General features: G+C 54.2%; 37 protein-coding genes. 24 read left to right on the top strand and 13 right to left on the bottom strand.

The genetic code is table 11. The annotated features are described in order from the left end of the window. Positions 1-96 precede the first annotated feature (96 nt). The 5 genes from TH2_RS06560 to TH2_RS06585 form a co-directional block, all read right to left on the bottom strand. Positions 97-1229 (bottom strand): IS3 family transposase gene (locus tag TH2_RS06560; protein ID WP_086013190.1). Its coding sequence is split into 2 segments (ribosomal slippage): positions 97-980 and positions 980-1229, totalling 1134 coding nucleotides; the frame shifts between segments, so codons are not numbered across the junction. Beyond that, the gene (locus TH2_RS06570; protein ID WP_157193880.1) at positions 1204-2133 is read right to left on the bottom strand and encodes a ParB/Srx family N-terminal domain-containing protein; all 930 of its coding nucleotides are present in this window, start codon (positions 2131-2133) and stop codon (positions 1204-1206) included. Before TH2_RS06570 ends, TH2_RS06560 begins: the two co-directional genes overlap by 26 nt. Positions 2134-2245: 112 nt before the next feature. Further along, on the bottom strand, positions 2246-2503 hold the full coding sequence (locus tag TH2_RS06575) for a YjhX family toxin (protein ID WP_008889624.1): 258 nt from the start codon (positions 2501-2503) through the stop codon (positions 2246-2248). Between the two features lie 233 nt (positions 2504-2736). Beyond that, positions 2737-3213 carry a GNAT family N-acetyltransferase gene (locus TH2_RS06580; RefSeq protein ID WP_008889625.1) on the bottom strand — a complete coding sequence of 159 codons (477 nt, stop codon included), beginning with the start codon at positions 3211-3213 and terminating at the stop codon, positions 2737-2739. 157 nt (positions 3214-3370) lie between these two features. Further along, the gene (locus TH2_RS06585; RefSeq protein WP_238538668.1) at positions 3371-4405 is read right to left on the bottom strand and encodes a sensor domain-containing diguanylate cyclase; all 1035 of its coding nucleotides are present in this window, start codon (positions 4403-4405) and stop codon (positions 3371-3373) included. Positions 4406-4654: 249 nt separating this feature from the next. Here TH2_RS06585 and TH2_RS06590 point away from each other — a divergent pair, with 249 nt between their 5' ends. Then, on the top strand, positions 4655-5362 hold the full coding sequence (locus tag TH2_RS06590; RefSeq protein WP_008889627.1) for a TIGR00266 family protein: 708 nt from the start codon (positions 4655-4657) through the stop codon (positions 5360-5362). A 276-nt stretch (positions 5363-5638) separates the two neighbouring features. Continuing rightward, positions 5639-7042, top strand: coding sequence for an FAD-linked oxidase C-terminal domain-containing protein (locus TH2_RS06595; protein WP_008889628.1), 1404 nt, complete (start codon positions 5639-5641; stop codon positions 7040-7042). 66 nt (positions 7043-7108) lie between these two features. Here TH2_RS06595 and TH2_RS06600 read toward each other — a convergent pair whose 3' ends face one another. Further along, a complete protein-coding gene (locus tag TH2_RS06600; RefSeq protein WP_008889629.1) occupies positions 7109-8197 on the bottom strand; it encodes a lipid A deacylase LpxR family protein in 1089 nt (362 codons plus the stop codon). A 272-nt stretch (positions 8198-8469) separates the two neighbouring features. Then, positions 8470-9306, bottom strand: coding sequence for a DUF2189 domain-containing protein (locus TH2_RS06605; protein ID WP_008889630.1), 837 nt, complete (start codon positions 9304-9306; stop codon positions 8470-8472). A 466-nt stretch (positions 9307-9772) separates the two neighbouring features. Between TH2_RS06605 and TH2_RS06610 the strand changes: the two genes are divergently transcribed. The 10 genes from TH2_RS06610 to queG all read left to right on the top strand — a co-directional run bounded on the left by TH2_RS06610 (position 9773) and on the right by queG (position 24448). After that, positions 9773-13351 carry an AsmA family protein gene (locus TH2_RS06610; RefSeq protein ID WP_008889632.1) on the top strand — a complete coding sequence of 1193 codons (3579 nt, stop codon included), beginning with the start codon at positions 9773-9775 and terminating at the stop codon, positions 13349-13351. Positions 13352-13521: 170 nt separating this feature from the next. After that, positions 13522-15048: an inorganic phosphate transporter gene (locus TH2_RS06615; protein WP_040822812.1), complete on the top strand. Its 1527-nt coding sequence runs from the start codon at positions 13522-13524 to the stop codon at positions 15046-15048. A gap of 231 nt (positions 15049-15279) precedes the next feature. Continuing rightward, positions 15280-15825: a VUT family protein gene (locus TH2_RS06620; protein ID WP_008889634.1), complete on the top strand. Its 546-nt coding sequence runs from the start codon at positions 15280-15282 to the stop codon at positions 15823-15825. A gap of 124 nt (positions 15826-15949) precedes the next feature. Further along, the gene (gene queA / locus TH2_RS06625; protein WP_008889635.1) at positions 15950-17002 is read left to right on the top strand and encodes a tRNA preQ1(34) S-adenosylmethionine ribosyltransferase-isomerase QueA; all 1053 of its coding nucleotides are present in this window, start codon (positions 15950-15952) and stop codon (positions 17000-17002) included. Positions 17003-17008: 6 nt separating this feature from the next. Further along, positions 17009-18151 carry a tRNA guanosine(34) transglycosylase Tgt gene (tgt, locus tag TH2_RS06630; protein WP_008889636.1) on the top strand — a complete coding sequence of 381 codons (1143 nt, stop codon included), beginning with the start codon at positions 17009-17011 and terminating at the stop codon, positions 18149-18151. Between the two features lie 3 nt (positions 18152-18154). After that, positions 18155-18622 (top strand): preQ(1) synthase, encoded by a 468-nt coding sequence (queF, locus tag TH2_RS06635; RefSeq protein WP_008889637.1) that lies wholly within the window; start codon positions 18155-18157, stop codon positions 18620-18622. A gap of 206 nt (positions 18623-18828) precedes the next feature. Beyond that, the gene (locus TH2_RS06640) at positions 18829-19353 is read left to right on the top strand and encodes an RNA polymerase sigma factor (RefSeq protein ID WP_008889638.1); all 525 of its coding nucleotides are present in this window, start codon (positions 18829-18831) and stop codon (positions 19351-19353) included. A gap of 154 nt (positions 19354-19507) precedes the next feature. Continuing rightward, positions 19508-20503: a FecR family protein gene (locus TH2_RS06645; RefSeq protein WP_008889639.1), complete on the top strand. Its 996-nt coding sequence runs from the start codon at positions 19508-19510 to the stop codon at positions 20501-20503. A gap of 239 nt (positions 20504-20742) precedes the next feature. Then, entirely contained in the window at positions 20743-23172 is a 2430-nt protein-coding gene (locus TH2_RS06650) for a TonB-dependent siderophore receptor (protein WP_040823003.1), read from the top strand. A 121-nt stretch (positions 23173-23293) separates the two neighbouring features. Further along, positions 23294-24448 (top strand): tRNA epoxyqueuosine(34) reductase QueG, encoded by a 1155-nt coding sequence (gene queG / locus TH2_RS06655; RefSeq protein ID WP_008889641.1) that lies wholly within the window; start codon positions 23294-23296, stop codon positions 24446-24448. Here queG and TH2_RS06660 read toward each other — a convergent pair whose 3' ends face one another. Further along, positions 24449-25234: a phosphodiesterase gene (locus tag TH2_RS06660; protein ID WP_008889642.1), complete on the bottom strand. Its 786-nt coding sequence runs from the start codon at positions 25232-25234 to the stop codon at positions 24449-24451. 75 nt (positions 25235-25309) lie between these two features. On the opposite strand from TH2_RS06660, the gene TH2_RS06665 reads away from it, so the two are divergent. Together TH2_RS06665 and asnB are read left to right on the top strand one after the other, a co-directional pair. Continuing rightward, positions 25310-25582 carry a ribbon-helix-helix domain-containing protein gene (locus tag TH2_RS06665; RefSeq protein ID WP_008889643.1) on the top strand — a complete coding sequence of 91 codons (273 nt, stop codon included), beginning with the start codon at positions 25310-25312 and terminating at the stop codon, positions 25580-25582. Between the two features lie 11 nt (positions 25583-25593). After that, positions 25594-27453 (top strand): asparagine synthase (glutamine-hydrolyzing), encoded by a 1860-nt coding sequence (gene asnB / locus TH2_RS06670; RefSeq protein WP_008889644.1) that lies wholly within the window; start codon positions 25594-25596, stop codon positions 27451-27453. On the opposite strand, the gene TH2_RS06675 is transcribed toward asnB, so the two are convergent. Continuing rightward, a complete protein-coding gene (locus tag TH2_RS06675) occupies positions 27421-28500 on the bottom strand; it encodes a response regulator (protein ID WP_008889645.1) in 1080 nt (359 codons plus the stop codon). The two genes, asnB and TH2_RS06675, sit on opposite strands and share 33 nt — an antisense overlap. Positions 28501-28779: 279 nt before the next feature. Between TH2_RS06675 and TH2_RS06680 the strand changes: the two genes are divergently transcribed. The 9 genes from TH2_RS06680 to TH2_RS06720 all read left to right on the top strand — a co-directional run bounded on the left by TH2_RS06680 (position 28780) and on the right by TH2_RS06720 (position 38798). Continuing rightward, the gene (locus TH2_RS06680) at positions 28780-29655 is read left to right on the top strand and encodes a MurR/RpiR family transcriptional regulator (protein WP_008889646.1); all 876 of its coding nucleotides are present in this window, start codon (positions 28780-28782) and stop codon (positions 29653-29655) included. Positions 29656-29677: 22 nt separating this feature from the next. Next, positions 29678-31066 (top strand): aspartate aminotransferase family protein, encoded by a 1389-nt coding sequence (locus TH2_RS06685; protein WP_008889647.1) that lies wholly within the window; start codon positions 29678-29680, stop codon positions 31064-31066. Continuing rightward, a complete protein-coding gene (locus TH2_RS06690; RefSeq protein WP_008889648.1) occupies positions 31066-31896 on the top strand; it encodes a beta-keto acid cleavage family enzyme in 831 nt (276 codons plus the stop codon). Before TH2_RS06685 ends, TH2_RS06690 begins: the two co-directional genes overlap by 1 nt. A 206-nt stretch (positions 31897-32102) precedes the next feature. Continuing rightward, positions 32103-33080, top strand: a complete 978-nt coding sequence (locus TH2_RS06695; RefSeq protein ID WP_008889649.1) for a TAXI family TRAP transporter solute-binding subunit — start codon at positions 32103-32105, stop codon at positions 33078-33080. Positions 33081-33278: 198 nt separating this feature from the next. After that, on the top strand, positions 33279-35882 hold the full coding sequence (locus tag TH2_RS06700) for a TRAP transporter permease (protein WP_008889650.1): 2604 nt from the start codon (positions 33279-33281) through the stop codon (positions 35880-35882). A 14-nt stretch (positions 35883-35896) separates the two neighbouring features. Continuing rightward, the gene (locus TH2_RS06705; RefSeq protein WP_008889651.1) at positions 35897-36325 is read left to right on the top strand and encodes a universal stress protein; all 429 of its coding nucleotides are present in this window, start codon (positions 35897-35899) and stop codon (positions 36323-36325) included. Between the two features lie 246 nt (positions 36326-36571). Then, complete coding sequence (locus tag TH2_RS21230; RefSeq protein ID WP_157193886.1) at positions 36572-36847, top strand: hypothetical protein; 276 nt, start codon at positions 36572-36574, stop codon at positions 36845-36847. A 208-nt stretch (positions 36848-37055) separates the two neighbouring features. Further along, positions 37056-37922, top strand: coding sequence for a formylglycine-generating enzyme family protein (locus TH2_RS06715; RefSeq protein ID WP_008889653.1), 867 nt, complete (start codon positions 37056-37058; stop codon positions 37920-37922). 108 nt (positions 37923-38030) lie between these two features. Then, positions 38031-38798, top strand: coding sequence for a DUF6969 family protein (locus TH2_RS06720; protein WP_008889654.1), 768 nt, complete (start codon positions 38031-38033; stop codon positions 38796-38798). Positions 38799-38925: 127 nt separating this feature from the next. Here the strand turns inward: TH2_RS06720 and TH2_RS06725 are convergent, their stop codons facing one another. Further along, positions 38926-39324, bottom strand: a complete 399-nt coding sequence (locus tag TH2_RS06725) for a c-type cytochrome (protein ID WP_008889655.1) — start codon at positions 39322-39324, stop codon at positions 38926-38928. Positions 39325-39797: 473 nt separating this feature from the next. Here TH2_RS06725 and spbR point away from each other — a divergent pair, with 473 nt between their 5' ends. Continuing rightward, positions 39798-40934: a SpbR family protein gene (spbR, locus tag TH2_RS06730; RefSeq protein WP_008889656.1), complete on the top strand. Its 1137-nt coding sequence runs from the start codon at positions 39798-39800 to the stop codon at positions 40932-40934. A gap of 144 nt (positions 40935-41078) precedes the next feature. Here spbR and TH2_RS06735 read toward each other — a convergent pair whose 3' ends face one another. The 3 genes from TH2_RS06735 to TH2_RS06745 all read right to left on the bottom strand — a co-directional run bounded on the left by TH2_RS06735 (position 41079) and on the right by TH2_RS06745 (position 44248). Beyond that, positions 41079-42470: a TRAP transporter large permease gene (locus TH2_RS06735; protein ID WP_008889657.1), complete on the bottom strand. Its 1392-nt coding sequence runs from the start codon at positions 42468-42470 to the stop codon at positions 41079-41081. A 21-nt stretch (positions 42471-42491) separates the two neighbouring features. Next, positions 42492-43076, bottom strand: coding sequence for a TRAP transporter small permease subunit (locus tag TH2_RS06740; protein WP_008889658.1), 585 nt, complete (start codon positions 43074-43076; stop codon positions 42492-42494). 110 nt (positions 43077-43186) lie between these two features. After that, positions 43187-44248, bottom strand: a complete 1062-nt coding sequence (locus tag TH2_RS06745; protein ID WP_174713873.1) for a TRAP transporter substrate-binding protein — start codon at positions 44246-44248, stop codon at positions 43187-43189. Positions 44249-44808 lie beyond the last annotated feature (560 nt).

Raw genomic sequence — 44808 nt, forward strand, 5'->3', positions numbered from 1 at the left:
TTGAAAGCGAAGTTTGAGTTTACCGCAGGCGCTCTACGAGGAAATCGCTCGTTAAGGTAGTTGAATAGCCCCTGGAATTGTAGACACCCGGTTTGATCAGATTTTTCGTCTTTCGAATTCGACGGGTGACAACATCCCGTTGGTACTATGTTTGCGCTTCGGGTTGTAGAACATTTCTATGTAATCGAAGACATCCTGACGTGCCTCATCCCGTGATTTATAGACCCTGCAGCGGATGCGTTCGCGTTTAAGCAAGTTGAAGAAACTTTCGGCAACAGCATTGTCATAACAGTTCCCACGGCGGCTCATACTATGTTCAAGATTGTGCTGACGAAGGAAAGCGGCCCAGTCGATGCTGGTATATTGGGAACCCTGATCAGAATGGATCAGCACCCTGTTCTTTGGCTTACGCCGCCAGACGGCCATCAGCAAGGCTTGCAGAACAACCTCTGTATCTTGTCGCTGCTTCAATGCCCAGCCAACCACCATGCGGGAATAAAGGTCAATTACGACGGCAAGATACGCAAATCCTTCCTGTGTCTTGATATAGGTGATATCGGTCACCCAAACGGTATTTGGTCTGGCGGTATCAAACTGCCGATCCAGTTTGTTGTCAGCGACGACAGCCGGTTTGCCGCCATATTTGCCGGGACGCTTCTTGTAACCGATCCGGGCGCGTATGCCTGCATTGCGGGCCAGTCGGGCAACACGGTTCGGACTGCAACTCTCTCCCATATCCAGCAGATCATCATGGATTTTGCGGTAGCCATATACCTGACCGCTGTCTTCCCATATCTGGCGAACAAGCGCGGTCTGCCTTTGATCTTCCAGAAACCGGGCGCTGTGTGGTTTCTTCTGCCAGGCATAAAAGCCACTGGGATGAACCTGCAAACACCGGCACATGGTGCGCACCGAGTAGACCCGGCGATGCTGGTCAATAAACGCGTACCTCATTTTGCATCCCTGGCGAAGTACGCGGTTGCCTTTTTTAGAATATCGCGCTCCTCGGTGATCCGCGCGAGTTCTTGCTTCAGGCGGCGTATCTCGGATGATTGTTGATCAGCTTCAGCAATCGTATCAGGGGACTTGCTGAACTTCTTCTTCCACACATACAGGGAATGTGTGCTGACACCGAGACGAGCAGAAACTTCCGCTACTGAGTAACCTCGTTCTGTAATCTGGCGAACGGCATTGATTTTGAACTCATCGGTAAAATGACTCTTGGGCATCGTAAACTCCTTGCCTCACTTTATAAGTGATGGGGTGTCTACAATTCCAGGGGCTATTCAAGTCTCTCACGGCGGTATTTCGTGTGTATCGATAATCGATATTGAGCCGTTGAGATATCAGCGTGTGCTGCACGATTCTTTTGCAGACTTCGTCTTTGTCAGGAAAGTCGTGATTGATTTCGCCAGCGTCGCTGAACAAGACATGTCCAAAGTGAGACGAAATCACATTGTTGGTTAAAACGTAAAACATAATGTCTAGGTCAACTGCGTCGTCCCAAATGACATCTTGCTCTTTAGGAGACCACTTCAGCATCGAATAGACATAGGTAAAAATTCTACCGAATGCCTTCAGTTTATAGAGATTTCTCGTACTAACTCCGAGGTTTTCTGCTAGCGCCTCAACGTCGTTGCCGAACCTCAACCTACTCTCAACGTATCTGATCTTCTTGCGAGTGTTCCAAGAGAGTTTTCCAAATTCATCAATGTGAAGTTTTGCAATTATCTCGTCTGCAGTCGGTCTGGAATCTGCAATACAAGCATGCAAACTTGAGATCGACTCCCGCGTTTGCTCGTCAATCTTTGGGATTTCACTCTCGTTACCTGCGCCACCAATAAGATAGGGTTTGCAGAGTAGCTTGCATGCAGCGACCCTTCTATTACCCTCAACTACAATGTATTTTTCATCTTCAATTGGTATACAGATAATGCTTTCATGAGGGTATAGGTTCTTATAAGCGGCAATGTTTCGCGCTAAACCGATAACATTCTCATGCTGGACCAAATAAGCGAGTGCGGCGACATCCGAACTTTGATTATGTGGTCCTAGCCTCGGATTTTCCGAATCAAGCATGATATCTTTAAGCGGGATTGATTTCTTTTCCCACTGCATTTCAGAAAATGCCACTTGACCCTCTCTGGCTTATCAATTGTGCTTCAATTATTACACTCTTTAAATATGCAACATGTCAACTATAGGTAGTTCAAAGCCCGGCTGCCAAAGCAGCCGGGCTTTGCTGTTAGCGTTGACATAGTTCTGCGCGAACTGCGAGCAATCCTTCACGGGTAATGCGGTAAGGTCCGCCGCCTTGTGATCGGATCAGTCGGCGTTTGCGCAGCTTCTTGAAGACTTCAAGCGTACAGGCGGTCAGAAACCAGCCGTCGCGGGTGATGCAATCTGCTTCAAGAACATGGTTTTTGTCGTCCTTGATCACTTTGATCAGGCCGCCTTGTGCGAGTGCATGCAGCACGCGCTGTTCATTCTTTGAAATATTCATCGGTCAGAGTCCGAAAACCAGTTGGGAAAACGGTTTTCGATCGGGACGGGCACAACAGTACCGGTCACGCGCACCCGATTTAAGGTCGGGCAGGCGGTCCGATCTGCTGATCAGCGGTCTGGAAGCAGGAAAGACGCTAGGCTGTCAAACCGCGATCAGCGGCTGTGCCGGGACTCTGACATAAAATCTCCGATTAAGGTTCGGACGAAAAATTGTCCGATTGCGCGCATTTGTCAAGCCGCACGCTGCATTTCAATCATCGGCACTTTCTGGTCATTGATCGGGCCTGTGACCATAAAGCCGAACTTGCGGTAAAACGCCTTGGCGCGTTCATTGGCCGCCGGAACGGTCAGGCGCACATTGCTGCGCACACCGCGTTCGGCCAGGGCATCAAGGGCGGCAATCATCAATGCCTTGCCCGCACCAGTGCCTTGGGCTGCGGGATCGACAACGATCCAGCGGATTTCAGGGGCATCATGGATGGCAATGACATAGCCCAGAAGATTATCGTCGCGGGCTGCGACATAGACCGAGTGATTGTCAGACAGCACACTGGCGGAAAAGGCATCAACCGCCATTTCAATCCCACTGCGGGCATGGATGCTGGTTGTCTCATCAAGGTCTTCGACCAGACAGCCGAGCTCTATCGTGCGTTCGGAAATCGCACGTATTTCAGGCAGATCGTCTGCGGTGCCTTTGCGTATTTGCATGTCGTGCGCTCTAAGTCATTGTTCTTTCGGGTCAGACCCTTTGAGATCAGTTTCACTCAAAAACAATACCGGGAGGTTAATGACACACTGCCCTCAAGGGTGGGGATGACAGTTCGGATGTGCACAGACAGTGGTTGGGCCAAGCGCTGCTGCGTGATTATTTGCGGCGGCTTTTTTTGTCGCGATACATCTCGAGATCGGCAATCGCCATCATGTCCTCAAGGCTTTTATCAAGCGGCTCGAAGAAGACCGACGCACCAGAACTGATTTGCGGTGTTTCGCGGATCGGGGATTTCGCGGTCGGCACAGTAAGTTTGACGTGATCAAGGGCGTTGCGCACCCGGGTCACAATCGTCGTCAAATCGCCGCGATTGCGCACATAGCCCAGAACGGCGAATTCATCCCCACCGATGCGCCCGCAAATATCAACCTCGCGGATGCTGTCCGTGATGGCCTTGCCAACGGCACGAAGGGCGGCATCCCCGGCGGCATGGCCGTAATCATCGTTCCAGTGTTTCATGTCATCAAGATCGATAAAGATGATCCCGATATTGTGGTGATAGCGCTTGGCGATGCGGATTTTCTGATGGGCGAGCATCTCAAACCCGGCGCGGTTGTTCATGCCGGTCAGCGGATCGGTCATCGAAAGATTGCGCATGATTTCGTATTGCTCATAAAGGCGCAAATCGGCTTCGATCAGGTCGCGAAAGACCTCCATCAATTCCTGCAACGGGTTTTCATACTGCGTGGCCTTGGTGTCAAACACGCAAAGTGTCCCGAAAACCAGGCCGTTTGGCCACAAAAGCGGCACCCCGAAATAGGAAATATAGCCTTCTTCGACGACTTCGGGGTTGTCGGCCCATTCGGGCTTGTTGCTGGCGTCGGGTTCGTAAAAGGCTGACTTTGTGGCAACCACCCGCCGACAATACAAATTGGCGTCAAGCGATTGCGGTTTTCCCGAAACTTCGGGAAACGGATTTTCCGGGTTCTTGCTTGTCAGGGCGGCGCGAAAACCGATCTTGTCATTGTATTCGACAACATATCCGGCCGTGGCACCAAGAAGCTGCGTCATCAGATCGACGACACGCTGCCACTTATCAAGCGACGCCTTCATCACCTCGTCCTGAGTGATCCAGTCGAATTTCCTAAGCAAGACCATCGCAAGTGCCTTTGTCCGAGACCGATCAGTCACCCTGATCGCCGAGATATACATAATAGCATAGTACTATTAGGAATATCGGAAACGTCTTAACAAAATGCTTTCGCTTCAACATCTTGACGATGGTGTTTCAGTCTCACGTATAGTTCTGCAAAATTGATGGTCTTCGCTGGGTTTGGGTGTGTCTGTCGTGTTTTCGCCCCTTTTTCTTGCGATTGAAACCGCGAGGTTCCAAACTTGCCCGTAAAGCACGTTTAATTCAGAAAAACAGGAGACGCCCAGATGGCAGACGTGATCGATTATACGGTCCATGGCGAAGAGATGCAGCTGGTTGAAATCGAACTCGATCCGGGCGAAGGCGTCCGGGCGGAAGCCGGCGCCATGATGTATATGAGCGATGGCATCGCCATGCAGACCGGTACCGGTGGCGGGCTGTTTTCTGGCTTCAAGCGCATGCTGACGGGCGAGGGGTTCTTTATCACAAGCTTTGTCCATGAAGGATCGGGCAAGGGGCATGTTGCCTTTGCCGCCCCCTATCCGGGCAAGGTGGTGCCGCTTGATCTGGGTGAACATGGTGGCGAGATCATCTGTCAGAAGGACGCTTTTCTTTGTGCTGCCTCGGGCATTGATATTGATATCGCCTTTTCCAAAAAGCTCGGCGCAGGTCTTTTTGGCGGCGAGGGCTTTATCCTTCAACGTCTGAGCGGCGATGGCCTGGCCTTCATGCATGCAGGCGGCACGATTATTCGCAAGGACCTTAAGCCGGGTCAGACGCTTCGGGTGGATACCGGTGCATTGGTCGCGATGACGCCATCGGTTGATTATTCGATCAAGTTTGTTGGCGGGTTTACCAACGCGCTGTTCGGCGGCGAAGGCCTGTTCGTCACGACCCTGGAAGGGCCGGGGACGGTCTGGCTGCAAAGTCTGCCATTCGCGCGTCTGGCAGACCGGATTGCCGCCGCCCTGCCGCAGGATCGCAACAAGGGCTAGGGCATCGGGCCCTGCGTAGTCCGATGCCGTTTCATGCTGTCAAAAACGGGTGGAGATATCGCCAGAACTTGGGCTTGCGCGATATCTCCACATCCTTTTCAGATCCCGACTACGAGAATTTTTTGCAAGGTTTGGGCAAAAGGTAATACCAATTTCGGGCATCTCGGCGTAGGGTGTTTGCCAAATTTCTGTCCGGTGCTGTCTTCCCCACAGATTTGAGGCGCACCGGGAAGCGACAGCCGCCATCAGGACCACACAGGCCGAAAGAGTAAAATCATGTCAGTTCGTCAGTATGAACGTATCGAAACCCCGGAAAGTCTGATCAATGCATTGCGCGAGATGCTTGGTGATCGGCTTTCAACGGCTGCATCCGTGCTTGAACAGCATGGCAAGGACGAAAGCTGGCATGAAGCATCGCCACCCGATGCGGTGGTCTTTGCCCACTCGACCGAGGAAGTGGCCGAGGTGGTCAAGCTCTGTGCTGCCCACGAAGTACCGATTGTGCCGTTTGGTACCGGATCGTCGCTTGAAGGGCATGTTGCGGCGCTTCGCGGTGGTATCTGCATTGATGTTTCACAGATGAACAACATCCTTGAGGTCAATAACGAGGATCTTGATTGCCGCGTTCAGGCCGGTGTGACCCGTGAACAGCTGAATGATCATCTGCGCGATACCGGTTTGTTCTTCCCGATTGATCCGGGTGCCAATGCCTCTATTGGGGGCATGACCGCGACCCGTGCCTCGGGCACCAATGCGGTGCGATATGGCACCATGCGTGAAAACGTCCTTAGCCTGACCGTCGTGACGCCGGATGGTAAAATCATCAAAACGGCCAACCGCGCGCGCAAATCATCGGCGGGTTATGACCTGACTCGTCTGTTTGTCGGTTCCGAAGGGACGCTGGGTGTCATTACCGAAATCGGCCTGAAGCTTTATGGCATCCCCGAAGCAATGTCGGCTGCCGTCTGTGCCTTCCCGACGGTGGAAGATGCGGTCAACACCGTCATCCTGACCATTCAGGCGGGTATTCCGGTTGCGCGTATCGAGTTTCTTGATCCGTTGCAGGTGCGTGCGGTGAATAACTATTCCAAGCTCGACCACAAGGAAGCCCCGACCCTGTTCTTTGAATTCCATGGCACTGAGGCCGGGGTGAAGGAACAGGCCGAATTTGTGCAATCGGTCGCCGAGGAATTCGGGGCCGAGGAATTCCAGTGGGCCACCCGTCAGGAAGACCGCAACAAGCTTTGGGCCGCGCGCCACAAGGCCTATTACGCGTCGCTTCAGCTTGAACCGGGCAAGGCCGGCATGCCGACTGATGTTTGCGTGCCGATTTCCAAATTGGCCGAGGCGATTTCTGAAACCCGTGCTGATTGTGATGCCAGCCCGCTGACCTGCACGATCATCGGTCATGTCGGCGATGGCAACTTCCACACCCTGATCCTGCTGGATCCCGAAGATCCGGCTCAGATGGAAGAAGCCAACCGTCTGCACAAACGCATGGTCGAACGGGCGCTTAAACTTGGCGGCACCTGCACCGGCGAACATGGCATTGGTTATGGCAAGCTTGATTTCATGGTGACCGAGCATGGCGAAGACACCATTGCCGTCATGCGGGCGATCAAAAACGCCCTTGATCCCAAAGGTCTGATGAATCCGGGCAAGCTGATCCCCGGTCTTTGATATCATCAGACCAATAGGGATATCTCATTGAAAACGGGGCCATTTGGCCCCGTTTTTGTTTTCGGATCAGAACCGGAAGGAAAGCGAAAGCGACCCGAACTGGTCCGCGCCGCTTTGGGCGGTGAATTCCGGGGTGCGATAAACATGGGTGTAGGTCAGACGCGCCTGGCCGATGATCACGGCGAAACCGATCTGCAAATCACCAACCCATGGTTCCTTATCGACCGAAGCACTGTCGGCAAAGGTATTGCCATCAAGGGTGATGTCACGCGCGACATAGCGCCCGGCAAAACCGGCAAAGACATAACCGCTTAGCGGGAAGCCATCGGTGTCGGGGACAAAGAAATCCGATCCCGGAAGGCTTGGGCGGATGCGCGGCGGGCCATAATCCGCCGGCAGGTCAAAGCCCATCCGGAACATCGTGCCCAGTTCCGCATTGGTAAAGGCGTTACCCAGCGTCACGGCCCCGTGCGGGGTGGCGTCAAATTCAACACCCAACAGATCGGCTTCGAACCAGCCACGATATTTCCGTTCATAGGTCAGGCCAATTATCGGTTCGTTCTTGATCTGATTGTCCCAGCCTTCGGGGTGGGGGCTATCGATCAACTTGTGGACAAAGGATTGCGTTTCATCGGCAAGGGAAGCCGGACCAACCACGCCAAGGGTCAGTTCCAGCGTATCAATGCGCGAATAATTACTATCCGATCCGTTTTTCTGCAGACCGGTATCCGACAAAAGCCCGGCCGTACCATACAGCATCCCGGCCCATGGGCGGTCATTGGGCTGATTTTCCGCAACCGTGATGTCATCGGGCGTGTACATGGTCTGGCCCAAAGAATAGCTGGTGCGAATGCGTCCCTCGGATGCGAAGAACGGGACTTTTTTGGCAACGTTCAGAAAGCTCGCCGGGGCGTCGTCTTCGGGCGATATAAAGGCAAGCCGCACACCGTTGGTGTAATGCTGATCACTGTTTGTCGGCGTGAACAGATCGTTTTCAACCGAAAGCGACACACCCCATTTATCATCCGGGGTCCGGGTCGATTGCGGGCCATCGGCCGTATTGGTTTGCGCAAAAGCCCCTTGGGTACCCGCAAGCAGCGCGAACAGGGATGCGGAAACGGCGATAACGTGGCGGAGCGCACGGGCTTGATGCATGATCAAAAATAACTCGTAAATGCAGATGGTTGCCAGATGCTGATCTGTTGCCGACTGATCTTGGACAATTTATGGCAACGACGCCAGTGAAGTTTGCGGATGCGTGATCGATATCTCGCTGCCTTATACGCAGGTCAATCGCCACAAAGCTTAAACTGCTGGTCGCGATATTTGTTCCCATGCATGTATCGGTGCTACGCAAATAATTTGCGCAACAAAAAACGCCGCCCTTTGAACGGGCGGCGTTTAAAGATCAGTTAGCAGAGAGATGCTTACGGAACCTGACGGCGCAGGCGGGCGACATCAGCCTGACTTTCATCGATGATCCCGCGATAGGCATGCCAGCTTGAAAAGCCCAGAAGCGGCATCGTGATGGCAAGCCCGAACAGGAAGACGACCATCCCGCACGCAGACAGGATGGCAATCACGGCCCCCCAGCCAATCAGAACCTTCCAGTTTTTGCGAAACGCCGAAACGCTGATGATAACGGCGGTAATCACATCGACATCGCGATCAACCAGAAGCGGGATCGATACCACCGATACCGCAAAGGCAATCACCGCCAAAACCCCACCCAATAAACCGCCGGTAATCAGGAAGGTAATCGCATCGCGCGAGAAGAAGGTTTGCCAGACCAGCACATCAAGCGACGGCATGGTGCCGTTGTAAAACAGCGCAAAAAGCAACATCGCAATGCGCGTCCACGCCAAAAAGAACAACATCAGCAAAACACCGATGGCGCCGATCTGGCCGGGATTGCGGCGAAACCCATTCAGGCTGTGCCAAAGGGTAACGTTTTCGCCCATCTCAAGGCGGCGACTGGTTTCATAAAGTCCAACCGCAAGCACAGGTGCCAACAGCATAAAGCCCGCCGCAAGCGGCAAGGTCAGATAAGGTTCGCCAGAACGGAAAATGCTGAGCACGATCAGCCAACCGGCAATGGTGCAAAACGCCCCATAGGTCAGGCCGATGGCCGGGGTTCGTTTGAAATCACGCCAGCCCGCTTGCAGCCAGGCGCCTGATTGGTCGGTGGTGATGGTGCGTACAACGATTCCGCGTTGACCGGCGTCGACCGCTTTATCCGGCGTTTCGATTATTGTATCGGTCATTTTAATCCTCCCTGTCGCGATTGCGTACAACGATCATCCGGGTGGAATGAAAGTCAGGATTGAATTCTTTTTCTGTTTTATAAAATGTATCATTTCGGAGGCCGATTTCCACCATCCAATTGATTTTAAACTACGTATTTCGCCGTTTGGTAAATTCGTAAATGGCGTTAAAGGTTTTCTTTCCGGGTATTCCGGTTCTATTTTTAATGTTTCAAAACAGTGCAATATCTGCCGGATGCTTGATCAAAGCCCTGCTTTGACACACATGAAGATGGTGCCGATGGAACTCATCGCACGATCCCGGCGTTACGGATGGATCAAGCTTGCCTGAAATTAGCTATAATCTTTGGCCATTTTCTGTTGCGAGAGTCATCACGAGCCTTATGCTTTCGAACAAGAAATCAAACCTTTGTGGGTCGCGGCCTTTTTGGGCGGGGCGACCATGCGATCTAGCGGAGCCTGACTGTTGAAAAAAATCCTTGTCGCAATTGGTGCACTTCTCGTGGTTCTTGTCGCCGCGTTGCTGATCATTCCGTCATTGATTGACTGGAATGGCTATAAGGCCGAGGTCAGTCAGGCTGTTCGCGAGGCGACCGGACGTGAGCTTGATCTTACGGGCGATCTGTCGATGTCGCTGATCCCGTCACCATCCCTGTCGGCAACGGATGTCAGCCTTGGCAATGTACCGGGCGCACAGGATGCCGAAATGGTGTCGATTGACGAGGTCCGGGTTTCCGTTGCGCTGATGCCGCTTTTGACCGGCAATGTGCAGGTGACCGAAGTCAGCCTGATCAATCCGGTGATCGCGATTGAGACCTTTGAAGATGGTTCGAACAATCTGGTATTTGATCCCGCACAGGCCGCACGTTCCGGCCCGGACGCGGGAACAATCAGCACGCCGGGTACGGGTACTGAAAGCGCACCGCCACCAACCGAGAGTGCCGAGGGTACGACTGATGCCGCTGAGAGCACCGACAGTGATTTCGCCAGCACCATTCAGGTCGACCGTCTGGAAATTGAAAACGCGACCATCATCTATCGCGCGCCGGGCTCCGAAGAACGGATCGAGGGGCTTACCCTTGGTATATCGGCAGAGACCCTGAATGGCCCGATGGAGGGTGAAGGGTATGTTTTCTATCGCGGTATTCCGCTGACATTTGCGATGAATGTCGGGCAGATCAGCCAGACTGCACCGTTCCCGGTCAGCCTGAAACTGGGCATTGACGAGGTCGACGGCGGTGTCACCGTTGCCGGACGTGTCGATCTTTCAACGGATAACCCCGGTTTCGACGGCGAGATTGATGGTAATTTCGATGACCTGCGTGAAGCCGCCCTTCGGATTGCAGGCGACGATGCCGACATTCCCGATATAGCGGCCAAGCCGTTTGATCTTGGCGGGCACATCACGGCCAATGCCAAATCGGTGACGCTCAATGATCTTTCGATCCGGTTTGGTGAAACCCGCGGGTCTGGCGCGATTGCCATTGATCAGGAACCGAGCCTCAATGCCGATGTCGCGCTTCGCTTCAATCAGCTTGATCTTGATAGCATCCTTGTTCTGGCCGATATGGGCAATACAGGCGCATCGCCTGCGTCCAGTGACGCCAACAGCGCGCCGGAAGCATCAAGCGACGCCGGAGGTGGCGCACAATCGATCCCGTCGCAAAGCTCGGTCAAGAAAAACGGTGCTGCCAATGCACCGGCGATCCCGGCGGATCTGAAGGCGTCGATTGATTTTGAAGTCGAAACCCTGATCTATAACCAGACGCCGGTCCATAATGCGCGGATCAATGCGGCAATCGCCAATAGCAAGATCACGCTGAACGAAGTTTCTGCCGGTCTTCCCGGCGGGACAGATGTATCTGTCTTTGGCAGCATTTCCGGTAATACGCCGGACTTGAGTGCCGCACTTAGCTATGAAGTGGCATCCGAAAACATTCGTGCGGTCACGCGTTGGCTGGGTGTTGATGTCGACGGCATTCGTGCCGACCGTCTGCGCCGGTTCTCCTTGACCGGCGGGATCAAGGGCACATCCGAACAACTCAATATTTCCGATCTTGATCTTCGGGTCGATGATACCGCCATTCGCGGGGCCGTTGTTGCCAATCTCGGTGGATCGGGCCTGCCTGCCTTGGGTATTGGTCTGAAGCTCGACCGGATCAACCTGGATCAATATATCACAGCTGCGCCGGATGCGGACGTTTCCGTCTCTACGACTTCTGAGGCGGGCGGCAATGCATCGACCGGTGCTGCATCATCTTCATCGGATGCGGGCAATGCGTCTGCTGCCAAGCAGGACATGGTCAAGATCATCAAGGATGCGCTGGCCCCCCTTGAAGGCATGGCTGCCAATTACCGACTGGCCGCTGATGAGATCATTTCCTCTGGCGTGTCGGTACGTGGCATTTCAATTGATGGCAGCCTCAATGGTCAGAACATTACCCTGACCAATTTTGCGGTTGCCGATGCAGCAGGCCTTGCCGCCAGTGCAAAGGGCGCATTCAACGGTTCGGCCGATGTGCCGGCGTTTGATAACCTGTCCGTGCGTATCACGGCCAAAACGCTGGAGCCGCTGGCGAAGCTTACGGGTATTACCCTTCCGGCACCGGCCAGCAGTTACAAGAGTGTTCAGGCAAATCTGGATCTGAATGGCCCGGTCACAGGACCGACGGTTGCGCTTGATGTGTCCAACCCGCTGTTGCAGGTTGCGCTTGATGGCGTAGTTTCCGAGATGCTCGGCAGTAATCCCGGCATTGATGGCAAGCTTGCCGTTCAGGCATCCAGCCTGAACCGTGCGCTGGAGCTTTTGGCACCAACCTACACGCCATCGGGCAATCTCGGCCGACTGGCGGTTTCCGGCACGGTGAAGGGCAATGCGCAAAATGTCGCGCTCGATGGTCTGAAGCTTATCCTCGGCGCATTTGAAACGTCGGGTACCGTGCGCTTTGATGGTTCACAGGCACAGCCCAAGCTTTCTGTCGCACTATCGGGTGGCAAGCTTGTGGTGGATCCGTTCCTGCCAGCAGAAAAGCGCGCAAGCCTGATGCCCGGTATGGGCAGCGGCCCGCGCAAGGCGGCATTCAATCTGCCGAAAACCACGATGGTTACCCGCGTTGATGCCCGCGACGGCACGCCGTGGGATGACACCGCAATTGATGTTTCGGCCCTTCGTTCGATTGATGCTGATATTGCGGTTGCCCTGGATCAGCTTGATTTCGATACCTATAGCCTGATCAATCCGGACCTGAAGGCAACGTTGGTTAACGGGCTTCTCAGCATTCCGAGCTTTACCGGGCTTCTGGGGCAGGGTGACCTTACGATTAACGGCACCTTTGATGCGCGCAACACCGATGTGCCCAAACTGGCCCTTGCCGGTCGTTTGGACAGTGCGCGGATCGAAAGTCTTGTGCCGATCCGGGTGGCAAGTGACACCATCCTTGGCGGACTGGGACTGACATTTGATGCAAATGCGCAGGGAAATACATCGCGGCGTCTGGTGTCGGCCCTGAACGGTACGGCCAATCTGGTTCTGAACAATGTGCGGTTCAGCAATGCCGATAAACGGTCGCCGGATCCGCGCCTGAATATCGAGGCACTTCTGCGTCAGGGCCCGCAGGCCATGGTGGTTGAAGGTGTTGGCAACAACGATCTCATGCAATCGCTTGAAGCCGACATGACCATCACCAACGGCATTGCCAAAACCACCCGTGTCGAAGCACTGTCGCGGGTCGGCACAGCGGATGCGGATGCGACCCTTGATTTGCCGCGTTGGGTGATGGATACGCAGGCTGATTTCGATTTCTCTGAAAAAATCGAAGAATTGCCGCCGTTCAGCGTCTATGCCAAAGGCAAGATCGATGATCCGGTCATCACCGGACGCATGGACAAGGTTGCCGTTCGTGTTCTCGACAACCTGATCGACAAGGCACTGGGTGGCAGCGGATCAAGCAATGATTCATCGGGAACGGGTGGCTCTGGTGGCGGCTCTGCCGAGGATGCGGCCAAAGGCCTGCTTAAGGGGCTTTTGAACCAGTTCGGTCGCTGATATCAAATCCCTTGAAAATGTTGGAAAACGGCCCCGTTTTGTGGGGCCGTTTTTCTTTATCCTCAAAGGCTTATCCGAAGGTCGTCATAAAACAGCAAAAAAACCTTAACAAAGAGGTCCGGCTTCGACATGATCCGCCCGTCGATTCCCTTTGATGGTAACGGTTGATTATGTCGGTAAAGAAAACTGCTCTGGATAAGGATCTCAAGTGGCAAAAACGCATGGATGCGGGGCTGGGTGAAACAGCATCGATCAGTGCGAAGCTTGGTCTGGCACTTGTCTTCCTGCTTGCCTGTAGTGCGTTTGTCGCCTTTCACATGGGCGGACTGCCGCAAAGTGGCTTCCTGATCGCCGCCGCCGTTATCGGTGGTTACATGGCGCTGAATATCGGGGCCAACGACGTTGCCAACAATGTTGGTCCGGCGGTGGGTTCCAAGGCGCTGACCATGGTTGGCGCTCTTTTGATTGCGGCCATCTTCGAGGCTGCCGGCGCGATCATTGCCGGTGGCGATGTTGTCGGCACGATCAAGAACGGCATTATTGATCCAACCCAAATGCCCGATGCCCAAACCTTTGTCTGGGCGATGATGGCAGCCCTTCTGGCCGCGGCCCTTTGGCTGAACCTGGCCACCTGGTTTGGCGCACCGGTCTCAACCACGCACTCGATTGTTGGTGGTGTCATGGGGGCTGGTATGGCCGCCGTTGGCATCGGGGCCGTGAACTGGCCGACCATGGGCACAATCGCCGCAAGTTGGGTGATCTCGCCGGTTCTGGGTGGTTTGATTGCTGCCGGGTTCCTGGCCTTTATCAAGTTCCGCATTCTTTACACCGAAGACCGCGTGACGGCTGCACGCAAGTGGGTTCCGATCTTGGTCGGCGTCATGGTCTCGGCCTTCACGATGTATCTGATGATGAAGGGTGTGAAGAAAATCTGGAAGGCCGAAACACCGGTTGTGATTGCCATTGGTGTTGCCGCGTTCTTCCTGACCGTGATCCCGGTTCGCAAGGCCGTCTTCCGTGCCTCGGCCAGCATGACCGGCCGTCGCAAGGAAATCGCATCGCTGTTTCGCATTCCGCTTGTCGTGTCGGCAGCTCTTCTTTCCTTCGCCCACGGCTCGAACGATGTTGCCAACGCGATTGGACCGCTCGCCGCCATTGTTTCCGGTGTTGATAGTGGTCAGATCGTTACCTCGGCCCCGATCCCGATCTGGGTGATGGTCATTGGCGCGCTTGGTATTTCTGCCGGTCTGATCCTGTTTGGTCCGAAACTGATCAAGACGGTTGGATCAAAGATCACCAAGCTTGATCCGATCCGTGCCTATACCGTGGCATTGTCGGCGGCCCTTACGGTGATTGTCGCATCTGCACTGGGTCTTCCGGTAAGTTCGACCCACATTGCGGTTGGTGCTGTGTTCGGGGTTGGTTTCCTGCGTGAAAGCCTGTCGCATCGTCGTCGCAAGGTCGCATCGCCGATGTTGGTGGACCGTCCGGAAAACGAACAGGGCGACGAACATATCGAAGCGCTTCGTCAGATTGACCCGAGTGAGGCCGAAAAGGCCGAGAAGAAAATGCGCAAGCGCCTTCTGGTGCGTCGTCGTTATGCGGTGACGATCGCAACCGCCTGGGTGGTTACGGTTCCGGCCGGTGCCTTCCTAGGCGCGCTTCTGTTCTTCACCATTCGCGGCATCATGCTGTAACTTAAAACGAATATGGTTTCGCGGCGCGGCGCCCCATTTTCCCCGGGGCGACTTGCAGCGATCTGCAGCGGCGATCAGGTTTTCCTGATCGCCGTTTTTCCTTGACCGGGCCTTGGTCTGCGCGTAAACAGCCGCACCAAAGTTACACAGAATCCGTTCGTGATCGTCGCCCAGTATGGTGGGCCGCGAGATTTGTTATGCGTGGGTTCATTTGATGAGAAGGGCTAACAGATGAAAGCGATCATTTTCGGTGTCCTCGCCATGGCGGTGACCGTTGTCGCATCGAACATTCTGGTCGAATACCCGCTGCCCGGCGTTCTGGCGGACTGGCTGACCTATGGTGCCTTTACCTATCCGGTCGCTTTCCTTGTAACGGACCTGACCAACCGTGCACGTGGTGCGGCGGCGGCACGGGTTGTTGTTCTGGCCGGGTTTGCGCTGGCGGTTGTTCTTTCGCTGATCGTTGCGGATACGCGCATTGCCATCGCATCGGGTTCGGCGTTTCTGATTGCCCAGATGCTTGATGTGACCGTGTTTGACAAACTGCGCCGGGCAAGCTGGTGGAAAGCACCGCTGGTGTCGTCTGGCATCGGGTCGGCGGTTGATACCGCCTTGTTCTTCTCGATCGCGTTTGCCGGTACGGGTCTTCCGTGGGATACGTGGGCGATGGGTGATTTCGCAGCCAAGATGATCATGGCGCTGACCTGTCTGGCTCCGTTCCGTCTTTTGATGACGGTGATCACACCGCGCGCTGATGCGCAACCAGTCCGGGGCTAAGAACGGCCTGATGCATGGCCGGGGCGGATCAGATATGCCGACCGTGGCCTTGTGATTTATTGCGAAGGGGCGCATAAGACGCCCCTTCATTTGTGTTTCAATTGACCCGGAATTGCCCTGATCCATGAAAGTCGATCTGTTCGATTTTGAATTGCCGCGCGACCGCATTGCCGAACACCCGGCAAATCCGCGCGATGCAGCCCGCATGCTTGATTTGTCCGGCGATGGGACACAGGACCGCATCGTTCGGGAGCTGCCTGATGTTCTGCGTCCAGGTGATTTGCTGATTTCCAATGATACCCGTGTGATCCCAGCGCGCCTGTTTGGCAAACGCGGTGAAGCCAAGGTTGAAGTCACCCTGCACAAACAGGAAGGCCTTGGCACGTGGGTGGCATTTGCCAAACCGGCCAAGAAGCTGCGCATCGGGGAAACCTTCAAGGTTAATGATGAATTCGAAGCCGAAGTTCTTGCCAAGAAGGATGGCGGCGAAGTGACCCTGCGCTTTAACAAAACCGGCGCGGACCTGATTGCGGCCCTTGAAGAATTCGGTGTCATGCCGCTGCCACCTTATATCCGGCGTGATGCCGGCGGTGACGATCAGGACAAATCTGATTACCAGACCATCTTTGCCCAAAAGGATGGCGCGGTTGCAGCCCCGACGGCGGGGCTGCATTTTACCCCGGAACTTTTGGCCAATCTTGATGCACGCGGGATCAATCGCCGGACGATTACTTTGCATGTCGGGGCAGGCACCTTCCTGCCGGTCAAGGTCGATGATACCGATGATCACAAGATGCATGCCGAATGGGGTTCGATCAGCAAGGAAATCGCCGATCTGATCAATGAAACCCGTGCCAATGGCGGGCGTGTGGTTGCGGTCGGGACCACGTCGCTGCGACTGCTCGAAAGTGCCGCCCGCGAAGACGGGGTGGTTGAACCGTTCGAGGCAGAGACCGACATCTTTATTACGCCGGGCTACAAATTCCGCGCAGTGGATATGTTGCTGACCAACTTCCACCTGCCGCGTTCGACCCTGTTTATGCTGGTGTCGGCCTTTGCCGGGTTTGAACGGATGAAGGCGGCCTATCAGCACGCCATCGACAACGAATACCGTTTTTATTCCTATGGCGATTGCAGCCTGCTTGAATGCGCCAACAAAATTGATGCACGGACATAAGAATCGATGACCGAATTTCGCTATGAATTGCTTGCCCAGGATGGCAAGGCCCGTCTGGGGCGCATCCACACCGCGCACGGCGTGATTGATACGCCGACTTTCATGCCGGTGGGAACTGCGGCCACGGTTAAGGGCATGTTGCCGGAAAACGTTGCCGACACGGGTGCGCAGATCCTTTTGGGCAATACGTACCATTTGATGCTGCGTCCGGGTGCCGAACGTATCGCGCGTCTCGGTGGCTTGCACAAATTCATGAACTGGGACAAACCGATCCTGACTGATAGCGGTGGGTATCAGGTGATGTCGCTGGCGAAGCTGCGCAAGATCACCGAAGAAGGCGTCACCTTCAAAAGCCACATCGATGGTCGCAAGTTCAACCTGACGCCGGAACGCTCGATGGAGATCCAGCATCTGCTGGGATCGACCATCACCATGGCGTTCGATGAATGCACACCGTTCCCGGCCACCGAACAGCAGGCTCGTGAAAGCATGCAGATGTCGATGCGCTGGGCAAAACGGTCCAAGGATGCGTTTGTTAACCGCGAAGGCTATGCGCTTTATGGTATTCAGCAGGGCAGCGTTTTTGAGAGCCTGCGTCGCGAAAGCTCCGAAAAGCTGGCTGAACTTGACCTGCCGGGCCACTCGGTTGGTGGTCTTGCGGTTGGCGAGGGCCAGCAGATCATGTTTGATACGCTTGATTTCTGCGTTGATATGCTGCCTGCCAACAAGCCGCGTTATTTGATGGGGGTTGGCAAGCCGTCTGACCTTGTCGGTGGGGTGATGCGCGGCATTGACCAGTTTGACTGCGTGTTGCCGACCCGGTCCGGACGCAACGCACAGGCCTTTACCCATCGCGGGACGCTGAACCTTAAAAACGGCCGTCATCGCGATGATGATCGCCCGCTGGATGATCAATGTGGTTGCCCGGCCTGCACGAAATATTCGCGCGCCTATCTTCACCATCTGATCAAGGCTGGCGAGATTTTGGGTGCGGTTCTGCTGACCTGGCATAACCTTGCCTATTATCAGGATCTGATGCGCGGCATGCGCGAAGCGATTGCTGAAGGCCGCATGGACGCCTTCGCGCGCGATTTCCATGTTGGACAGGAAGGCGGGGATATCGATCCCGTGCCGATTATCGAGGACTAAGCCATGGCTGATCAAACCATTTACGACAACCTGACCATGCTGGGCGGCGATACCAAGCAACCCGCATCGCCAGACGAAGCGGTTCTGGAAAGGGTACAAAACCCGCAGGCCGGAACCGATTACTGCGTGCGTTTTGTCGCACCGGAATTCACATCGCTTTGCCCGATCACCGGTCAGCCGGACTTTGCCCATCTGGTGATTGATTACGTGCCCGGTGACTGGCTGGTCGAAAGCAAGTCACTGAAGCTTTTCCTGACCTCATTCCGCAATCACGGTTCGTTCCACGAAGATTGCACGATCAAGGTCGGCAAACGCATTGTCGAAACCCTTGACCCGAAATGGCTGCGTATCGGCGGATACTGGTATCCTCGCGGCGGCATTCCGATTGACGTGTTCTATCAGACCGGCCCGGCACCCGAAGGTGTCTGGATCCCCGAACAGGGCGTGGCCCCGTATCGCGGGCGCGGTTAAGCGCCAAGACAGGCGGCAAGGCATTCATAAATCTACTGAAAAGACCGTACGGTATCTCTCGGCGGTCTTTTTCTTTGGCTGTCACTGAAGGCTCGGATTGAGGCTGAAATTTGCGAATTATTCTCATTGTCATGATTTGAGATTGCTGTTATTCGATTGCCATCAGGCATTAGCCTGCCTCTTGGCAACCAATGGTCGGACATCAAATGGCGCGCAACAGCGCTTCAATCTTGATTGCAAGTTTTCAGGAAAACTATGAACAGCTTTTGCGGTTTTTGACCCGGAAGCTGAATGGTGATTCCGAACGTGCTGCCGATGTTGTGCAGGATACCTATGTCCGGCTTGCGGGAACGTCCGAGCTTGATGAAACCATTGATAATCCGCGTGCCTACATCTATCGCGTGGCGGGGAACCTTGCGATAGATCGTATTCGCCGCGAACGGCGTATATCCGCACATGTGGAAACGGATCAAACGCAATCAGAAATTCATGATCCGCAGCCGGGGCCGGAAAAGATTTTCCTGTCCCGCGAACAGATTAACATCCTTGATCATGCGCTTTCCGAACTGCCGGAAAAGCCGCGCCGGGCACTTTTGCTGTTTCGTGTTGATGGGCTGTCACATAGTGAAATTGCTGATCGGCTGGGCGTGTCGAACAGCATGGTCGCGAAATATATCGCGGGTGCCCTAAAGCATTGCCGTGACGCCCTTTTGGCGGAGGGCAGAAAATAATGATAAATTTTGTTGCGGAATTGATCGCGGTTATTCGTCTAATGAACAGGGGCGGCGTCTCAGGCGTGGCCGCAATGGATATTCGGGGATACAGGTTTTGGCGTCCGGTATAAGCACAGACCAAGCCACAGTGCTACAGGACTATGACGATGACATGATCGTACTCAGCGATCAGGCCATAGAACGTCTGGTGCGTCTGCATTCCGGGGATGCCACGTCGTCCGAGTTTCATGAATTCGATATCTGGCGCGCCCAAAGTTTGGCGCATGAACGTGCCGCCCGTGATGCCGAAGGGCTGCTTGGTGCACTTGGCGAAACCGAAACGGCCCAGCACGCTAATTGGCGCGATATGGTTGATCCTCAAAGTGCATCGATTGCACCAGCAATCGCCAAGAAACCATTGGTGCAGGCACGGTCGCGTGGCTTTGTCCGCCATCGGCCGGTTGTATCCGCATTCGCAGGTCTGGCGGCGATGCTGATGCTTATGGTTGCCGGTCTTGAAGTCGGCGACATATGGGCGCGCTATCATGCGGATTATGTCACCGAGACGGGGCAGTATCAGAGCATCGAACTGCCCGATGGGTCGCTCGCGCATATGAACACGGCATCGGCCTTCTCGATTGATTTTTCCGGGGATGCTCGGCGGATCAGTCTGGTATCGGGGGAAGTCATCTTTGATGTGGCAAAGGATGCCGATCATCCCTTTATCGTTGCGGCACTTGATGGTGAGGCGATGGCTGTTGGCACGGTATATGGCGTTCGCATCGAGGATGACTGTGCGAAAGTCACCGTGCAGGAAGGCATTGTTGAGGTTCGCAATGGCACGGGTCCGGCTCTTCGCCTATCCGCGGGGGAGCAAGGGGCCTATCAAAGCGGGCAGGCACCGGAAATCAACACGGATGCGGATATCGCAACCTATGGCAGTTGGCAGCGCGGCAAGTTGATCTTTAACAGCCAGCCACTGGGTACGGTGATTGCCGAAGCCCAGCGTCATACCTCCGGACGGATTGTTGTCGCACGTGATGGGGTGCGCGATATGAAAGTCACCGGTGTATTTGAGATCGCCCGACTGGATGATCTGCTGCAATCCATCGAGCAAACCACCGGTGCGCACGTCATTGAGTTGCCGCTCCTGACGGTAATCTACTAACCGCAAAGTCCCGGTTTCCCCACGGGTTTCAAAAAAATTTCAAAAAATTGAAAAATCTGGTGCAAGTCACGTTAGGTGAGATCGTCTTAAGGTTAAACGCGAATGATTGTAGTTATGAATATCATTCGCAATGGGGAATCTAACCAGAAGGCCTTATGATGAATTCAGTAAATGCGATGACGAAAACGACCTTCAAAGCGTCGGTTAATCGTTGTCATGGGGGAACGCGCAGTCTTTGGATGCGCAGACTTGTTGCAACCACACTCATTTCCGGCTCGGCATTGTTGAGCCCATGGCAGGCAGAAGCCAGCAATATTGCGACCGATACGGCCAGCGGTGTTGAAGTCGCCCAATCGAACACGGTCACGGTTGATATCCCGGCGCAAAGCCTTGACCGCGCCCTGACCAGCCTGGCAGATCAGGCCAACCTGAAACTGTTCTTCCCGTCAGAAGGGCTTGGTGGTCTTGAAGCGCCAGCCCTTCAGGGGGAAATGCCTGTCGACGCAGCACTCACGACATTACTACGTGGTTCTGGATACACATGGCGTTACACAGATGGTGGCACCATTACCGTTGAGCAGCTCAGTTCCGGCAGTGAAGATGTGCTCGATACTGTTCGGGTCGAAGCAACTGTGACTGAAGAGGCCGATGGTCCGGTTGATGGCTACATCGCGACAAAATCACTGGCGGCGACAAAAACTGGAACGCCGATCCTTGAGACTTCCCAGAGCATCACGGTCGTAACCAAAGATCAGATGGAAGATCAGGGATCCCAGACGGTTATGCAGGCCGTGCGCTATACACCCGGTGCATTCACCGGGCAGGTCGGTGCGTCCAATCGTTATGACTATGTGATTTTGCGTGGTTTGGTTGATCGGTCGATCGACAATATTTATCTCGATGGCCTGAAAACCATGGGGGATGATTCGACCTACAGCTCAATGCAGGTCGACCCCTATTTTGTCGAACGTGCAGATGTCGTCAAAGGTCCGGCGTCTGTGTTGTATGGACGCAGCTCACCCGGTGGCATCGTCGCGCTTTCAAGCAAAAAGCCGCAGTTTGAACAACAGGGCGAGATTGAGGTTTCCTATGGTAACCGTAATCAACGCGGTATCGGCTTTGATCTCACCGGTCCGCTTGATGAAGCCGGAAAACTTGCCTTTCGTGTAACAGGCAAGGCGGATGCCGCAGATACCCAATATACCGGCACTGAAGAGGAGCGTTATGCGATTGCACCATCGCTGACGGCGAATTTCACTGACGATACGCGTATTACGCTGATGGCGTATCTGCAGAAAGACCCGGAAGGTGGCACCCACAACGGTCTACCGTCAGACGGTACCTTGTTCCCGCGCAATGGCAAATACATCTCAACCGGGTTTTTTGATGGTGATCCGTCGCTTGAAGCGTACGAACGGACCCAAAATATGATGGGCTATCAGTTCGAACATGATTTCGATGATAATCTGACTGCGCGGCAGAACTTCCGCTTTCTTGATGCATCGGTTCATATCGATCAGATTTATCAGACCGGTTGGGATGGGGCGTCTGATAACCTGAACAGGACCTATGGTGGTGGTGATGAAGACTTGCGTGCCTATGCGGTCGACAACCAACTTCAGGCCGAATTTACGACAGCTGATATTGATCACACCGTTCTGGGTGGTTTTGACTATCAACATCGTCGCGTCGAGAATGCCTGGCAGTTTCGAAGCGCATCTGACATCAACGCTTTTAATCCGGTTTATGGAAGCCCCGGCGTAACGCTTGGTACGTCGACAAACAGCAAAGTTCAGACGCTTGAGCAAGCCGGTCTTTATCTTGAAGACCAGTTCGAATACGACAAATGGCGTTTTTCATTGGGCTTGCGTCAGGATTGGGTCGAAACCACCAAGCATGACCGACTGACACAGAAAAACACCGGCGAAGAACGTCAGAAACTTACTAAGCGGGCAGGGGTGCTGTATCTGTTTGATAATGGTGTCGCGCCCTATGTCAGCTACTCTGAATCCTTCAATCCAAGCCTGTATTCCGACGTTGATGGCAATCCGATCGAACCGTCCGAGGGAACACAATATGAGGCCGGTGTGAAATACCAGCCTGACAACGGCAACCTTCTTTTGAGTGCGGCGGCCTTCTATCTCGAACAGGATAATGTTGCGGTCTTTGACTCATCGACGAATGCCTATGATCCGGTCGGAAAGATCGAAAGTCAGGGGCTTGAGTTTGAAGCACGGGCCAACCTCAACGAAAACTTGAGTGTGATTGCATCTTATACCTACACGGATGCGGCCTATGATGCGCCGGGCGATATCAAGGACGGCAAGCAACCGATGCAGGTGCCTGAACATATGGCATCGCTTTGGGGCAACTATTCCTTCTATTCGGGTGTGCTGAATGGTCTGTCTGTCGGCGCCGGTGCGCGGTTTGTTGGCGAAATGGCGGCAAACGAGACGAACACCATTGCGGTTCCCGATTACACGATTTTTGACCTGTCTCTGAACTATGACATGGCCAATGTCGGGTTGGAGAACACCGATCTTCGGGTGAATGTGAATAATCTGCTTGATGAGGAATATATCGCATCGTGCCTTATCACATCGTCGTCCGATAACTGTTACTACGGCGAAGAACGTTCAATCCTTGCGACTGTTCGCTATCGTTTCTGATCGGACGCCGATTTCAGTTCAAAAGGCCGCAGCTTCTTGCTGCGGCCTTTTGCGTTTTGGGCAGATGATTATATAAGGCAGCAGAGAGAGGCCGCGAAACAAGACAAGCCCGACACAAGCCATGACAACGAAAACGCGCCAAAATATCACGTTTGAAATACTTCAGGCCAAAGCCCGTGAAATCGGCTTTGATGTCTGTGGTGTGGCGCGTCCGAAGATTGATGCGCGCAATCAGCAACGTCTTGATGAATTTGTCGCGGGTGGTGAATACGGTTCTATGGCGTGGATGAATGATCCTGAACGCCTGCCGCGTCGGCGCGATCCGGAAATGCTGTGGCCCGATGTCAAATCTGTGATTGTGCTTGGTAGCAATTATGGTCCGGCGGAAAATCCGATGGCACTGCTGGATCATCCGGATCGGGCAATGATTTCGGTTTATGCCAAGAACAAGGATTACCACGACCTGATCAAAAAGCGCCTGAAGCAATTGGCGCGCTGGGTTGTTGAACAGTCCGGTGGGGTGGAACAGGTCAAGGTTTTCGTCGATACGGCCCCGGTTCTCGAAAAGCCGTTGGGGCAGGCATCCGGGATCGGGTGGCAGGGAAAACATACCAACCTTGTGTCGCGCGAATTTGGCAGTTGGCTGTTTCTGGGCGAGATTTTTACAACCCTTGATCTGCCAGAAGCCGAACCGGAAATCGATCATTGCGGGTCGTGCACCAAATGCCTGTCGGCCTGTCCCACCGATGCCTTTCCGGCCCCCTATAAGCTCGATGCGCGCAAATGCATATCGTATTTGACGATCGAGCATGACGGGCCAATCCCGCTGGAATTCCGTAAGCCGATGGGTAATCGCATTTATGGTTGTGATGATTGTCTGGCCGTGTGCCCGTGGAACAAGTTTGCGACCCGGACCGAAGAACTGGCCTTTATCCCGCGCGCCGAACTGACGGCACCACGATTGGCCGATTTCCTTGATCTGGATGACGCCGGATTTCGGGCCTTCTTTACCGGATCGCCGATCAAGCGCATTGGTCGGGCGAAGTTCCTGCGCAATGTTCTGATTGCAGCCGGCAATAGTAAGGCACCGCGCCTGATCCCGCGCATTGAAAATCTGCTGTCAGATGAAAGTGCGTTGATCCGTGCCAGTGCGGTCTGGGCCCTGTCGCAATTGATGAGTGCTGCTGAATTTGCCAGTCTCAAGGATATTCACGCGAAAATCGAAAGCGATCCGGTTGTTCTGGCGGAATGGGATCAGGCCAGTAACGCCGCCTGATCACAATTGCATATCGAACTTCACGAAATTGAAGTGATAACGAAGCCCGCCTTTGGCATCGGCAAAGGCAATCCCGTAACCCGGTCCTAGCGGGTTCGGATCCTGAAGCTCTTCTTCTTTCTCATGACGGAAATCAAGCGGTTCACCCGACTGGGTGCTGTTGCCCAAAACAAACGGCACGCCCAGCCAGGTGCCGGTTGCCGGGCGATGCAGATGGCCAAAGAACAGATGTTTGATCTGCGGGTTGCTTGATACGATTTCGCCAAGCGCATCTTCGGCATCCAAGCGAATGGTATCCATAAACGGCAGGCCCATTGCCATCGGCGGATGATGCATGAACAGGAAGGTTGGCGTATCCCGATGCGCGGTCAATTCATCGCGCAGCCAGTCAAGGCGTTGCGCACAAAGCGTGCCGTGATGGTGGCCGGGAACGACGCTGTCCATCATGACAAAACGCACACCGTTGAAGGTTTGCCCGAAATTGACAAAGCCGTGGGTGTCGGTTTCGGTTGTCGGAAAGGCATCACAAAATGCTTCGCGGATGTCGTGATTGCCCGGAATAATCAGATAGGGAATGGCAAGATCAGATAAGATATCGACAGCATTTTCATACTGTTCCGGCGTGCCGCGGTGGGTGATGTCGCCGGTGATGATGCAAACTTCGGCATCCGCGTGATAGGTGTTCACCTCGTCAATGACCTTGCGCAGCGTCGCGGCCGCATCGGGCAGGCGCGACACATCATTTCGCGCCAGAATATGAAGGTCGGAAAGATGTATGAATTTCATGTCGATGCCCTATCATGGCGGAAAGCTTTTGAAATCATGGTCGTTTTTGCACCGGAATTAAAGATTTAAACACCGATGGAAGATGCCGTTCGTAAAAGATCAGTGACAATTGCCGGGCACCGGACCAGTTTTTCGCTTGAAGATGCCTTCTGGGAAGAGCTGGTCGGCATTGCACAGCGCCGTGCCATGACATTGGCCGAACTGGTTGTCGAAATCGATACCGACCGCGAAGGCAACTTGTCGAGTGCGCTCCGCCTTTATGTTTTGCGCGACCTGCAAAGTCGATTGGTCGGTGGAGCGAGCGGATTTGAACCGTCCGATCTTGAAAGCCTCAGCGACCAGAATTAAGCAGGGTATCCATGTGTGGCATCGCGGGCTCAACCCAACCGAACGATCACCGTGCCGTCGATGCGATGCTTCAACGTCTTGCGCATCGGGGGCCGGACGGCTCGGGTGTCTGGTTTGACCCAAATGGAAAGATCGCCCTCGGCTGCGCACGTCTTGCCACCACCGATCTGACGGGGCAGGCCAACCAGCCACTTATAAGCGCGGACGGGCGATTTGTTCTGGTTTTCAACGGTTATATCGCGGGACATCGGCCGAGGATACAGGCGGCAACCCGCGACGGCCTGACATTCCAAACCTGGAATGATGCGGAACTTGTTCTGCAGTTGATGTCTGGCGCAATCGGTCAGGGAAGTGATCCAGCACAGGTGCTCCAAACATTGTCGGGGCAGTATGCGTTTGCATTATGGGATGTGGCGCAATCTTGCCTGTGGCTCGCGCGTGATCCGTTGGGCATCAAGCCGCTCTATGTTTTGAGCCGTCCAGGCGGTCACATTGCCTTTGCGTCAGAGATATCTGCGCTTTCTGCAATTGCACCGCTTGTCCGTGATGAGGGAATCAAATCGACATATCTTGCCCATCTGTTTGTGCCAGCACCCAAAACCGGGAAAGAGGCCGTAAAACTTCTTTCACCCGGTACGCTCATGCGCTGGCAGGCGGGCGAGGTTTCCACAGGCCACATCGCGCACCCGGCATATAGGGCCGACAAGGCTTTGCAGATGCCGAAGGCGGGCGGTTTGTTGTCTGCTGTTCGTCAGTCGGTTGCCGACGCGATGGATGCGGATTGCGAATTGGGATGTCTGGTTTCGGGGGGGCTGGATAGTGCGGGTGTCGCGGCATTGGCGTGCGATATTGCGCGCGAACGCGGGCAGGTAGCTCCCAAGGCATTTGTCATGGGGTTTGATGATCCGGCCCTTGATGAAACGGCTGTTGCGCAAAAACTCTGTCGGTATCTTGGGCAAGAACTGCATGTCTTTGCAGCACCGACGCAGCCAGAGGACATCTATCAGGAACTTGTTGCGGCCTTGCGCAGTGTTGGCGGGCCCTTTGCCAATCCGTCGATCGTCCTGATGCAGTGCCTTGCAAAAGCGGTGAGCCGGGATGTCAAAGTATGTCTGTCTGGCGACGGTGGGGATGAGCTGTTTGGCGGCTATCCGCGATATCGGGCCGCACAGCTTTACGAGACATATTGGCGCCATGTGCCAAGACCGGTTCGGCGACTGACGGCAAAGCTGTATGACGCGGGAAATCGACGGGAAATTCATCGCTTTCTTGCTGGTGGATCAGGGGCGCGCAATAATGCCTTTGCCGTCTGGAACAACCGGTGTGTGATACCCGAATGCGATGCCAGAATAGCGCAGCATCCTGATTTAGGCGGCAGCCTGACAGACGCGATGATCCATTTTGATCGCGATGTGACGCTTCCGGGCAATCAGCTTTTGATGTCGGATCGTTGTGGAATGGCCCATGGGCTTGAATATCGGTTGCCGCTTTTGGGGCATAATGTTGTGCGCATCGCGGCGTCAGTGCCGGCGAAGCAACATCTGAAACATGGCCCAAAATCCCTCTGGCGCAGAGCCGTTACTCCCTACTTGCCAGCGGGGCATGTTCAACACCACAAGATCGGCTTTAATCCGCCAGTAGCCAGGTGGCTTTTGGGTGTTGCCCGATATCTGTGGGGGGATGAGAACCGAATTATTGAGGCGATCTTCGCCGATGTCACCATTACGCAGGGTTACAAGACGGCATATTGGAAGCGCGCCGTTTCGGGCAAGGATCTGGATATGGCGCTTAGTGTCTGGGCGCTGATGGTCTGGCAAGTCTGGCTTGAACTGGATGGATCAGATATGGGGTGCGCTGCTGATACTGCGTGATCTGCGATACAGATTGAGCGCGGTCAGGGCCGTCGGGGCCAGTTGTACCACTTGGCGCGAGAGTGACAGCAGTCGGTCTTCATCCGGATCATTGTCTTCGAAGACGGATTGGGTGGTTTCGCAAAGTTCGGAAAGCTGGCGCAATCCAAAAGTCCCGGATGTGCTTTTAAGCGCATGAACTTCGTTGCGGACCGTGGTCATGTCGTCTTCTGACAGGGCCTTGTCGATCTTGACCAGACGGGATTCCGTTTCATTGATGAAAATCTCGATGCCGCATCCCGCACCTTCGTCCCCGGCATCGGTGTAAAGTTGTTCCAGAATACGCACATCAAGAACCGGACTGGTCAGGGATTCCGGACGGTACGGACGACCGATCCGTGCCCCCTTGCTGCGTTTTTGGGCTGCGTTCGGATCGCCTGTGGTGCCGCTGCGCCGGGTGATCAGTTCCTGCATGGTTTTGATCAGTTTTTGCCGCTGAATAGGTTTGTTGATGAAATCATCAACACCCGACTGGCGGGCAATGACATTCCAGTCACGCGACTGATGGGCGGACAGTGCAATGATCGGCGTGCGCGAAACCGGCCCGCTCATATGGCGGATGCGGCGGGTGGTGTGCAGCCCGTCCATATCAGGCATTTCGACATCCATCAGGATCAGGTCGGCATTCACCCCACGCTTGAGCATGTTTAGCACCGTCTGGCCGTTGCTGGCCTCGACAATGCCATATCCCTCGGCCTGCAGAATGCGGCGTGCCACCATGCGGTTGCTTTCGCTGTCATCGGCAATGATGACGGTGCCGATTTTGGCATCATTGGCAGAGCTGGCCGTTTCAATCCGTTCGGACTGCGGGACTTGCGGCTTGACGAAGCACACCGAAATCATGCCGCCATCGGCAAGTTCGGTCTCATTGAAGATCAGGTCTTCCTCGGCAATTCCGGAGATCAATTGTTCCCACGCCGGATTGGCAAAAACAATCCGTTCGTCTGCATCAAACAGCGCAATGCCTGTCTGTGCCTGATTAAGGGCCTCGATGATCTTCGTTTCCATTGGACATCGACCGATTCGGTGCCTCGGTTTCCACCAAAGGGCACATTTGAATTTCCCGTATGAAACGCAAAGGTTTCATTTGTGAGTCCAGTTATTTTTACAGTTTTTTCTAATAAGTCCATGTTTTTTAGGCGTCACACCGAATGTCCCGGTCCCAAAGATGAAACAGAGGTGCGAAACATATGTTTCGTACCTTTTATTTTTTGAAACATCTGTTGTGCGTCGCGGCTGCCTGTGGCGTAATCTTGGTCTTCCTGACAGGGCAAGGATATTCGGGTGATGGGTTTGCAAACTGATCTGCGTGAAAAGCTGATTTCGGACTACGCAAAGCTTAGTCCGCAAATGCAAAAGGCTGCGCGCTATATCCTGGATCATCCAAATGATGTCGCCTTGCGTTCCATGCGGGCACTGGCCCGTGCGGCAAATGTGCCGCCAAGTACGGTCACTCGTCTGATGACTGCGATTGGCGTCGAAACCTGGCAGGACTTCCGGGATCATTATCAAACCCGGTTGCTTGATCAGCCCGCAAGCTACGCCCGCCGCGCGCGCGAAACGCAAAAGACTGATAACGATGTCGACCGGGACCAGCATCTTCTTGAAAGCATTTGCCGCACCGAAATCGACAATGTCAGTGACGCTTACTCGCCGGATCTTGTGTCACGCATGATTGCGACCTGCGAGGCGATTGAAAACGCCCGTCAGGTCTTCATCGTCGGTCGGGGGGCCGCATATCCGGCCGCGTTCCAGTTTGCTTATGCCTATCGGCTGTTTTGCGACAATGGCGTCTTGGTCGATGGCCATTCCGGCACTTTTGGCGATGAACTGCGTGGCATTGGACGGCGTGACATCATGATTGCTGTCGGGGCAAAACCCTATATTCGCGACACGGTGCGTGCGGTTGAGTTTGCCCACTCCCAACACTGCCCGGTCATTGCCGTGACAGACTCTGATGTTTCACCGATTGCGACGGATGCCCACAGTAAACTTGTGGTGCGTGACACCTCGCAATCGTTTTTCCAAAGTTTTACCGCCGCCCTTTCCGTGATGCAGGCCCTTGTTGCCCTGCTGGTCGCGCGGGGCGGTCCCAAGGCCCTGCAACGGATTGCCGCTGCAGAAGAACAACTCGCTGTCTTTGATACATATCTCGAAGACTAGGCACTTTACGGAACGCCCGATCATGACCAACGCGTCAAACTCTGCCCGATCCTCTGTCCCGATCCCGAATGGCGGAACACGTGTTCTGCACCGCTCGAGCACATCCATCCCCCCACGCGCAGTCAGGGGGGAGGGGATCTATATTTTTGACCAGAACGGAAAGAGTTATCTTGATGCTTGCGGTGGGGCAGCCGTGTCATGCCTTGGGCATTCCGATCCGGATGTCCGTGCTGCCATGCATGCGCAGATTGATCAGATTGCCTATGCCCATTCCGGGTTCTTTTCATCCGATGCGATGGAAGAACTCGCCGATGAACTGGTCGCATCGGCGCCCGAAGGCATCGACAAAGTCTATTTTGTTTCCGGCGGGTCGGAGGCCACTGAGGCAGCCCTTAAAATGGCGCGCCAGTATTTTTTGGAAATCGGGCAGCCGGACCGTAAATACGTCATCGCCCGTCGCCAATCCTATCACGGCAATACGCTTGGCGCGCTGTCGGTTGGTGGCAATATGTGGCGGCGCAAACAGTTCGAACCGCTTCTGATCACCGCAAGTCACATCGCACCTGTTTATCAGTATCGTGATCAGCGTGATGACGAAACGCCAGAGGCCTATGGCCTTCGCGTTGCCAAAGAACTGGAAACCGCGATCCTTGAGCTTGGGGCGGAAAGCGTGGCGGCATTCGTCGCCGAACCGGTTGTCGGGGCAACCGCCGGTGCGCTGGCACCGGTGCCAGGCTACTTCAAACGCGTGCGCGAGATTTGCGACAAATATGGTGTGTTGCTGATCCTTGATGAAGTCATGTGCGGCATGGGGCGCACCGGCACCCTGCACGCGATTGAGCAGGAAGGCATTTCTGGCGATCTGCAAACCATCGCCAAGGGGCTTGGGGCAGGTTACCAGCCGATTGGTGCCGTGCTTGTGTCAAAGAAAATCAACGATGCCATTGCCAATGGATCGGGTTTCTTCCAGCACGGTCACACCTATCAGGGGCATGCAACCGCCTGTGCGGCTGCGCTTGCGACCCAACGCGCCATCAAGGAACGCAACCTTCTGGCCAATGTCGTTAAACAGGGCGAAAACCTTGTCACGGCACTTCAGGCAAAACTGGGCCAGCATCCGTTTGTTGGTGATATCCGCGGACGCGGCCTGTTTCGCGGGGTGGAGCTTGTGGCGGACCGTGAAACCAAGGACCCGTTTGATCCCACCCTTAAAATCAATGCCAAGATCAAGAAGGCGGCCTTTGCACGCGGTCTGATGGCCTATCCGATGGGCGGCACGATTGATGGCGTTCGCGGCGACCATGTGTTGTTTGCCCCGGCCTTCATCATTGATGAAAACGATGTCGCCAAGATTGTCGATCTGTTTGCCTGTGCGCTTGATGATGTCTTTAAGGCCGAGGGACTGGCGTGATGGGATATGGTGACAAACCGTTTCTGATTGCCTCGGCCCCAAATGGTGCGCGCAAGACAAAGGCCGATTTACCAAATATTCCCATCACGCCAGCCGAAGTCGCAAGGACGGCTTTGGAATGCAAGGCATCCGGTGCATCGATGATGCATCTGCATGTTCGCGATGAGGATCAAAAACACAGCCTCGATGTTGGTCGTTATCGCGAAATGCTGACCGAGGTCAGATCATCGGTTGGTGACGATATGCTGTTGCAGGTCACGACCGAGGCGGTTGGCATTTATACAGCCCAGCAGCAGATGGAAATGATCATAAACCTGCAGCCAGAGGCGGTGTCAATCGCTGTGCGTGAAATTGCACCCGTCGATGCTGACCTCAATGCACTCAAATCGTTTTTCGAATTCATGCGCGAAGCCAAAATCGCACCGCAACTGATCCTGTATGCGCCTGAAGATGTGGCGCGCTTTAATCAGCTTGTTGAAATCGGCGTTCTGCCCGGCGACAAATTCCCGGTCTTGTTCGTGCTGGGCCGCTACACCGCGGGTCAGGTGTCGCAACCCTTCGAACTTTTGCCGTTTATCGGGGCCAGTTCATATGTCTCGGAATGGATGCTGTGTGCGTTTGGGCCTTATGAAAACGCCTGCATTCTGACGGGCGCTGGACTGGGTGGGCATGCGCGTATCGGATTTGAAAATAATCACCTTAGGGTTGACGGATCGCCTGCTTCGAACAATGCTGAACTTATTGCCCAGGCACATGATGGTTCGATCCTGATGGGGCGGAAGATCGCGACAGGTGAACAGGCCCGCCAGATTATGCAACCCATGTGGTAGGAGGGGCAAAAAGAACCGGACAATACGCACAAATACTGAATTTCGTCAGGAGGTTTCGGGGTTATAGGGTTTTATTCCGCCAAGTCGGACACTATAATCCCCATCGTCGAAACATCTGATTTTTCTGATGTTTCCGTTTGATTCAGTTGTTCGATGTCGAACATTTGAATGCCTGATAATAGGGTGTAAAAAGGGAGCGAATCCTAATGAAAAAACTTATCGCTGTAGCGGGTGCAGTCGCTGCGATTGCTGGCGCCTCGCTGTTTGCCGGTCAGGCCTCGGCACAGGAAAACCGTTTCATTACCATCGGTACCGGTGGTGTGACTGGTGTGTACTATCCGACCGGTGGCGCGATCTGCCGTCTGGTCAACAAGGATCGCAAAGAGCACGGCATTCGTTGCTCGGTCGAATCCACGGGTGGTTCGGTCTACAACATCAACACCATTCGTACCGGCGAGCTGGACATGGGTGTTGCCCAGTCTGACTGGCAGTACCATGCCTATAACGGGACTTCGAAATTCGAAGACCAGGGTCCGTTCGAAGACCTGCGCGCTGTATTCTCCGTCCATCCGGAGCCGTTCACCGTTGTTGCCCGTGCAGATGCCGGCATCAAGACCTTTGACGACCTCAAAGGCAAGCGCGTGAACATCGGTAACCCGGGTTCCGGTCAGCGCGGTACCATGGACATCGTTCTTGCTGCAAAAGGCTGGACCCTTGATGACTTCTCGCTGGCATCCGAACTGAAGCCGGCTGAGCAGTCCCAGGCGCTTTGCGACAACAAGATCGACGCGATGATCTACACCGTTGGTCACCCGTCCGGTTCGATCCAGGAAGCAACCACTGCCTGTGATTCGGTTCTGGTTGAAGTTGCTGGCCCGGAAATTGAAAAGCTGATCGCTGACAACCCGTACTACCGTGCAGCCACCATCCCGGGCGGCATGTACCGTGGTAACCCGGATGATGTTGTGACCTTTGGTGTCGGTGCGACCTTTGTGTCCTCGACCAACACCGATGCCGACATCGTCTACAACGTTGTCAAAGCAGTCTTTGAAAACTTCGACGACTTCAAAAAGCTGCATCCGGCATTTGAAGTCCTGAAAAAAGAAGAAATGATCAAGGACGGCCTGTCGGCTCCGCTGCATGACGGCGCAGCTCAGTACTACAAAGAAGCTGGCCTGATGTAATCAGGCTTTGGGCGGAGGGCGTTTATCGCCCTCCGTTTTTCTTTTGCGCCCGACGGGTTTGCTCACAAAAATTGAATAAAATGAACACCGTTATTCAGGTGTTGGAGTACTCCGTAGGGGACCGGGTGTGTGTCGACGGAGGCTTTTTGTTTCTGGACCCCCAGTTCAAATGGCTTTCGTAGTGACCGGGAGTTTGTGATGACTGACGACAAGAATACGGAAAATGTGTCCGTCGATCAGGGGCTGCAGGACCTGATTGCGGAAAATGATACAGGGGCCCGTCAACCAAGTGGTTTGACGGCGAAAATATTGCTGTGGCTTGCGGTTGCATGGTCACTGTTCCAGCTTTGGCTGGCCTCGCCATTGCCATTTATCTTTAATTTCGGCGTTTTGAACTCGACCGAGGCACGGTCGATCCATCTCGCTTTTGCAATTTTCCTGGCCTTTATGGCCTATCCGGCCTTCAAGAATTCGCCGCGCAGTTATATCCCGATCATGGATTGGGTGCTGGCAGCGGTCGGCGCGTTTTGCGCGGCCTATATTTACATTTTCTATCGTGAAATCTCGGATCGTCCCGGGCTTCCGACGACGGGCGACCTTGTTGCGGCTGGCGTTGGTCTCGTCATGCTGCTTGAGGCAACCCGTCGCGCACTTGGCCCGCCCTTGATGATCGTTGCGATGGTGTTCCTGGCATATGTCTTCTTTGGCAATGCACCGTGGGTGCCCGACGTTCTGCAATGGAGTGGGGCGAGCTTCTCCAAGGCGATGTCGCATCAGTGGATCACCACCGAAGGCGTGTTTGGTATCGCGCTTGGCGTATCAACCAGCTTTGTGTTCCTGTTTGTCCTGTTTGGATCGCTTCTCGATAAGGCGGGTGCAGGCAATTACTTCATCAAGGTTGCCTTTGCCGCCCTTGGTCACATGCGTGGTGGCCCGGCAAAGGCCGCTGTTTTGTCATCGGCGATGACGGGGCTTATTTCAGGCTCCTCGATTGCCAACGTTGTGACGACCGGTACCTTTACCATTCCGCTGATGAAGCGCGTTGGTTTCTCGGGCGAGAAGGCCGGTGCGGTGGAAGTCGCCTCCTCGGTCAATGGTCAGATCATGCCGCCTGTGATGGGGGCTGCGGCCTTCCTGATGGTTGAATATGTCGGCATTCCTTACCCGGAAGTCATCAAACATGCCTTCCTGCCAGCTACGATTTCCTATATCGCGCTGATCTACATTGTTCACCTTGAGGCGCTTAAGGCGAACATGAAGGGCCTGCCGAAACGGGTGACCTCGACCCTTGGTCAAACGCTGATCAGATCACTTTTGTTCGTGCTGTCACTCGTCGTGCTTTCGGGGCTGGTTTATTACGCCATTGTCTTCCAGAAGCAGCTATTTGGTGATGCCGTTGGTTGGATTGTCGCGCTCGAGTGCGCTGCGATTTATCTGGCGGGGCTTTATTACGCGGCAAGATATCCTGACCTTGAAATGGATGATCCCAACCAGCCGGTGGTCGAATTGCCGGCTTTGGGTGAAACCGCCAAGGCTGGCTTGCATTATCTGCTGCCGGTTGTGGTTCTGGTCTGGTTCCTGATGATTGAGTTGAAATCACCGGGGCTGTCGGCCTTCTGGGCAACGGTTCTGATGATCTTCATCATGCTGACCCAGCATGCTGCCAAGGGCATCTTCCGCAAAAGCCGCAATGTTTCCAACGATCTTAAGCTTGGCTTGATCGACGTGATCGACGGTTTTGCCACCGGTGCCCGCAACATGATCGGTATCGGTGTGGCAACCGCCGCCGCCGGTATCATCGTTGGCACGGTGTCACTGACCGGTATCGGTCAGGTGATGGTTGAATTCGTCGAACTGATTTCGGGCGGCAATTTGATGCTGATCCTGATCTTCACCGCCGTGATCAGCCTGATCCTTGGCATGGGGCTTCCGACCACGGCAAACTACATCGTGGTTTCGAGCCTGATGGCACCGGTGATTGTCGAACTTGGCGCGGCAAACGGACTGATCGTGCCGTTGATCGCAGTTCACCTGTTCGTCTTCTATTTCGGCATCATGGCTGATGTGACCCCTCCGGTCGGTTTGGCCTCCTTTGCCGCGGCCGCCGTATCGGGGGCTGATCCGATGAAGACGGGTCTGGTTGCGTTCTTCTACTCGATGCGCACAGCTGTTCTGCCGTTCCTGTTCCTGTTCAACACGCAACTTCTGATGATCGGTCTGGATCATCCGCTGGATGTGGTGATGGTGATCATTGTTTCGACAATCGCCATGCTGGTCTTTGCCGCAGCGACGCAGGGTTATTTCTTTGCCCGCTCCAAGCTTTGGGAAAGTGCGGCACTGCTGTTGATCGCGTTCACCTTGTTCCGGCCGGGTTTCTGGCTCGACATGATTGCGCCGCCTTATGAAAACCTGCCGGCGACAACCATTGTCGAAGATGCGGCCAACATGCCGCCTGAATCAAACATCCTCCTGGATGTCGAAGGCATCAGCATCGAAGGGGATGAGGTTTCCAAATCCGTGATGCTGCCGCTTGGTCCGGCAGGCGCGGGTGAGGATCGCCTTTATCACGCCGGTATCGGTATCCGGAATGAGGATGGTCGTATCTATATCGACGATCTGGTCTTTGCTGGTCCGGCCGAGAAAGCCGGGCTTGATTTCGACTTTGAAATCACCGCGGTAAAGGTCGAGGCTGATCGTCCGGCCAAGGAAGTCTTCTTTATCCCGGCCTTCCTGTTGCTGGGTGGGATTATTGTTCTTCAACGCCGACGCAAGCGCAGTGAAGACGCGCTTGGTACGGCCTGACTGGGAGATTGAACATGTACAAGGATATTCTGGTCACAGTAGATCTTGATCATGAGTCTTCCTGGAAGAAGGCCGTGCCGGTTGCAATCAAGCAGGCGCAAAGCTTTGGCGCGCGCCTTCATGTTCTGACCGTGGTACCCACGGTTGGAATGTCGATGGTCGGTCAATTCTTCCCGAAAGGCTACGAAACCAAGGTTCTTGAAGCCTATAACGAACGTCTGCATCAATTTGTGGCTAAACATATTCCGTCAGACATCAAGGTGCAGCACATCGTGGGCCAGGGAACGGTTTACGAGGTCATCCTTCAGATCGCGAAGAAAACCAATTGCGACCTGATCGTGATCGGGTCCCACCGCCCGGAACTGAAGGATTACCTTCTGGGGCCGAATGCCGCGCGCGTTGTGCGCCATGCCGATTGTTCGGTCATGGTCGTTCGCGAATAGGATTTGACGGCTTTTCTGCTTGAATAGAGAACGGGGGCGATGCCGTTGCATCGCCCCCGTTGCCGTTGGGACGGATCAGTTATTTACTTCGCGGCGCAAGGGTTAGCCGCACACGGATTGGCCGCACACGGGTTTTTCGCAGCACATGGATTAGCTGCGCACGGGTTAGCCGCACACGGGCTGCACGGGTTAACCACTTTTTTGGCAGCACACGGGTTAGCAGCACACGGGTTCGCGGCACAAGGATTGGCTGCACACGGGCTGCATGGTGCGCAACTTGCCACTTCGGCGGTCGGTGCCGGAAGCGGGGCGGCCATCGCCATCGGTGTTGCCATGGCAAGGCTGGTGCCGATTGCCATCGCCGGGATGAGTGCCTTTTGTGCGAAAGTCATGGATTTCTTGGTCATGTCGTGCCTCTCTGAAGATCCGGGTTCAATCCGGGGCGTTCCATCGCCCATCGGTAAGCGCACTATGATCCAATTCTTCACCGAAGCGGCGTCACATGGTTTCACTGTTATGTGAGACCGTCGTGTTCAAAAAGGTGTTTGCCTACAATTGATTAGAAGCCCATTAGATAAAATGCATGTCAGAAATGCTGGTTGAAAACTGTCAAACCGATTGAAAGTGCGGCAAAAGTTCAGCATCTTGGGGTCAGTTATAAAGGGGGCATAAGTTGGGGTTTCGTTTGAATAAAGCGTGAGCCGCACCGCCCATCAGGACGGAAGTTTGTATGATAGTCGGGGAACGTATCGCAGAAATCTGGAAGTTCTGCGCTGTTGCGTGCGTTGTTGGCCTTGCGGGAAACGCAGAGGCGGCAGGTAATGGAATCCCCGAGACGGTCGACATTCCGTCTGGCTGGTTCTGGCAGGGATCCGATTCAATCGAACGGCAATATGCCTATCAGATTGACGAGCAGGTCTATGGCCACGATATCAGCCGCCGTAACCGTTGGTATGATCTCGAAGCCGATAAATGGCGCGTCCATCTTTTGGGCTATGATATCGGCAAAACACCGGTAACCAACGACCAGTATGCGGTTTTTGTCGAAGAAACTGGCCATCCCGCACCAACGATCAGCCAGGAAGACTGGGAACGTCAGGGGCTGATTTATAACTATGACACCATCGTACCATTCCTTTGGAACGATGGTCGTCCCCCGCGCGGGCGTGGCAATCATCCCGTCGTTCTGGTGTCGTGGCAGGATGCCAACGCCTATACCCGTTGGCTCAGCGAAAAGACGCGTGAAAGCTGGCACTTGCCCGACGAGCTTTATTGGGAAAAGGCGATGCGTGGCCCGGATGGTACGTTCTACCCATGGGGAAATATTTTCGATGCAAGCCGCCTGAACAGTGCTGATAGCGGACCGTTTGATACCATGCCTGTCGGTCAGTTCGAAGCCGGGCCATATGGTGTGCTTGACGGTGTCGGGCAGGTGTTTGAATGGACGTCTTCGTCTTCCCAGCCGGGCTATCGGACAGTCAAGGGCGGATCATGGGATGATCGCGGGTGCGGGGTTTGTCGCCCGGCTGCCCGTCACGCCCGCCCGGAATATCTCAAGCACATCCTGATTGGTTTTCGGGTGATGCGCGATCACTGATCGCCCGAGACGATTGTTGCAAAGCGCCATCAAATCACTAACTGTTGAAAGGGGTTTATTGGCGTGATCGGTCGCAAACCGCCTTATTCTGTGCAAAAGGAATAACGGGTGGATCGCAACGATGTTGGTAAAGAAATGACTGAAGACAAACTCGATTTGGCGTCTATCCCGACAGATCAGCTTGAAAAGATGTTGGCCGCGGGACGCGATGTTATGGAATGTCACCGCGTTCTGACGGCGACGGGCGATAACATCGTCGGTGAACTGATCAAGGGATCGGGGACGTTCTATGAATGGAACCACTACCCCGAAGGCGATGTCTATGATCGCCAGTCACATGCGCAGTTCTATTATCATGCCCATCCCAAGGAAGAACGCCGGGACTGGGACGAGCACGGACATTTCCATACCTTCATGCGCCCGCGCGGCATGCCCGATGGCTGCAAACCCAAACAGATCGAAGGCTTCACCTATCCCGAGGGGCCGAACGATGCGCTTTCGCATTTGATCGCGTTTTCGATGGATGAGTTCGGCTTTTGCCAGCGATTGTTTACCACCAACCGTTGGGTCACGGGCGAAGTCTGGTATGACGCCGAAGACGTCATCGGCATGCTTGATGGTTTTGTCATCGACCATGCCCAGCCGTCCTGGCCGGTCAATCGCTGGGTGTCGGGCATGATGGTGCTTTTCCGGCCGCAGATTGAACAGCTGATCCGCGAACGCGATCAGGCGGTGGCCGACTGGGCGCAAAAACACCCCGACCGTGACGTGTATGAAGATCGTGATCTTGAAGTTACCGCGACCCTTGATGTCGCAACGGTGGAGCAGATGCGTTCGGTCGGCGAAGAACTTTTGCGTCGGCGCGAGGCGGCATAGCAAGCCTGCGCAACAGGTATCTGCAATACCCAAGACGCATTGCCAGAGATTGTAAACAGAGTGCAAATAACAAAAATGGCCGGGGCATGATGCTCCGGCCATTTCGTATTGCGAGATCGTGAAAGTGCTACTGAGCTTTCAGGAACTCGATGATGTCGGCAACATCTTCATCTTTGTTGAGTTTGAACGCCATTTTGGAGCGTTCCTTGGAACCTGCGATTTCGCTCAGTTTCGCGGACGGATCCTTGAGGTAATCGGTCAGGAACGCTTCGTCAGCAACAAAGCCTTTTTCGCAGGCAGCAAGATAACCCTTGCCGTATTTGAAGCCTTTAACCGTGCCGCATTCACGACCGAAAGCGCCAGCAAGACTTGGGCCGACCTTGTTCACACCAGCATCAAGGCTGTGGCAAGCAGCACAGCGCTTGAAAAGTTTTTCACCTTTCGCCGCATCACCAGCAATCGCAGGCGCGGCAGACAGGAAGGCGATGGAGCTGGCAACGAGAACCAGTTTGCGCGAAAACGTCATTATTGAGCCTCTCTCTTAGTTCGATGTTCCCGGTGATCGGGATAATGCACCACTTTCTGGCGCATTTGTGGGTAAACGCAAGGTCAACGCGGGATATTGTTATGCGTCGAACAAGTACAAGATCGCTTGATCTTCAAAAACTGGTAACCAGATCTATCATAGTGTGATGGTGAAAAATTTGAGTTTAGTCAATTTTTGGACTGAGCTGTCGAAATTTGCCAGATTTCAGATGCTTTTGATTGCTGGTGTAAGGCCTAAGACTGAAATAGTGTGTTTTTGCCATTGTGGCAGAAGGTTTGATGAAATCCATCAGGGACGGGGATTATCCCGGTTCGGCAATTGATCAACAGGATGGTTGAAAATCAGGACCTTGTGCCCCAACTAAGGAAAATATGTTTGTCGAATTCCTGCCAGAAGTATAATGTTGGGCATAAATTTGGCAGCCATATGAGAAGCGTGCCAGGAGATATCTATTGCCACGTATCACCAAAGAAGATCTGAGCAAGCTGGTTCAGGACCCGTCAGGGGAAAATCGCGCGGACACGGCCGACAAGATCAGTCGTGAATTCACGACCGAGACCCTGACTGACAGCGAACGTGTCCTGGCCGAAGATATTTTCCGTCTGATGATCCGTGACGCGGAAGTCCGCGTGCGCAAGGCCCTTGCCAAAAACCTTGCCCAGACACCTTTGGTGCCACACGACGTTGCCGCGACGCTGGCCCGCGATGTGGACGAAGTCGCGCTTCCGGTTCTTGAATTTTCCGAAGTTCTTAATGACGACGACCTTGTCGACATCATCGGTGACAATGCCGACAGTGTCGAAAAGCAGCGTGCGATCGCTTCGCGGTCATATGTTTCCGAAGTTGTTTCGGCAACGCTGGTCGATATCGGCCATGAAGACGTGATGGTCGACCTGATGTCAAACCAGGGTGCCGAAATCAGCGAGGTTTCCCTGCAAAAGGTCGTTGATGATTTCGGCGACAATGAACGCATCCAGAAACCGATGATCGAACGCAATCATCTGCCAATCACGATTGCCGAACGCATGGTGACACTGGTGTCCGAACGGATGCGTTCGCAACTGATTTCACGCGGTCACATCCCCGAGGGAATCGTTAACGCCGTCATGACCCAGTCGCAGGAAAGCGCGACCATCGGGCTTCTTGGTGATGGTGTCGAGGAACGCGATGTCGAACTGCTTGTCGAACATCTTTATAACAACAAGCGTCTGACAAGCGGTTTGATCCTGCGTGCACTTTGCATGGGCGATGTATCCTTTTTCGAGGCCGCATTGGCGAAACGTGCCGGTGTCTCGTTGATCAATACCCGTATTCTTATTCATGACAGTGGTCCGTTCGGCCTTGAAGCGATCTATAACAAGGCCGGCATGCCAGAACATTTCTTTCCGGGTGTTCGTGCGGCGATTGAAGTTGCCCGCGAGACTTCCTTTGATGGTGAAGAACATGACAAGGAACGCTATTCACGCCGGATGATCGAACGGGTCCTGACCCAGTACGGTGATCTTGGGGTCGAGTTTGATTCAGATGACGTCGATTATCTGATGGGCCGTATGTTGCAGCTTCCGGGGGAACGGGCGTTGCATCACTGATCTCGCCTGTCAGCACGATGATCTTGCAGTCAAAACCGCCCGATGTGTAATCCGGGCGGTTTTCTTTTGGGGCTTCGTTGGCCAAACAAAAAGGGCGCTGCCATGCCGGCAGCGCCCTTTGTCAGTTCTTATCCAAACGCCATGCTATTCAAGCAGCGTATTGGGCATCCACAGGGCCAGTTCCGGGAAGTACATCACGAGGATAAGACCCAGAACCTGCAGAAGTACGAAGGGAATGATGCCTTTGTAGATCTGCTGGATGGTGATGGATTTCGGCGCCACACCCTTGAGATAGAATAGGGCAAACCCAAACGGTGGCGTTAAGAAGCTTGTTTGCAAGTTCACCGCCACAAGGACCGCAAACCAGGTCAGAACCTGTGCCTCGGTGGCTTCGAGGCCGCCGATATCAAGGTGATGCCCAAAATCAAGCTGGGCAATGACCGGTGCAAAGATCGGCAGAACAATCAGGGTGATCTCGACCCAGTCAAAGAAGAAGCCAAGGATAAAGACGATCAGCATCAGCAGAAGCAAGATGCCCCATGGACCAAGACCGGCACCTTCGACAAGGTCAATCACCAGATCATCACCGCCCAGCGAACGGAAGACGTAGGAAAACACCGTCGCACCGGCAAACAGGAAGAACAGCATCGCGCCGGTCAGTGCCGAACGTTCGCAGACATCCTTAAGGACCGGCCATTTCAGGCGCCCCTTGACCAGTGCAAGGAAGGTCGCACCAACCGCACCAACGCCTGCGGCCTCGGTCGGGGTGGCAAAGCCGGCAAAGATCGAACCCAGAACCAGAACAATCAGGAAGACCGGTGGCAAGAAGCTGCGCAGCATCATCATGACAAGGTCTTTGCCGTGTACGGCTTCGCCTTCTGGAAGCGGCGGGGCAAGCGACGGGTTCAGCTGACAGCGTACAAAGATATAGACCGTGTACAAGCTTGCAAGGAGCAGACCCGGAATGATCGCTGCCAGGAACAGGTTGCCAACCGATACCGACAAAAGGTCGGACATCAGAACCAGCATGATCGATGGCGGGATCAGAATGCCGAGCGTACCCGATGCCGCAATCGTGCCGGTGGCCAGTGACGGATCATAATTACGACGCATCATCACCGGCAGGGCGAGCAAGGTCATCATGACAACCGATGCGCCAATAATACCGGTGGTTGCCGCCATGATGGTGCCCATCAGGGTTACCGAAAGGGCAAGACCGCCCGGCACCTTGCGCAGCAGCATGTTGAGGCATTCCAGAAGATCTTCTGCAACACCACTTTTTTCAAGCATCGTGCCCATGTAAATGAACATCGGCACGGCAACCATCACCATGTTTTCGGAGATGCCGCCCCAGATACGTGAAACGATATTGAAAAATTCAATAAACGAGAAAACGTCATAGGCCATGCCCAGGAAGCCAAAGCCGATCCCGATGCCGGAAATGACGAAAGCAACCGGAAGTCCCGTGAAGACAAGAATGCCGAGCGAGGCAAACATGAACAGCGGAAACCAGTCTTCGATATAGAAGTTATCCATTTGGAATTATCCCCGTTCCGCTCAGTCTTTGATCTTGGCAGTGCCAAGTTCTTCAAGATGGTGGGTCCCGACGTAATAGCCTGCGCGCTTGTGCAGGTTGGTCGGGCCAAAGACATAGACGAAGCATTTCAGGAAGATCGAAAGCCCCGCCATGGCGAGAAGGCCAAAGCCGATGGGAATGGTTGATTTGATGATCCAGCGATGGGTCAGACCCGTTGTTGAAGCCGATACTTCGCCGCTTTCAAAGGAACGGGCGACAAAATCAAACCCGAAATACAGCACCAAAGCACAGAATGGCAGCACGCAAATGATGCCACCGATCATCTCGACAATCGCGCGGGTACGGGGGCGAAGATTGTCGCGGATAAGTTCAATACGAACATGTGCATCGCGAATATAGGCGAAGCCAAAGCACAGCATAAACAGGCCGGTATGCAGGTGCCATTCAAGCTCCTGGAGCTTGATGGATCCCTGACCGCCGAATTTACGCTGGATCACGTCGTACAAGATGACGATCATCAATGGTATCGCAAGCAGGCTTGCCCACTTTCCCACACGGGTCACGATGGCATCGATGATGTCACTAAATTTCAGTAGCGCTTCCATAGAAGGTCTCCCGGGTCTTCTTATCGCGGTCAAGGCCGGGGCACGGAGCACCCGGCCTTGCCGAGACTTGTTTTTGTCGACTGACTTAACAGTCGTTCAGACCTGTTGGATTAATCGAGATAACCGATGTCTTTCCAGATCTTGTAGTTTTCGCGGAAGCTCTGGAGGCTTTCGTAAGCCATTTTGAAGTTCGCATCTTCAGCTGAAAGCTCGGCTGCGACTTCTTCCCAGGCACCACGCATGGCATCGAGCATTTCCGGCGACCACTTCTTGATGTTCACGCCTTTTTCCTGAAGTTCTTTCAGGGCGTCGAACTGGATCGCTTCACCTTCTGCAAAGCCATATGCAAGGTTGTCGTTACAGACGGACTCGATCTGGGCACGCTGCGTATCGGAAAGCGCATCCCATTTTTCCTTGTTCATCATCAGATCGAACAGTGTCGACTGCTGATGCCAGCCTGGGAAGTAGTAGTACTTTGCGACCTGGTGGAAGCCGAGTTTCAAGTCAATCGCCGGCATGGAGAACTCGGTCGCGTCAATCGTGCCAAGTTCAAGTGCCGGATAGATGTCGCCACCGGCCAGAAGCTGGGTGGACACACCAAGTTTTTCCATCACCTTCGCGCCAAGACCGAAGAAGCGCATTTTCAGACCCTTGAGGTCTTCCGGGGAATTGATCTCCTTGGAGAACCAACCAGATGCTTCCGGTGCGATCAGGCCGCAGAACAGCGATTTGATGCCATGTTCGGCATAAAGCTTGTCAAAGATTTCCTGGCCACCGCCAAACTTGACCCATGCCAGATATTCACCTGCCTGCGGGCCGAACGGTACGGCACCGAAAAGCTGAAGGGCCGGAACCTTACCTGCCCAGTAACCCGGGGTGGAGAAGGCCGCATCAATCGAGCCGGTCGAAACCGCATCGAAAACTTCCAGTGCCGGCACAAGTGCGCCCGGCTCATAGAATTTGATGTTGATATTGCCGCCAGAAACTTGGTCGATCTTCTCGTCGACGCGTTTGCCAAGCGTACCAAGCTGGGTCAGGCTGCCCGGATAGGTCGAGCCCATTTTCCAGCGAACGCGATCCTGGGCATCCGCATCAGAAGGTACTGCCGCAACCGCGACCGCAGCAAGAACGGCCGCACAAGTTGCGGATTTAAGCATTTTAGAAAAAGTCATTCGTCTTCCTCCCTAAGAAGTCCGAAATTGGTAATACCACGTGAGGCCGACCACCACCTTTTGCTTTTATTATTGGGTGGTATTCTCCCCGATTTTTATGTTGCAGGGCGAAGCATAAGCGTATTTCGCAAGGATGAGCAAGTTTGTTTCACCGTTTGCGAAAGAAAATATCCTTTTGCAGTGCGAAAAGAAAACTTCGTGTCAGGCGTGGAAAGCAGGAATTCCGCACGGGAATGCGCATTTGGCGTTCATTCATGCCGTTTGAAAATACCGGGTCAAAAAGCTGTATGATCGTCGCGGCTTAGGGGATTTTGGTTTTATCACCCCAATTATTGTGGGGGGATTCGTACCCGGGATTCTGTGTGACGCCAGGGTGATGTCGGGACGATTGTTGCTTCAATCTTGGCGAAGGATGCTGTCTTGCGATATTGCAAATGCAACAGATGGTGTCATTTTCGACGTAACACAGGGGAAGAAATCGTTTGAAAACGAAAACGGGCGGCCTTTCGATGAAAGACCGCCCGACTGATGGTCGGAGCGAGAGGATTCGAACCTCCGAC

It is taken from the genome of Thalassospira profundimaris WP0211 (assembly GCF_000300275.1).
Taxonomy (GTDB): Bacteria; Pseudomonadota; Alphaproteobacteria; order Rhodospirillales; family Thalassospiraceae; genus Thalassospira; species Thalassospira profundimaris.

What these genes read in the sequence shown, in the direction of transcription:
- queF (WP_008889637.1), top strand. Translation starts at nt 18,155, where the DNA reads ATGGCTGATCAAACCATTTACGACAACCTGACCATGCTGGGCGGCGAT.
- TH2_RS06640 (WP_008889638.1), top strand. Translation starts at nt 18,829, where the DNA reads ATGGCGCGCAACAGCGCTTCAATCTTGATTGCAAGTTTTCAGGAAAAC.
- TH2_RS06665 (WP_008889643.1), top strand. Translation starts at nt 25,310, where the DNA reads ATGGAAGATGCCGTTCGTAAAAGATCAGTGACAATTGCCGGGCACCGG.
- TH2_RS06740 (WP_008889658.1), bottom strand. Translation starts at nt 43,076, where the DNA reads ATGGAAGCGCTACTGAAATTTAGTGACATCATCGATGCCATCGTGACC.
- TH2_RS06745 (WP_174713873.1), bottom strand. Translation starts at nt 44,248, where the DNA reads ATGACTTTTTCTAAAATGCTTAAATCCGCAACTTGTGCGGCCGTTCTT.
- queA (WP_008889635.1), top strand. Translation starts at nt 15,950, where the DNA reads ATGAAAGTCGATCTGTTCGATTTTGAATTGCCGCGCGACCGCATTGCC.
- TH2_RS06645 (WP_008889639.1), top strand. Translation starts at nt 19,508, where the DNA reads ATGATCGTACTCAGCGATCAGGCCATAGAACGTCTGGTGCGTCTGCAT.
- TH2_RS06620 (WP_008889634.1), top strand. Translation starts at nt 15,280, where the DNA reads ATGAAAGCGATCATTTTCGGTGTCCTCGCCATGGCGGTGACCGTTGTC.
- TH2_RS06695 (WP_008889649.1), top strand. Translation starts at nt 32,103, where the DNA reads ATGAAAAAACTTATCGCTGTAGCGGGTGCAGTCGCTGCGATTGCTGGC.
- TH2_RS06715 (WP_008889653.1), top strand. Translation starts at nt 37,056, where the DNA reads ATGATAGTCGGGGAACGTATCGCAGAAATCTGGAAGTTCTGCGCTGTT.
- TH2_RS06590 (WP_008889627.1), top strand. Translation starts at nt 4,655, where the DNA reads ATGGCAGACGTGATCGATTATACGGTCCATGGCGAAGAGATGCAGCTG.
- TH2_RS06650 (WP_040823003.1), top strand. Translation starts at nt 20,743, where the DNA reads ATGCGCAGACTTGTTGCAACCACACTCATTTCCGGCTCGGCATTGTTG.
- TH2_RS06595 (WP_008889628.1), top strand. Translation starts at nt 5,639, where the DNA reads ATGTCAGTTCGTCAGTATGAACGTATCGAAACCCCGGAAAGTCTGATC.
- asnB (WP_008889644.1), top strand. Translation starts at nt 25,594, where the DNA reads ATGTGTGGCATCGCGGGCTCAACCCAACCGAACGATCACCGTGCCGTC.
- TH2_RS06705 (WP_008889651.1), top strand. Translation starts at nt 35,897, where the DNA reads ATGTACAAGGATATTCTGGTCACAGTAGATCTTGATCATGAGTCTTCC.
- TH2_RS06600 (WP_008889629.1), bottom strand. Translation starts at nt 8,197, where the DNA reads ATGCATCAAGCCCGTGCGCTCCGCCACGTTATCGCCGTTTCCGCATCC.
- TH2_RS06580 (WP_008889625.1), bottom strand. Translation starts at nt 3,213, where the DNA reads ATGCAAATACGCAAAGGCACCGCAGACGATCTGCCTGAAATACGTGCG.
- TH2_RS06685 (WP_008889647.1), top strand. Translation starts at nt 29,678, where the DNA reads ATGACCAACGCGTCAAACTCTGCCCGATCCTCTGTCCCGATCCCGAAT.
- TH2_RS06735 (WP_008889657.1), bottom strand. Translation starts at nt 42,470, where the DNA reads ATGGATAACTTCTATATCGAAGACTGGTTTCCGCTGTTCATGTTTGCC.
- TH2_RS06680 (WP_008889646.1), top strand. Translation starts at nt 28,780, where the DNA reads ATGGGTTTGCAAACTGATCTGCGTGAAAAGCTGATTTCGGACTACGCA.
- tgt (WP_008889636.1), top strand. Translation starts at nt 17,009, where the DNA reads ATGACCGAATTTCGCTATGAATTGCTTGCCCAGGATGGCAAGGCCCGT.
- queG (WP_008889641.1), top strand. Translation starts at nt 23,294, where the DNA reads ATGACAACGAAAACGCGCCAAAATATCACGTTTGAAATACTTCAGGCC.
- TH2_RS06615 (WP_040822812.1), top strand. Translation starts at nt 13,522, where the DNA reads ATGTCGGTAAAGAAAACTGCTCTGGATAAGGATCTCAAGTGGCAAAAA.
- TH2_RS06690 (WP_008889648.1), top strand. Translation starts at nt 31,066, where the DNA reads ATGGGATATGGTGACAAACCGTTTCTGATTGCCTCGGCCCCAAATGGT.
- TH2_RS06675 (WP_008889645.1), bottom strand. Translation starts at nt 28,500, where the DNA reads ATGGAAACGAAGATCATCGAGGCCCTTAATCAGGCACAGACAGGCATT.
- TH2_RS06700 (WP_008889650.1), top strand. Translation starts at nt 33,279, where the DNA reads ATGACTGACGACAAGAATACGGAAAATGTGTCCGTCGATCAGGGGCTG.
- TH2_RS06605 (WP_008889630.1), bottom strand. Translation starts at nt 9,306, where the DNA reads ATGACCGATACAATAATCGAAACGCCGGATAAAGCGGTCGACGCCGGT.
- TH2_RS06575 (WP_008889624.1), bottom strand. Translation starts at nt 2,503, where the DNA reads ATGAATATTTCAAAGAATGAACAGCGCGTGCTGCATGCACTCGCACAA.
- TH2_RS06725 (WP_008889655.1), bottom strand. Translation starts at nt 39,324, where the DNA reads ATGACGTTTTCGCGCAAACTGGTTCTCGTTGCCAGCTCCATCGCCTTC.
- TH2_RS06660 (WP_008889642.1), bottom strand. Translation starts at nt 25,234, where the DNA reads ATGAAATTCATACATCTTTCCGACCTTCATATTCTGGCGCGAAATGAT.